Genomic DNA, 56,757 nt, shown 5'->3' on the forward strand with positions numbered 1-56,757 from the left:
ATCGAGCAAAACAAGGACAAGGGCCTGGGCGTCACCGTCTATGTGGGCCAGCGCCGCGGCAATGCCAGCACCTCCGATTTCTCGACCTCTTCGCTCAAGGCGACCGTCGAGGCGGCGGCCAACATCGCTCGTTTCACCGCCGAGGACGATTGCGCCGGCCTGCCCGATGCCGATCTCCTCGAGCTCGCGCCGCGCGACCTGCGCCTGTTCTACCCGTGGCAGATCAGCACCGAAGAAGCGGTGGAGCTGGCCAAGCGCTGCGAAAACGCCGCCTTCGAGGTCGACAAGCGCATCACCAACAGCGAAGGCGCCAGCGTCTACGTCCAGCAATCGCATTTCGTCGGCGCCAACTCGCGCGGCTTCATCGGCGGCTATCCATTCTCGCGCCACACGATCTCGGTGGCGCCGATCGCCGGCAAGGGCAATCAGATGCAGCGCGACGACTGGTACACCTCGTCGCGCAATCCCAAGGAACTGGCCAAGCCCGAGAAAGTGGGCCGCTACGCCGCCGAGCGCGCGCTGGCGCGCCTGAACGCGCGCAAACTGAATACCCGCACCTGCCCGGTGCTGTTCGAGGCGCCGCTGGCCGCCGGCCTGCTGGGCGCCTTCGTGCAAGCGGTGTCGGGCGGCGCGCTGTACCGCAAGTCGACCTTCCTGCTCGATACCCTGGGCAAGCAGGTGTTCCCGTCGCACATCCAGATCGTCGAAGACCCGCACCTGATCGGCGCGGTCGGCTCGGCGCCGTTCGACGAAGAGGGCGTCAAGACCGTGCGCCGCAAGGTGATCGCCGACGGCGTGCTGCAGGGGTACTTCCTGTCGTCTTACTCGGCGCGCAAGCTGGGCATGCAAACCACCGGCAATGCCGGCGGCTCGCACAATCTCGAGATCGTCTCCAGGGACACCCGCCGCAGCGACGATTTCGAGGGCATGCTGCGCAAACTCGGCACGGGCCTGCTGGTCACCGAGCTGATGGGCCAGGGCGTCAACTACGTGACCGGCGACTATTCGCGCGGCGCGTCCGGCTACTGGGTCGAGAACGGCGTCATCCAGTATCCGGTCGAAGAAATCACCATCGCCGGCAATATGCGTGAGATGTTCCAGCAAATCGTTGCCGTCGGTAACGACACCCTCGTACGCGGCAACAAGACCACCGGCTCGATCCTGATCGAGAAGATGGTCGTGGCCGGCAACTGAAGAGGAGAGCGCCATGGGCCGATTCGTCCGCATCGACAAGGAAAGCAGCCCCAAGACGGTGCTGCTCAATCTCGACCTGGTGGCCACCGTCGAGCTGGCCCCGCAATCCGACCTGCTCAGCTCGGGCGGCGCGGACAGCCGCAAGGTGTACGCCACCTTCCTGGCACCCGATAAAACCGCGATCGCGACCCTGCACTTCGACAGCAGCGCGGATGCGAACGCCTGGGTCAACACCCATCTGGGCGTCGCACTCTGAACGCTCCGCCGTGCGGGATTGCCCTGCTGCGCTGCGTCTTCGGCATCGCCATGTTCACCCACGGCCTGCCCAAGGCGCTGGGCATCCCGCACGGGTCGATGGCCGATCCGATGGCCGGCTAGATCCGCCTGAGCTGGCGGGGGACTGTGGGCCAGGCCGGTCGCGCTCCTGATCGCCCTGCAGACGGTCGGTATCTGCCATGCGCCTGGCCCCGTTCGGCGCGGCGCTCTGACCCTGGCGCCAATAAAAAACGCCCCGCCATGCGGGGCGTCGTCGCGACAGTGGGGCGTGCTTACTTGATCGCGCGGATCGCGTTCAGCACCGGCTGCAGCACCGCCGCGCCCAGGCGCGCACTGCGGGCGCCATCCCAGCCGACTTGCGGATCCGGATCGTTGGCGTTGTCCTTGAACGGCAGTTCCAGCGTCAGCGACAGGCAGCCGAAGGCGTGGGTGATGTGCGGCGAACCCATGGTCAGGGTTTCTGCGGTGTACGGCGTGGCGCCGTAGCCGTGCACGTCCTGGAAGTCCGGGCTGGCGATCTTGAAGTCGGCGATGAAGCGGTCCTGCGCTTCGCCTTGCTCCTGCGTGAAGTTCGGCAGCGATTCGCTGCCGGCCACGAACACATAGGGCAGGCCTTCGTCGCCGTGCACGTCCAGGCACAGGTCGACACCGGTCTCGTGCATCTTCTGCAGCACCAGGAACACCTCGGGGCTGCGCTCCATGCTCGGATTGAGCCACTCGCGGTTCAGGTTCGCGCCGGCTGCGTTGGTGCGCAGGTTGCCGCGCACCGAGCCGTCCGGGTTCATGTTCGGCACCACGTAGAACACCGACTCTTTCAGCAGCTGGCGCCCGAACGGGTGGGCCGGATCGAGCAGCGCGTCGAGCATGCCCTCGACGAACCATTCGGCCATCGTCTCGCCCGGGTGCTGGCGTGCGATCACCCACACTTTCTTTTTACCTTCGGCCGGCTCGCCGATCACCAGCATGTTCAGGTCGCGGCCGTCGACGGTCGAGCCCAGGTCGAGCATGCGCACGTTTTCAGACATCTGGGCGCGGTCGAGCAACTCAAGGTGGCGCTCCCACGAATACGGCTCGAAATAAGCGTAGTAGACGCTGTCCATGCCCGGGGTGTGCTCGATGGTGAGCACCTGGCCATCGAACGTGGTCGGCACGCGGAACCAGTTCACGCGGTCGTAGCTCGCCATCGCCTGGTAGCCTTCCCAGCCGGCCGGATAGGCGGCCTTGCCGGCGTTGAGCAGGCGGATGGTGCAGGCTTCGCCCTGCGCGCCCTGCAGGCGGAAGTAGAACCACTGGATGATGTCGGCGTGCGAGTCCTTGCGGATGTTCAGGTCGATGGCGTTGGCGCTGGTGGCGTTCACGACCTCGATGGCGCCAGCGTCGAATTGGCTGCTGATCTTGATAGACATGGTGTTGTCCTGTGTTGGGAAAGGCGTCAAAGCATCGATGATACCCGCTTTTGGACGTGCTCTTGTGCGCCGGGTCTCAGTCCCGCAATCCGCCGAAGCGGCCGTAATAGGCGGCGTCAGCCTCGGGCGTCGCCGCGTCTTCCTTGCGCAGCATCGCCAGCACGTGCTCCTCGGCGCGCGCGTGGCACAGGCGGTAGATCTCGCGCGCCAGCGCATAGGCGTCGGCCCCGGGCCACGGCTGCGGCAGCAGGGCCAGCGGCAGCATCGGGTCGTGCAACTGCACGCGGCGGTAGGCGTGGATCAGCAGGGTGCGGATCGCGAACGCATGCTCGGGCGTCACGTCGTCCTTGCCCAGCATGTCGGGCAGCGGCGCGAAGCGGTCGATGAAGCCGCGATAGGCGCCCACCACCGCATTCAGGTTCCAGCAGTCGCCCACCAGCTCGGGCAGCGGACGCGCGTCCATGCCGGGCAGCTCGTCGACCTGGCACACGAAGACCTTGTCGGTGGCGTCCGCGCGCGCCAGGATCTCGCGCAGCGTGTCGCGCTCGGGCGCGGGATGCGCCATCACGCCGGTGGCCAGCATCGCGAAGCCTTCCCACTCGAGTTCCTTGCGCAGCAGGGTGCGCAGCTCGCTGTCGATGCTGCCGCTCTTGCCATGCGGCGCCAGCACGAAGGTCCAGCGCCCGTCCCAGTCCAGGCCCGGCGCCGAATAGATGCGCCGGTTGGCGCGCTCGAAGCGGGGCAGCGCCTTCGGCTCGATCGCATAGCGGCTGCGCCGGCCTTCGCGGCTGGCCGTCAGCCAGCCTTCCTGCACCAGGCGGAACACGCTGGTGCGCACCAGCCGGTCGCCGACGCCCAGCGGGCCCACCAGCTCGATCATGCTGCCCAGCCAGAAGGCGCCGCCGTGCGGCGCGATCGTGTCGCCGCACACGGTCACCACGAGCGACTTGTGGCGCGGCGGATCGAGGGCCAGGTCGTGGGCGATCCATTCAGTGCTGGACAGTCGTTTCATGATTCCGGTCAATTTTTGGTGCTGCGATATGATTCAAAATTATTGTGTACATCAAGTTTTTTGTATCGTATTATGATTTGGACGGGTTTGCAATTGGTGAGAACCACGGGGGAAGCTATGTACGCACAGATGGTGGAGACCGGCCTCAAGAAAGTCCGCACAGAACAGGACATGAGCGCCGAAGAGCAGGCGTTCCAGGCGCGCATCGACGCCGGGATCAAGATCGAACCAAAGGACTGGATGCCGGAAGCGTACCGCAAGACGCTGATCCGCCAGATTTCGCAGCACGCGCATTCCGAGATCGTCGGCCAGCTCCCGGAAGGCAATTGGGTGACGCGTGCGCCGACCCTGCAGCGCAAGTCGGTCCTGTTGGCCAAGATCCAGGACGAGGCCGGCCACGGCCTGTACCTGTACAGCGCCGCCGAGACGCTGGGCGTCTCGCGCGACGAGCTGCTGCAAGCCCTGCACGCCGGCAAGGCCAAGTACTCGAGCATCTTCAACTATCCGACCCTGAGCTGGGCCGACATGGGCGCGATCGGCTGGCTGGTGGACGGCTCGGCCATCATCAACCAGATCCCGCTGTGCCGCTGCTCGTATGGGCCGTATGCGCGCGCCATGGTCCGCGTCTGCAAGGAAGAATCCTTCCACGCGCGCCAGGGCTACGACATCATGATGGCGCTGGCCAGGGGCACGCCGGAACAGAAGGCGATGGCCCAGGATGCGCTGAACCGCTGGTGGTGGCCGTCCCTGATGATGTTCGGCCCGTCGGACGCCGAATCGGTCAACAGCGCGCAATCGACGGCCTGGCGCATCAAGCTGTTCTCGAACGACGAGCTGCGCCAGCGCATGGTCGACCAGACCGTGCCGCAGGCCGAATACCTGGGCCTGACGGTTCCCGATCCCGACCTCAAATGGAACGCCGAACGCGGCTCCTACGATTTCGGCGAGATCGACTGGTCCGAGTTCCATAACGTCCTGAAGGGCAACGGCCCCTGCAACCGCGAGCGCCTGCGCACGCGCGTGAAAGCCTGGGACGACGGCGAATGGTTCCGCGACGCCCTGGTCGCCCACGCCGACAAGCAAGCCGCCAAAAAAAACGCCGCATAAAGAGACGCGTCCGACTCACGCCGGCATACCGTAACAACGGAGACAACAATGAGCAAAGAATGGCCCCTGTGGGAAGTCTTCATCCGCAGCCAGCACGGCCTCGCCCACAAGCACGTCGGCAGCCTGCACGCCCCTGACGCCGAAATGGCGATCAACAACGCCCGCGACGTCTACACCCGCCGCAACGAAGGCGTCTCGATCTGGGTCGCGCGCGCCGCCGACATCGTCGCCAGCAGCCCTTCCGACAAGGAAGCGCTGTTCGATCCGGCCAACAGCAAGGTCTACCGCCACCCGACCTTCTTCCCGATGCCGGAAGAAGTCAAGAACCTGTGAGTCCTGTGGAGACCGATGCGATGGACGCCAAATTCCAGTACCTGCTGCGCCAGGGCGACAACGCCCTGATCCTGTCCCAGCAGCTGTGCCAGCTGGTCGGCAAGGGCCCCGCGCTCGAAGAAGACATGGCCCTGTCCAACGTCGCCCTCGACCTGCTGGGCCAAACCCGCATGTGGCTGACGTATGCCGGCGAACTCGAAGGCAGGGGCCGCGACGAAGACCGGCTGGCTTTTCTCCGCGACGCCATCGAGTACCGCAACTGCCTGCTGGTCGAGCAGCCCAACGGCAGCTACGCCGACACCTTGATGCGCCAGTTCCTGTTCGACACCTGGCACTACTTCCTGATGGACGGCCTGACCCGCTCGAGCGACGAGCGCATCCGCGAGATCGCCGCCAAGTCGATCAAGGAAGTCACTTACCACCTGCGCCGCAGCGGCGACCTGGTGGTGCGCCTGGGCGACGGCACCGACCAGAGCCGCGCCATGATGCAGACCGCGCTCGACGAGCTGTGGATGTACAGCGGCGAGATGTTCCTCTACGACGAGATCGACAACGCGATGGTGGAGCAGGGCGTGGCGCCGGGGGTGGAGCTGTTGCGCAAGCAGTCCCTCGACCACATGGCCGAGGTCTTCACCGACGCCACCCTGGCCATGCCGTCGCCGGACGCCTGGATGCAGCGCGGCGGCAAGCAGGGCCGCCACAGCGAACGCCTCGGCTTCATCCTGGCCGAGATGCAGTTCCTGCAGCGCGCCTATCCCGGAGCGGCCTGGTAATGACCGCGCTCGACGTCTCGGTCGAACAGGTGTGGGAATGGCTCGGCGAGGTCGCCGATCCGGAGATCCCGGTCATCTCGGTGGTCGACCTCGGCATCGTGCGCGCCGTGCGCCTGGAAGGCGAGGCATGCGTGGTCACGATCACGCCGACCTACTCCGGCTGCCCGGCGATGCAGGTGATCGCCGATTCGGTCAGCGCAGCCTTGAACGCGCATGGCATCGAGGATGTCCGCATCGAGAGCCGCCTGTCGCCCGCCTGGACCACCGACTGGATGAGCGCGGCCGGCAAGGCGGCATTGAAAGGCTACGGCATCGCGCCGCCGGTGCAGCAGGCGATCGACATCAGCGGCCTGCACGCCGGCATCCGCCGCCGCGCCGCGCCCGACGTCGCCTGCCCGCACTGTAGCTCGCCGCACACCCAACTGACCAGCGAGTTCGGCTCGACCCCATGCAAGGCGCTGTACAAGTGCCTCGACTGCCGCGAGCCTTTCGACTACTTCAAATGCCACTGAGTTGTCCAATGAGGCCAGCATGAGCAAGTTCTATCCACTGACCGTCTCGAAGGTGAAGCACGAGACGCGCGACGCCATCGCCGTCACCTTCGACGTCCCGCCCGAGCTGAAGGACACCTTCGCCTACCGCCAGGGCCAGTACCTGACGCTGCGCACCACCATCGACGGCGAAGACGTGCGCCGCTCGTATTCGATCTGCTCGGCCGTGCAGGACGCGCAGTTGCGGGTGGCGATCAAGCGCTGCAGCGGCGGGGTATTCTCGGGCTGGGCCAACGACAGCCTGCAGCCCGGCGCCACGCTGGACGTGATGCCGCCCAGCGGCAACTTCAACGTGCCGCTCGATGCGACGAGCAGCCGCCATTACCTGGCCTTCGCCGCCGGCAGCGGCATCACGCCGATCCTGTCGATCGTGAAGACCACGCTGCAGGCCGAACCCCAGAGCCGTTTCACCATCGTCTACGGCAACCGCGCCTCATCGAGCGTGATCTTCCGGGATGAGTTGACCGACCTGAAGGACCAGTACATGGGCCGCCTGCGCCTGGTGTACGTGATGAGCCGCGAGCAGCAGGACATCGAGCTGTTCAACGGCCGCATCACCGAAGACAAGTGCAGCCAGTTCCTGCGTCACTGGATCGACATCAAGGACATCGACGTCGCCTTCATCTGCGGCCCGGAAGACATGATGCATGGCGTTTCGCGCGCGCTGCAGGGAGCGGGTCTGCCGAAGGAACAGATCCGGATCGAACTGTTCGCCGCCAGCGCGCCGGCGCGCGAGCGCACGCCGCGCGCCGCGCAAGCGGAGGCACGACACCTCACCGAAGTGACCGTGATCATGGACGGCAGCGCCGCCAGCTTCACAATGGACAAGGACAAGGAATCGCTGCTGGACGCCGGCCTGCGCGCCGGGCTTGACATGCGCTACTCGTGCAAGGGCGGCGTGTGCTCGACCTGCCGCTGCAAGGTGCTCGATGGCGAGGTCGAGATGGACGTGAACTACGCGCTCGAAGACTACGAAGTGGCGCGCGGCTTCGTGCTGAGCTGCCAGAGCTTCCCGGTCACCGACAAGGTGGTGGTCGATTTCGATATCCACGAATAAGAACCTGATAACGGAGACAACCATGAGCTATGAATCGATCATGTTCAAGATCGAGAACGGCATCGCGCTCCTGACGCTGAGCCGCCCCGACCGCCTGAACAGCTTCACCCAGGCCATGCACCTCGAAGTGCGCGATGCGCTGCAACGCGTGCAGGCCGACAAATCGGTCCGCGTGCTGGTCCTGACCGGCGCCGGCCGCGGCTTTTGCGCCGGCCAGGACCTGTCCGACCGCGCCGTCGACCCGGGCGCCCCCAGCGTCGACCTGGGCGAATCGGTCGAAAAATTCTATGCCCCGCTGGTGCTCACCCTGAAGAACCTGCCGATGCCGGTCATCTGCGCCGTCAACGGCGTGGCCGCCGGCGCCGGCGCCAACCTGGCGCTGGCCTGCGACATCGTGCTGGCAGCGAAGTCGGCCAGCTTCATCGAGGCCTTCAGCAAACTGGGCCTGATCCCGGACACCGGCGGCACCTGGCACCTGCCGCGCCTGATCGGCCATGCCCGCGCCATGGGACTGGCCATGCTGGGCGAAAAGCTCAGCGCCGAGAAGGCCGAGGAGTGGGGCCTGATCTGGCGCTGCGTGCCCGACGAAGCCCTGATGATTGAAGCGATGGCGATGGCCGAGCACTTCGCCGCCGCGCCAACAAAAGGGCTGGCCTTCACCAAGAAAGCCTTCCAGGCCAGCCAAGCCAACTCGCTCGAAGACCAGTTGCAGCTCGAGGCCGGCATGATGCGCGAACTCGGCTACAGCCACGATTACCGCGAAGGCGTCGCCGCCTTCATGGCCAAGCGCACGCCGCATTTCAAGGGAGAGTGAGCATGCACGCCATCTCTCCAGGCAGCACGGTCGCGGTGATCGGCAGCGGCGCCATGGGCGCCGGCATCGCCCAGGTGGCGGCCACCGCCGGCCACCAGGTCCTGCTGTTCGATACCCGGCCTGACGCCGCCGACAAGGCCATCCTCGAGATCGGCAAGACCTATGCGAAGCTGGTCGAGAAGGGCCGCATGGGCGCGGTCGAATCCGACCTGGCGCGCGAACGCCTCAAGCGCATCGCGTCACCGCAGGAAGCCGCCGGCGCCGTCCTCGTGATCGAGGCCATCGTCGAGAACCTGGACGCCAAGCGCGCCCTGTTCGCCGAGCTGGAAGGCGTCGTCGGCCGGCACTGCATCCTGGCCACCAATACCTCCTCGATCTCGGTCACGGCGATCGGCGCGCAACTGCGACACCCCGAACGCCTGGTCGGCATGCATTTCTTTAATCCGGTGCCGCTGATGGCGCTGGTCGAAGTCATCAGCGGCCTGGCGACAAGCCGCGACGCCGCGAACGTCGTCCACGCCGTTGCGGAAAGCTGGGGCAAGAGCCCGGTGCACGCCAAGTCGACGCCCGGCTTCATCGTCAACCGTGTCGCCCGGCCGTACTACGCCGAAGCCCTGCGCCTGCTGCTCGAACAAGCCGCCGACGTGGCGACGCTGGACGCCGTGATGCGCGATTGCGGCGGATTCCGCATGGGCCCCTTCGAGCTGATGGACCTGATCGGCCACGACGTCAACTTCTCGGTCACCAACTCGGTGTTCGCCGCCTATTACAACGATCCGCGCTTCACGCCCTCGATCCTGCAGCAGGAACTCGTCAGCGCCGGCTTCCTGGGCCGCAAGACGGGGCGCGGTTTCTACCGCTATGGCGACGATGTTCCCAAGCCGGCGCCGCAGACCGAGGCGGCAGGCAGCAAGCCGTCGGCAGTGCGCTACGCCGGTGCGCGAGGTGCGGTCGATGCGGTCGCCGGTCGCCTGCGCGGCGCCGGCCTGGAACCGGTCGCCATCGAAGCGGCGCCGGGCCTGTATTGCGAAGGCGCCGCGATCTACCTGACCGATGGCCGCAGCGCCACCGAGCGCGCCGAGGCCGACGGCCACCGCGACACGATCCTGTTCGACCTGCTGCTCGACCCGGCGGGCGCCACCCGCATCGCGCTGGCGCGCGCCGACCAGTGCAGCGACACTGCCTGGCAGGCCGCGGTCGGGCTGTTCCAGGCCGCCGGTTTCGCGGTGACGCGGCTGGACGACGTGCCCGGCATGGCCGTGATGCGCACCGTGGCGATGCTGGCCAACGAGGCGGCCGACGCGGTCAACCAGGGCGTGTGCAGCGCCCGCGCGGTCGACATCGCGATGCAGAAGGGCGTGAACTACCCACGCGGCCCGCTGGCCTGGGCCGACACGATCGGCTTGCGCCAGGTCGTCACCGTGCTGGCCAACCTGGCCGCCACCTATGGCGAAGACCGCTACCGCGTGTCGCCGCTGCTGCGCCGCAAGCTGGCTGCCGATCCGCAGGGAGCGCGTTTCCATGCACAGTAGCGCACAAGGGCTGGCCGAACTGGCCGGCCGCACGATGTACGAACGCGATCCGGTCAGCCAGGGCCTCGGCATGCAGCTGCTCGAGATCCGCCCCGGCTATGCGCGCATGTCGATGAAGGTGCGCGACGACATGCTCAACGGCCACGCCACCTGCCACGGCGGCTACATCTTCATGCTGGCCGACAGCGCCTTCGCCTTCGCCTGCAACTCGCACAACTTCAATACCGTCGGCGCCGGCTGCACCATCGACTACCTCGCTCCCGGGCGACCCGGCGACGTGCTGGTGGCCGAGGCCGTGGAGCAGGCGCTGCAGGGCAAGACCGGCGTCTACGACGTCGCCGTGACGGACCAGGACGGGCGCACGATCGCGCTGTTCCGGGGCAAGTCGCACCGCGTGGCCGGCACCCTGGTGCCGCTGGACGCGTGAATCAACACGTATAAAGGAGATCGAGATGGTCCAACGCATTCCGCTTGATGGCGAGCTGGAACCGATCGAACGCGCCAGCCGCGACGAGCTGCAGGCGCTCCAGCTGCAGCGCCTGCAGTGGACGCTCAGGCACGCCTACGACAACGTGCCGCACTACCGCGCCGCGTTCGACGAGGCGGGCGTGCATCCCAGCGACCTGAAGACCTTGGCCGACCTGGCCAAATTCCCGTTCACCGAGAAGAAGACGCTGCGCGACAACTACCCGTTCGGCCTGTTCGCCGTGCCGCGCGAGCAGGTGGTGCGCGTGCACGCTTCGTCGGGCACCACCGGCAAGCCGACCGTGGTCGGCTACACGCAGAACGACATCGACACCTGGGCCAACGTCGTGGCGCGTTCGATCCGCGCCGCCGGCGGGCGCAGGGGCGACCTGGTGCACATCTCCTACGGCTATGGCCTGTTCACCGGCGGCCTGGGCGCCCACTATGGCGCCGAGCGCCTGGGCTGCACCGTGATCCCGATGTCGGGCGGCCAGACCGAGAAGCAGGTGCAGCTGATCTGCGACTTCAAGCCATCGATCATCATGGTCACGCCCTCGTACATGCTCAATATCGTCGAGGAGTTCACGCGCCAGGGTCTCGATCCGGCGCAGTCTTCGCTGAAGGTCGGCATCTTCGGCGCCGAGCCGTGGACCGACGCGATGCGGCGCGAGATCGAGGCGCGCGCCGGCATCGATGCGGTTGACATCTATGGCCTGTCCGAAGTGATGGGGCCGGGCGTGGCCAGCGAATGCATCGAGAGCAAGGACGGCCCCGTGATCTGGGAAGACCATTTTTATCCCGAGATCATCGACCCCGACACCGGCGAAGTGCTGCCGGACGGTGAAGAAGGAGAACTGGTGTTCACCTCGCTCACCAAGGAAGCGCTGCCCATCATCCGCTACCGCACGCGCGACCTGACCCGTTTGCTGGCGCCGACCTCGCGTGCGATGCGCCGCATGGGCCGCATTACCGGCCGTTCGGACGATATGCTGATCATCCGCGGCGTGAACGTGTTCCCGAGCCAGATCGAAGAATTGATTCTCAAGATGCCGGCACTGGCGCCGCAGTACCAGCTGGTGGTGGCGCGCGACGGCCATCTCGACACGCTCGAGGTGCTGGGCGAGCTGCGTGATTCAAGCCTGCCTTCGGACAGCGTCGACGCGCTGTGCCGCGACCTCCAGCACTGCATCAAGACCTATGTCGGCGTGACCACCCGCGTGACCCTGCTGCCGCCGCAAGGCATCGAGCGCACCCTGACCGGCAAGGCCAGGCGCGTGGTCGACCGCCGTCCAAAACCATAACTGGAGATTTTCATGATCGACGCCTTCATCGTTGACGCCGTCCGCACCCCCTTCGGCCGCTACGGCGGCGCCCTGTCCAGCATCCGCGCCGACGATCTTGGCGCGCTGCCGATCGCGGCGCTGATGGCCCGCAACAAGGATGTCGACTGGACGGCGGTCGACGACCTGTTCTACGGCTGCGCCAACCAGGCCGGCGAAGACAACCGCAACGTCGGCCGCATGGCCGCGCTGCTGGCCGGCCTGCCGCAAGACGTGCCGGCCAACACCATCAACCGCCTGTGCGGCTCGGGCATGGACGCCGTGGGCACCGCCGCGCGCGCCATCAAGGCCGGCGAGGCGCAACTCGTGATCGCCGGCGGTGTCGAAAGCATGACCCGGGCGCCGTTCGTGATGGGCAAGGCCGACAGCGCGTTCTCGCGCGCGGCGAAGATCGAAGACACGACCCTCGGCTGGCGCTTCGTCAACCCGGCGATGAAGGCGAAGTACGGCATCGACTCGATGCCCGAGACCGCCGAGAACGTGGCGCGCGAATTCGGCATCGCCCGCGCCGACCAGGATGCCTTCGCCCTGCGCAGCCAGCAGCGCTGGGCGCGCGCGAACGAAGAGGGATTCTTCAGGGACGAGATCGTGCCGGTGACGGTGGCCCTCAAGAAAGGCGAGTCGCGCGTGGTCGACACCGACGAGCAGCCGCGCCCCGACACCAGCATCGAAGCGCTGGCCAAATTGAAGGGCGTGGTGACGCCGGACGGCTCGGTCAGCGCCGGCAATGCCTCGAGCCTGAACGACGGCGCCTGCGCACTGCTGCTGGCCTCGAGCGAAGCCGCCGGCCGCCACGGCTTGACCCCGCGCGCGCGCGTGGTCGGCATGGCCACCGCTGGCCTGGCGCCGCGCATCATGGGTTATGGACCGACGCCGGCAGTGAAAAAGCTGCTGGCCCAGACCGGCCTCACGCTCGACCAGATGGACGTGATCGAGCTGAACGAAGCCTTCGCCGCCCAGGGCCTGGCCGTCACGCGCGCCCTCGGCCTGGCGGACGACGACATTCGCGTCAACCCGAACGGCGGCGCGATCGCCATCGGCCATCCGCTGGGCGCCTCCGGCGCGCGCCTGGTGATGACGGCCGTGAACCAGTTGCACCGCACGGGTGGCCGCTACGCCCTGTGCACGATGTGCATCGGCGTCGGCCAGGGCATCGCGTTGATCGTGGAGAGAACATAAGGATGGTGAAGGTTTACGAAATCGACGGCGTGCGTCCGGTCGTGCATCCGAGCGCCTATGTCCACCCGTCGGCGGTATTGATCGGCGACGTGATCGTCGGCCCGCGCTGCTATATCGGGCCGCTGGCCTCGCTGCGCGGCGACTTCGGCCGCCTGATCCTGGAAGAGGGCGCCAACCTGCAGGATACCTGCGTGATGCACGGTTTTCCGGGCGAAGATACCGTGGTCGAGGTCGACGGCCATATCGGCCACGGCGCCGTGCTGCACGGCTGCCGCGTCAAGCGCAACGCCATGGTCGGCATGAACGCGGTGGTAATGGACAAGGCGGTCGTCGGCGAAGAGTCGATCGTGGCCGCGATGAGCTTCGTGAAGGCGGGGATGGTGATCCCGCCACGCTCGATGGTGATGGGCATGCCCGCGAAAGTCGTGCGTGAGCTCACCGTCGAGGACGTGCAATGGAAGAGCTTCGGCACCCGCCAGTATCACGAATTGGCCGTGCGCTCGCTGCAGACCATGCGTGAGGTCGAGGCGGATACCGAAGTGGAACCGGACCGGCAGCGCATCGCATTCGACGCCGACGGCATGCACAAGCCGAGAGTCTGAAGAGATAAACGAGGAGACAGAACATGGGTGACATCCCGACACTACAAAGCCTGATCGCCGGCCGCTGGCACGGCCAGGAAGCGCACACCGCGCTGCACAGCGCCCTCGACGACGCGCTGATCTATCACACGCACGCCGAGAAAATCGATTTCGACGAGGCGCTCGCTTTCGCGCGCAAGACCGGCAGCAAGAGCCTGATGCGCCTGGACTTCCAGAAGCGCGCGCAATGCCTGAAGGCGCTGGCGCTCTACCTCATGGAGCGCAAGGAAGAACTGTATGAAATCTCGCACCTGACCGGCGCCACGCGCCAGGACAGCTGGGTGGACGTCGAAGGCGGCATCGGCACCCTGTTCGCCTATGCCAGCATGGGCTCGCGCGAGCTGCCGTCGTCGAACGTGCTGCACGAAGGCCCGGCCATGGCGCTGGGCAAGCGCGGCGGCTTCGCCGGCACCCACATCCTGGTGCCGCGCGGCGGCGTGGCGGTGCACATCAACGCCTTCAACTTTCCGATCTGGGGCCTGCTCGAAAAATTCGCGCCGAGCTTCCTGGCGGCCATGCCCTGCATCGCCAAGCCGGCCACCGCCACCAGCTACCTCACCCACGCCGTGGTCAGGATGATGATGGCGTCGAATCTGCTGCCCGATGGCGCGCTGCAGCTCGTGATCGGCAGCACCGGCGACCTGCTCGATCGCCTGCAGGGCTTCGATGCCGTCACCTTCACCGGCTCGGCCGACACCGCCGCCAAGCTGCGTTCGAACCAGAACCTGATCCGCGCATCGGTGCCGTTCACGGCCGAAGCCGACTCGCTCAACTGCGCGATCCTGGCGCCGGACGTCACGCCCGACGACCCGGAGTTCGACCTGTTCGTGAAGGAAGTGGCGCGCGAAATGACCGGCAAGGCCGGCCAGAAGTGCACCGCGATCCGGCGCGTGATCGTGCCGGAGGCGCTGGTCGATGCGGTCGGCGCACGCCTGCGCGAACGCCTGGCGAAGATCACGGTCGGCAACCCAAAAGTGGAGGGCGTGCGCATGGGCGCCCTGGCCTCGAAAGACCAGCACCGCGACGTGAGCGAGCGGGTCGAGCTGCTCGCGCGCGGCAACGAGGTCCTGTTCAGCGCGCGCGACGGCTTCAATCCGGTCGGCGACAACGTCGCCAGCGGCGCCTTCTTCGCGCCGACCTTGCTGCTGTGCCGCAACGCCATGGACAACGACGCCGTGCACGACGTGGAAGCCTTCGGCCCGGTCAGCACCCTGATGACTTACCGCGACATCGACGAAGCGCTGGAGCTGGCCGCGCGCGGCAAGGGCAGCCTGGTGACGACGCTCGCCACCAAGGACCCGGCAATCGCGGCGCATGCGGTGCCGGTTGCCGCGGCCTCGCATGGCCGCGTGCTGATCCTGGACCGTGAAGCCGCGGTGGACAGCACCGGCCACGGCTCGCCGCTGCCGCAACTGAAGCACGGCGGTCCGGGCCGCGCCGGCGGCGGCGAGGAGCTGGGCGGCATCCGCGCCGTCAAGCACTTCCTGCAGCGCGCGGCGGTGCAGGGTTCGCCGACCATGCTGGGAGCGGTCACTGGCGAGTACGTGCGCGGTGGCGCCGTCAAGGAAAGCGAGATCCATCCGTTCCGCCGCTACTTCGAAGACCTGGAGATGGGTCATTCTCTCTTGACGCACCGCCGCACGGTGAGCGAAGCCGACATCGTCAATTTCGGCGGCGTCTCGGGCGACTACTTCTACATGCACTTCGACGAGATCGCGGCGAAAGACACGCAGTTCGGCCAGCGCATCGCGCACGGCTACTTCGTGCTGTCGGCGGCGGCCGGCCTGTTCGTGTCGCCGGCGCCGGGCCCGGTGCTGGCCAACTACGGCCTGGACAACCTGCGCTTCGTGGCGCCGGTGGCGATCGGCGACACCATCCGCGCGCGCCTGACCTGCAAGCGCAAGGTCGACCGCAACCGCGCGGATGAGCAGGGCAGGGGACAGGGCGTGGTGGCGTGGGACGTGCAGGTGACGAACCAGCGCGACGAACTGGTGGCGAGCTACGATATCCTGACGCTGGTACTGAAGCGCGCCTGACCGCGCGCCTCACTCATTCAGGGCAGCCGAAAGGACGTGCGATGTCGAGACTCGATCTGAACAGTATTCCGGTGTTGAGCGGCACCGGCTATCCGGCGCCATTTCATGAGGCGGTGGACGGCCGCACGCGCCAGGCGTTGGGCGATGCAGGCGGCCTGACGCAATTCGGCGTCAACCTGGTCGAGCTGCAGCCTGGCGCCGCATCGTCGCAGCGCCACTGGCACTCGCACGAGGACGAATTCGTCACGGTCATCTCGGGGGAACTCGTGCTCGTCACGGATGAGGGAGAGACCGTGATGCGCGCGGGCGACCACGCTGCTTTCCCGGCCGGGCGTCCGAATGGCCACCAACTGGTCAACCGCAGCTGGGGACCGGGCGTGTTTCTCGTGATCGGGTCGCGCAACATGGCCGACGTGGTGACCTATGCGGACATCGACATGCGCTTTGAGCAGGCGTCGAACGCCTATCTGCACAAGGACGGGACGCCTTATCCGAAACGGGACGCCTAGCGCCTGGCTTCAGTCCAGCTTGCGCGCGTAACGGTCGCGCACATGCTGGCTGATGTAGGTCGACAGGCCTTGGCCTTCGCGCGCCAGTTCGCGCATCCGCGCGATATGGTCGGCGCCGGTAGTGTCGGTGTCGTACAGGTAGCGGTCGCCGCCCGTGAATTTCACCGTGATCGAGTCGGCCCCGAGTTCATAGGCGACGACGCCGGAATGGCCGCTTCGGTTCGCGTAGCGCTGCATGATCCAATCTCCACAATGCGGTAGTTCCTGTTATGGAAACACGTCCAGCATCATGCAGGAGCACAATTCAGGACCGCGTGCGCTGCAGGCGCAGCAGGCCTTCCGGCGTGCGGATGGCGCGCAGGTCGTCGTAATCCGGCACGCCGGTGACCTTCGTCTCGAGCGGCTGGTGATGGGTGGCGGTGACGACGATGCTGTCCATCCCGGCCGCCTCAGCCGATTGCAGGCCTGCCAGCGTATCCTCGAACACCAGGCAGTCCTGCGGGCGCATGCCCAGCTTCTCGGCGCCCAGCAGGAACGGATCCGGCGCCGGCTTGCCGCGCTGGACGTCTTCGGCGGCCACCATCACCGGCGGCGTCGGCAGCCCGGCCGCGGCGATGCGCGCCTCGGCCAGCGCGCGCGGCGCCGACGTGACGATGGCCCAGCGGTCGGCCGGCAGGGTGGCGAGGAAAGCCGCCACGCCGGCGATCGCCTCGATGCCCTCGACATCCTCAATCTCGGCCAGCGTGATGCGCTGCGCCTCGGCTTCCACGTCGATATCGGGCAGGCCGACGCCGCGCACCGTGTCGATGCTGCGCTTGCCGTGGATGGTCGGCAAAAAGACGTCGACGTCCAGGCCATGGCTGCGCGCCCAGGCGGCCCAGACACGCTCGGCGGCGATGATCGAAGTGAGGATGGTGCCATCCATGTCGAACAGGAAGGCGGCGTAGTCGCGTGCGGGTAGGGCGGTCATTGGTTCAGCTATCGGTAGTAGAAATGAAAAGCGGGCCGGGACGCAAAAAGCGCCGGCCCGCCGCAATGGTAAGGATTACTCGGCCAGCTGCTGGCGCACGCGCACGATCGCCGCGCGCACCTGGTTCGGCGCAGTGCCGCCCACGTGGTCGCGCGCCGCCACCGAACCCTCGAGGGTCAGCACCTCGAACACGTCCTGCTCGATCAGCGGCGAGAAGCCCTGCAGCGTCTCGAGCGACATCTCGGACAGGTCGCAGCCCGCCTGGTCGCAGGCGCGCACCGCATGCGCCACGGCTTCGTGGGCATCGCGGAACGGCAGGCCTTTCTTGACCAGGTAGTCGGCCAGGTCGGTCGCGGTGGCATAGCCCTGCAGCGCAGCGGAGCGCATGTTCTCGGCCTTGACCGTGATGCCCGACGCCATGTCGGTGAAGATGCGCAGCGTATCAAGCACGGTGTCGATCGTGTCGAACAGCGGTTCCTTGTCTTCCTGGTTGTCCTTGTTGTAGGCCAGTGGCTGGCCTTTCATCAGGGTCAGCAGGCCGGTCAGGTGGCCGTAGACGCGGCCGGTCTTGCCGCGCGCCAGTTCCGGCACGTCCGGGTTTTTCTTTTGCGGCATGATCGACGAGCCGGTGCAGAAGCGGTCGGCGATGTCGATGAAGCCGATGCGCGGGCTGATCCACATCACCAGCTCTTCCGAGAAGCGCGAGACGTGCATCATGAGGATCGAGGCGGCGGCGGTGAATTCGATCGCGAAGTCGCGGTCGGACACGGCGTCCAGCGAGTTGTGGCAGACGTCGTCGAAGCCCAGGGTCTTGGCCACGCGCAGGCGGTCGATCGGGAAGGTGGTGCCGGCCAGGGCGGCGGCGCCCAGCGGCAGGCGGTTGACGCGGCGGCGCGCATCCTGCATGCGCTCGGCGTCGCGGCCGAACATCTCGACATAGGCCAGCATGTGGTGGCCGAAGGTGATCGGCTGCGCTACCTGCAGGTGGGTGAAGCCCGGCATGATGGTGTCGGCATGGCGTTCGGCCAGGTCGGTCAGGGCGCCGCGCAGGCCGTTCAGCAGGGCCAGGATGTCATCGATAGCGGCGCGCACGTACAGGCGGATGTCGGTGGCCACCTGGTCGTTGCGCGAGCGGCCGGTGTGCAGGCGCTTGCCGGCATCGCCGACCAGTTCGGTCAGGCGCTTCTCGATGTTCAGGTGCACGTCTTCCAGGTCGAGCAGCCATTCGAAGCTGCCGGCGTCGATCTCGGACCGGATTTGCGTCATGCCGCGTTCGATCTCGGCACGATCGTGCTCGCTGATGATGCCCTGGGCCGCCAGCATCTCGGCGTGCGCCAGCGAGCCCTGGATGTCGTATTGCGCCAGGCGTTTGTCGAAGAACACGGACGCGGTGTAGCGCTTGACGAGATCGGACACGGGTTCGGAGAAGCGGGCCGACCAGGCTTCGGCTTTTTTGGAGAATTGTTCGGTCATGGTGGAATTCCGGTTGGGGAGCCAGCGATTATAAACCGCGTCGCCGGCATGCCATCCGGTGGGCAGATTACGCAGGGAAAGCACGCGAAAAAAAGCCACCGGAAGACTCCAATCGAAGCGGATGCGGGGACCAATCGGCGCTAAAATGGTTTTTTTGCCAGCTTTGCAAGCCCAATGATTACGAACGATTCCAGCTTCCAGGTCAGTACCGACCAGTCCCGGCTCGATATCCCGATGATCTACCGCTTCCTCAGTGAGCAGTCGACTTGGGCCGTGGGCATTTCCCGTCCGATCGTCGAGCGCGCCATCGAGAATTCGCTGTGCTTCGGCGGCTATCTCGACGGCCGCCAGATCGCGTTCGCGCGCGTGATCACCGACTACGCCACCTTTGCCAATCTGGTGGACATGTTCGTCGTGCCCGAGTACCGCGGCAACGGCTACGGCAAGCAACTGATCGGCGTAATGCTGCGCCACCCCAGCCTGCAGAAATTGCGCCACTTCACCCTTGCCACCACCGACTCGCACGAACTGTTCACGCGTTTCGGCTTTACCCCACCGTTGCGTCCAGAGACATTGATGGAACGGTACTTTCCCAACATCTATCTATCCTGAGCGGACTCAACATGGCGACGTGAATCTGGAATCAGGCTTACGCTGATGGCTCATCAGAGGAAGTCTTATGCTCCAGATCGTCGTCCATGCCATTCTCGCGTTGGCATTGCTGGCGAGTAGTGCCAGCCATGCCGCCGACAAAGAACCCGTCCCGCCGAAAGGCTCGCTCGTCATCATCGGCGGCGCCCTGCGCGCCGACAATGATGCCGTGTGGGAACGCATCGTCCAGCTCGCGGGCGGAAAAGGCGCTCGCGTGGCCGTGTTCGCCTCCGCCTCGGCGAGTCCCGAACGGGCCGGCAGCTACCTCGTCGAGCGCCTGAACCGCTATGGCGCCGACGCCTTCTTCGTTCCGGTCGCCGAGCGCCTGGACGGCGCCGACGGGCGCGCCGCGGCCGACGATCCCAAGCTGGCCGAGGCCGTGCGCACGGCCGGAGGCGCGTATTTTTCGGGCGGCGACCAGGGCCGCATCACGGGCGTCCTGCGCCGGCCCGACGGCAGCAACACGCAAGTGCTCGACGCCCTGTGGGACATGTACCGGCGCGGCGGCGTGATCGCCGGCTCGAGCGCCGGCGCCGCCATCATGAGCAGCACCATGTTCGGCCACCCGCGCTCGATCCTGTCCACGCTCCAGCATGGCGTCGACGATGGCCGCCAGATCACGCGCGGCCTGGGCTTCATCGGCGACGACGTCTTCATCGACCAGCACCTGCTGGTGCGCGGGCGCTTCGCGCGCATGCTGCCGGCCATGCTGGCCAAGGGCTACAAGATCGGCCTGGGGATCGACGAGAACACGGCGATGGTGGTCAATGCCAAGCGCGACGTCGAGGTGATCGGCTATCGCGGCGCGCTGCTGGTCGACCTGAGCGAGGCCGCCACCCGCGACGGCAGTTTCAATCTCGCCAACGGGCGCCTCAGTTACCTCGACAATGGCGACCGCTTCAACCTGGCCACCAAGACCTTCACGCCGGCGCCGGAGAAGGCGCATGGCAAGGTCGACACCAAGAAGCCGTACTGGCGTGGCCCGCTGTTCTCGGCCGACATCCTCGGCAACGGCACGGTGGTCGACCTGATGGCCAAGCTGATCGACAGCGACCAGGTCGACGCGATCGGCCTGTCGCTGGACAGCCCGAACGCCGAGCGGCCCGACCTGGGCTTCGAGTTCAAGCTCAGTCGCGTGAGCGAGAGCGTGGGTTACCAGTCGGCGTTCAGCGAAGCGTATTCGGTGTATAACGTGCGGCTCGATATTCGGCCGATCGTGGTGCAAAGGCCGTTGTATCAGTATCGCTGACCAATACTGTTGTATCTCAGGCAGATATTGAACAATTTTTTGGGAAAACCAGTTACATGCAACCCGCTTGTGACTATTGGATAGTTTCTTAAAATATATATGTGTGATACTCCTGTCAAAATTAGGTAAAACACTGGCAACACAGTGCTATGCCGAAACAACGATAAAACCAGGGAGTAAAGCCATGAAGGTCATCAAATACGCCGCGAGCGTTGCGCTAGCTATTGTTGGTTTCAATCTTGTTGCAGTGCCGGCGCTGGCGCAAGAATCGGCTTATGCCGATCTGGATGCCTGCACGACGGGAGAGCAGCGCCGCTTGGCCGTCAAAGGCGCTGCAATCGGCCTGTTTTCCGGCCTGGGCGGCGCCTTGTTGACCGGCAATAAGGAGAAAGCTGGCAAAGCCGCCCTGCTGGGCGCTGCCGGCGGTCTGGCTGCGGGATGGGCCACCGCTTATTACACCGCGGTCGACACCTGCACCAAGCAGAATCCGAACTGGATCACCGCATCGAGCCTGGTACGCGATCCGGGCAAGTCGCTGGCCCAGGTGAAAAAGGAACACAACTATAAAGCCAACCAAGGCGTGCTCGTCCATTTGCAGGACGTGAGCGTGCCTGTATCGGTCAGGCCGGGTGAGCGGCTGGCGATCGATACCACCTACGATGTCCTGACACCAACCGATGCCGAAGCCCCGGTGGTCTTCGAGCGCAAGCTGTTCGTGACGACCGACGGTACCGAGGTCGAAATCCAGATTCCGAACGAGGCGCGGATCGAGCGCACCGTCGAAGCCGGCCGTTCGGTCGAGAAGTTGTCGTTCCCGGTGTCGGCAGAGGCCCCGGCAGGCGCCGTCTATCGCGTGATCATGAGCGCATCGGCAGGCGGCAAATCGCCTGTCACGATGACGAAGAACGTCACTGTTTCCTGACCTGCCTTTCTTGAATGCCGGGATGGCCGGGCGCGGCCCGCGTGCGGCCGTCCCCGGCCCCATACCATGATTACATCCGCATTTCTGCGCGCCGCCGTCGTGGCGGTGGCGCTCGTTCTGTCCGGCTGCGCCGCGAACCAGCTGCACGGCTACCAGCATGCCTATTACGCCTACAACGTTCCCGAGTCTCTGATGCAGTCGATCCAGGCCAAGCTGCGCCAGCACGGCCTGCCTGGCGCCACCATCAAGCGCGACCTGGTTGGAAGGGTGCAGCTCGTCGGCAGCTATGCCAACGAAGACGAGGTCGATCGTGCATTCATGATTGTCCAGTCGGTGGTCGGTATCAAGTCGACCTCGCCGTTCTATCCGGCCGGTGTGCGCGTCAAGCGCATCGAGGACGAGGTGCGCGAGCAGCAAGTTGCCTCGCTGTCGGAAGCCGAGCGCCGCGCGCCGGCCCGCAATATCGCCCTGGTGGTCGGCATCAATACCTTCAAGGACCATACGCGGATATCGGCGGTGCCGGGGGAGGACGACGCGCGGGTGGTGGTGAAGGCGGCGCGCGGCGCGGGCTACCAGGTCACCGAGCTGCTCGGGTCCAGCGCCACCAAGGCCGCCATCGAGCGCGAGCTTGGCAGGATCGAACGTACGCTGCGCCCGCAAGACCAGCTGTTCGTGTATATCTCGAGCCATGGCAACGCGCCATTGCCGACCTCCAGGGGCGGCGATCAGCGCAAGATGTCCATCGTGGCATGGGATTCGAACGCCGGTGGCGCGGACAGGACCGAGCAGGAACTCAATCTGCAGCGCACGTCGGTGGCCGATACGCTGGTGCAGAATCTGGCGCGCAAACCGACTCGCAACACCCGCATCTTCATCGATACCTGCTATAGCGGCGACATGCTGCGCGGCTTCCCCGATCAAAGCGGCGGTTACATTCTGGCGGCCAATGGTGGCCGGGTCGAGCGCGCCGGCCTGCCGCTGCAGTCCTGGACCGGGGCCGCGTACACCACCAAGGCCATCCGGTTCGTCGACGATCGGCCGCAACCGGGCGAGGTCCGGCAGGACAAGGCTGATATTGCCGGCGATCGCGCCTACGCCATCATCACCGCGACCAGCGAAGGTGAATTGTCGCTGGCGCCGGAAAGCAACGGCACCTTCATGCTCGGTAACCGCGAGCTCAAAGGATCGTATTTCACCCAGGCCTTCTTCGCTTTCCTGGAAGAAGAAAAAGGACATGTCGAGCCGGCGTTTGACCGAGCCCGTCAATTTACCAGCGACATGGCGCGAAAAGTGAGTCGCGCACGGATGACGCAGGTGCCGCGCCATTTCGCCACCGAGACCGCCATCCTCAACCGCTTCTGACGCGCCAATACATCTAATAGGAACTCACATGAAATACGCATTCGCTGCCGCCAGCCTTCTGCTCCTGTCGGGCGCATCGGCGGCCCAGGATGGCTACACTGCCAAGTCGCTGTTTTTCGGTGAAGACGGCAATGTTGTCGCGGCATCTACCGCGCAAAAGAGCACCGAAGCCAAGCCGGTCGTGGCAGCCAGGCAGGACAGCGCCGCCAAGCCGAAAAAAGCGCTGGCTGCACGCCAGATCGGCGCCAGCTATTTCATTCGCCTGAAGAACGCCGACGGCAGCACGAGCGACGTGCTGGCCAGCCGTACTTTCCGGAACGGCGACCGCTTCCAGCTCGGCGTCAAGGTCAACCGCCCGTCCTACGTCTATGTCCTGAACCAGGATCCGCATGGCCAGCTGTCGCAGATCTTCCCGGTGGCCGGTCAGGATAACTACGTGAATGCGATGGGCACGGTGTTCCTGCCGAGCCGCGGTGCGTTCGAGTTCGACGCCACCCCTGGCACCGAACACCTGCTGGTATTCCTGTCGCCGACCCCGATGCGCGGCGGCGTCAATGAGCTGCTCGGCAAGTCGCAGCCCGACCTGGTGGCCGGCGTCGACCACGGTAGCTGCGGAAAGTCGCTGCCGGGCACGCCGCTGCTGGCCGACAACGGCTCGAGCGGCTATACCTCGAAGGCGATCACCTACAAGGACGACGCGGCAACCTGCGCCGCCCCGGCCTATACCTCGAAGGCGATCACCTTCAGCGAAGACCCGGCGCCGGGCGACGGTGGGCAGGTGGCCTCGTACGTCGTCAAGAAGACCAGCGGCAAGGCCGACAGCAAGCTGTTCCTGAAGATCAAGCTGGCCCACGAATAAGCCGCCTGCGGCGCGCACCCTACTACCAGACGGAAAACTGATATGTCTCACAACCACCTGATCATCGGCCTCGGCGGCAGCGGCGGCAAGATTATCCGCCAGATTCGCAAGACCATCGAGCGTAACAAGGACACGCAGGAACCGGACCGTTCGCTGGCCCGCTTCGGCTATCTCTACATCGACACGTCCAATGATGAGCTGGACAAGAAGGAAGAGTGGAAGGTGCTCGGCAAGGACGTCGGCCTGAACCGCAGCGAATACCTGATCAACACCGCCAGCAATGTACGCCCGGTGCTGGACGACCCCGACTCATTCCCTGGCCTGAAGAAATGGGTCGAGCCGCGCAGCGTGTTCGATTTCGTCAACCCGAGCACGGCCGGCGCGGCCCAGCGCCGCAAGCTGGGCCGTCTCGTCTTCGCGCAGAACGCATCCAGCTTCGTCAAGGCGTTGGAAGGCCGCGTCAGGGAGCTCGAGGCCAGTCCCGGCAAAGTCGGCGTGACCATTCACGTGGTTTGCGGCCTGGCCGGCGGCACTGGCAGCGGTTCGGTGGTCGACGCGGTCGCGCAGATCCGCCACAAGTATCCGCATTACGAACAGTACCGCATCCTGGTGTACGCACTGCTGCCAGAAAAGAATTCCAAACGCGTGAAGAACGTGGCTGGCTTCGAGAACTATTATGCGAACGGCTATGCCGCGCTGTCCGAGCTGAACGCGATGGCGGTTGGCAAATACCATCCGGTGAACTTGCTGGATGGAACCCCAATGGAGCATGCCACATATTTCAACGGCTGTTACTTGGTAAACAATATCAATGAGCACAATATCCAGTTCGATGTCGAGTCGGAAGTGCCGAACATCGTTGCCGAGTTCATCTACCAGAAAACCCTGAACAAGGAGTGGGAAGGCCTGGGGCGTGCGGAAAAAGGCGAGAACGATATCAAGAACTTCGAGAGCGACGAGGACATCGGCAAGGCCCGCGCCAAGCTGTTCCTGTCGTTCGGCATCAAGCGCGTGGTCGTGCCGGAGCAGGAAATCAAGGAATACCTGGCCTATGGCTTTGCCGAGCAGGCGGCGCGCCAGCTGATGTTCAACAATTTCCGCCAGGGTGAGGGCTATGCTGATGAACCGGTGGAAAAAGACTGGGGCGCGCAGGCACGCCAACCCGAAACCGCCCAGTCGCTGCTGCTGACCGACGCCCACCTGATGCTGGAAAGCGGCATTCTCGAGGACGACGCGCGCAACGCGAACTGGAAGCCGAGCCCGGAATACTGGAAGCAGATCGTCAGCCTCCTCGTGCCCGAGATCAAGGCGGACCCGACTCTCGAGCAGACTACCTGGGTGTCGGCGCTCAATACGCGCCTGGCCAAGGTCTTCGACGATACCTACCGGACCCTGGGTGGGGTGCGCAAGTTCTATGAGGTCAAGGGCAATGCGCGGCTCGAGATGGCGCGCCATATCGGCCGTCATATCGAGAAGGATTTCTTTGGTCGCTGGCGCGCCGGCGGCGCGTCGCTGATCCAGCTGCGCCACCTCACCGATGCGCTGGTGGCGCTGGTCGACGAACGCATGGGTGTTTACGCCGACCGCATCGCCAAGATGCCGGCCGCGCTGCAATCGGTGCAGGGACGCACCCAGCAGCTCAACGAACAATTCAACAGTGTCGGTTTCTTCGGCAAGCACCTGACCGACAAGCGCAGCGCGCTGTTCTCGGACATCGCTACCCAGCACCAGGAACTGTATGTGCTGCGCACCCAGCTCGAAGGCCTGAAGTTCGGCGCCGCCCTGCTGCCGTTCGTGAAGGAACAACTGCTGACGCTGCGCGCGCGCATCGACGAGCTGCACCAGAACCTGGCGGAAGCCACCAAGCGCTTCGGGAATGAACGCGACAAGCGCCTTGGCGCGGCGGATGCCGCCTACCAGAAGCGCGTATTCGACCAGGAGGCCATTGGCGCCGTGATGCGCGCGATCACGATCGACGAGGCGGCCCAGGGCGCGCGCACCCAGCGCGTGCGCCAGGCCATCATCGACTTGGGGGGCACCGAGGTGAATTCGTTCGACCAGCTCCTGCAAAGCCTGAGCCTGGGCGGCATCATCAACTGCCTGTCGCAGGAGTCGGCCCAAATCGTCGAGCTCGCCCACGCCGAGATCGCGACCAGCATGCCGCCAGTGCTGCGTGTGAATATCGTCGAGCGCCTGCAGAAGAAGTACGACGCCAACCACGACGGCTTGCGCGACTTCGTGCGCGAGCTGTACGACGAAGCGGGGTCGCTGCTCACCTTCAACAAGACCGAAGTCGATCGCACCGTGGCCAATAATGCCGGCGGTAGCCAGGGCCGCACCCAGACCGTCGGCGTGTTCGTGCCGGAGTGCCAGCACCAGAGCGGCTTCCGGGCCATGCTGGCGAGGATGTTCGAGGAGCAGAAGGACCCCACCGCGCCCGATACCAAGGTTGCGACCGGCAATCTGCCGAACCAGATCGTGATCATGAAGATCGCGTCGATGATGCCGGCACGCTTCATTGAATCGCTGGCTGAGCTGAAGCGTCACTACGATGGCCTGCAGCGCGACCGCAACGAATCGATCCTGCTGCACAGCGACGGTGATGGCCGCCGCCTGCCACCGCTGTACGCCAAGTCATCGGCCGAGCTGCAGCTCCTGGCGCGGCGCAAACCGATCCTGCTGGTGGCGCGCCTGCTGGGCATGATCAAAGAACGCCAGAACCGCACCACCGGCCTGCAGGAATGGGTATTCATCCACGACGTCGATGGCTTGCCGGCCTCGAAGGTGATGGAAGGCCGGAACTGGGATGCCGTGTTCGACGCGGATCACAGCGAAGACCTGCGTGGCCTGGTGGAACGTGAAGTCACGCGCCGCATCGACAGCGAATTCAAGCACCAGGAGAAGAAGGAAGAGCTGTACACCGCCTTCCGCGCCCTGGCCCGCGCCCGCTTCGATGAAGCCGGTCAGGATGACCAGGATCCGGCATACCAGCAGCTGCAGGGCCTGGCCGCACCGGTGCGCTCGATCATCGGCATCGCCGCCTGACCGCTTGACCGTGCCGGCCGCCGTCGCGGCCGGCCACCATACAACATTGAAGAGAGAGTAACGATATGGCCAAGTACAAGTGCCCGACCCTGGGCGATTGCGACCGCGCGAATGCCGGCGAAGTGTTTGAACGCGCACCGGGGGAAGACCTGAAGTGCCCGGGCTGCTCCACGCTGCTGGAAGCCCAGGCCGCAGGCCCCGTCGCAGGCAAGAAGAACAAGCTCGTGGCGCCAATCGCCGCGGCGGTCGTGCTGGCGGCCGGCGTGGGCGGCTACCTGGTGCTCCAATCGCCGTCCGGCCCTGCCATGGAAGAGGTCGTGGCCGCTCCGGTCCCAGCCGTCGTGGCGACGGACAGTGCGGTCGCGCAGCCGGAAGTGCAGCAGGCCAGCTTCGGGATCGCGCCATCCGAAACCGATACCGCCGCCTTGCGCCTGCAGGGCGAGAAGCAGCTGCTGGACGGGAAGGCGGGAGAGGCGGAAGCATCCGGCAATCAGGCCGCTGCCAATGAAATGATGAAAGTTGCCATTGCAAGGATGGCTCAGGGCAAGCTGGAAGAGGCAGAGAAGGAGTTGCTGGCGGCCCGTGCCCGTGCGCCAAAGCAGCCGCTCGTCTACTACAACATGGCCGTCCTGCGTCTCAAGCAGGCACGTACTGATGACGCGCTGAAGGAATTCGAAGGCGCGTTCCTCGCCGGCTTCACCCATTTCCGCGAGATGGATGCCGACCCCGACCTGGACGCGTTGCGCAAGGACGCGCGCTTCGTGAAGCTGGTGGAACAGTACCGTCCGAAAGGCGCCTGAGATGTGGCCTGTGCACCCGGTCGGAAAGGCGTTCGTATGCCTGTCGCTGGCGCTGCTGATGACCGGGTGCGCGCGTGAAGATGGCAGCAAAATCATCGGTCAATGGCGCGCCGAGCGCTTCCAGGTGATGAGCCTGAAGGTGCCGATCGGCCCCGAACTGACCATCTCGCGCGACATGCTGAAGGCAGGAGCCGAGGTCGCGGTACCGATTGGCGGCATCAGCCAGGACGGCAGCGAGATCACGCTCGATCTGCCGCTGTATTTCGGCCTGACCTTCAACCTGGTCGACGACGACCGCATGTATCTCGATTTGCCGCTGGTTGAACGCATCTATTACCGGCGCGTGTCCGCGCAAGCGCAAATGCAGTCGGCTGTCACGGTCACGTCCACCGCCGTCGCGCATCGTCCCGCGCCTGTACCGGACCTAGCGCCGGCTCCAATGACAGCGCCGGCTCCCGTTGCGCTTGCCGTCCCGGCGCCGGTCGTGGCAAGCATCTATTCGTCTGCGCTGGCCGCGGCGCGTAGCGGTGATCATGATGCGGCGGTGAGGTTGTTGCATCGTGCGTTCGAAGGGGAAGGGATCCGGTCGGCCGACGTGCGAGCCGCGCCCGAATGGTCGGCGCTACACGACGATGTCCGGTTCCAGGCGCTGGTCGCCCGTTACAGCGACCAATAGGCATCGTCGGCGCTTGCCGCACAAGACGGTAGACAGGGAGGAGGATGGGCTTAGAATATCGCGATCTACTTTCCAGGAGTCGCGATGCGCCTGTCTCATTTTCTTGCTGCGTTGCTGCTGGGCGCACTTGCTTCGATTGCCTGGGCTGCCCAGCCGGCCACGGTCCGTCTCGACTACACCCACAGCGGCAATGCACTACAAGACGCCTACGCCATCGAGCGCGTGGTGATCGAACCGCTGCCCTGGCCGGGCAGCATGGCGCGCAATCTCGACGACACCAACCGCGGCCAGAACCGGGTCGAGGTGGTCGATGCGAAAACCGGCGACCTGCTGTACTCGCGCGGCTTCTCGACCGTGTTCGGCGAATGGCGCACCACCGAGGAGGCGAACCGCATCAGCCGCTCGTTCCAGGAATCGGTGCGCTTCCCGCAGTTCGCGCAAGCGGTGCGGGTGCGCATCCTCAAGCGCGACGAGCGCAACCAGTTTTCGGTGGCCTGGAGCGTCGAGGTCGATCCGAATGCGCAGGACGTCATCCGGCGCCAGCCGCCGGCGCTGGCGACGCCGATCGCGATTCACTCCAGCGGGCCGTCGGCCGACAAGGTCGACCTCCTGATCCTGGGCGATGGCTATACGCAGAAGGACATGAAGAAGTTCGAGCAGGATGCGCGCCGCCTGACGAAGCACCTGTTCTCGGTGTCGCCGTTCCGTGAACGCGCGAAGGATTTCAATGTCTGGGCGATGGCGGCGCCGACCGAAAAGTCGGGCATCAGCCGGCCGTCGACCGGCGTGCACAATCCGTCCGCGCTGGGCACGCGCTACGACATCTTCGGCAGCGAACGCTATGTGCTCACGCTCGACAACCGCGCGCTGCGCGATATCGCCCAGCACGCGCCGTATGAATTCATCGAGATCCTGGTGAACAACGACACCTATGGCGGAGGCGGCATCTTCGGCCAGTTCAGCACCGCGGCGGCGGGCAACGACTGGGCCGACTACCTGTTCGTGCACGAATTCGGCCACCACTTCGCCGGCCTGGCCGATGAGTACTACACCTCGCCCGTGGCTTACCAGCCGGCCAGCGGCCGCATGGAACCGTGGGAGCCGAACGTCACCGCGCTGCGCGACCCCGCCAACCTCAAATGGCAGCGCCACGTGAAGGACGGCACACCGCTGCCGACGCCGTGGCCCAAGGCCGAATACGAACAAGAGTCGCGCGCCTACCAGAAGAAGCGCGCCGCGCTGCGCGCCGAGAATCGCCCGGAATCCGAAATGAGCGCGCTGTTCCATGAAGACCTGAAGCGTACCAACGCATTGTTCGCGCAGCAGCCGCACCGGCATACGATCGGCGCCTTTGAAGGCGCCAACTACGAAGCCAGCGGCTACTACCGGCCGGCGATGCAATGCCTGATGTTCGATCGCAGCGACAAGTTCTGCCCGGTGTGCCAGGACGGCATCGGCGACATCATCGATCTCTATGCTGGGCCTGCTCAGCAGTAATCTTTGCTTACAACTCTGACAATTTGACTGTGGGCTGTCTAACAGACCCGGCGCTGCGATAAGCCTATTCTGGAATCACTGAAGAACAACAACGACTGCACAGGCAACCCCGCACTGTGTAGACCACCAGAAAGGAAACACATCATGAACAAACTGCTCGCTACCCTGATCGCCGGCCTGATGGCTACCGCTGCTCACGCACAAACCACCGCGCCAGCCACCACCGCCGCGGACAACCGGATCGTCAAGGCGGAAGCCAATGCCGAAAAAGACGTGATCAAGGCAGAACAGAAGGAAATCAAGACCGCCATCAAGGCGGACGAAAAAGTGAACAAGACCATGGCCAAGGCCGCCGAGACCAAGTCGAAGGCCCACGCCGACCTGGTCGAGTCGCACACTGACGCAGCTGCAAAAGTGGCCAAGGCCGATCCGGAAGACCGCGCCAAGGCGATGGCCAAGGCTGAAGAGAAAGTGGCCGACGCCAATCTGAAAGCCGAGAAGAAAATGATCAAGGCCGACGAAAAAGTGCTGAAGGCACAGGTTGATGCGGCAGCCGACAAGGCAACCGCTGCAGCCAAGACCGATCAGGTGCGTGCTGAAGCACAAGCCGACGTGCACAAGGCTGCTGCCCGCAACTAAGCCCAACGTTCGCTGACACCGCGCCTTCGGGCGCGTCGAGCCCCAAATCCAGATGACGGTTTTGGGGCTTTTTCCATTGGTGTTGCAAGCGCGGCGTTTTGGTGGGAGGCATGCGCCAGCGCAAGTCATCGGTTTCGGAGTAGGTATCCAATCAGGTGTCCGATGCCTCCAGGAACTGCCATGCTTGCAAAAGCTAGCTCACTATTCCAGCACTTTACGCAATCGCGCAGGCTGCTGCGATTGCACACGCCTCTCGGGCCGGATGTGTTGCTGGCCGAATGCGTGCGCGGGGAAGAGGCGCTCGGTGAAAACTATGCGTTCACGATCAGCGCCTTGTCCGAGGACGCCGGCTTATCGCTGCGGCGATTGCTTGGCCAACCTGCGCTGCTCGAGCTGGAGACAAGCGGCAGCGGACCCAGGCATTTTCATGGTCACCTGACGTCGGTCGGCATCAATGGCGCGAATGGCGGGATGGCGCGTTACACCCTGGTGCTGCAGCCATGGTGCGCATTCCTCGAACACGGGCGGGATAGCCGGATATTCCAGGACAAGAACGTCTTCGACATTCTCGACGCCGTCTTTCGTGCCTGGCAAGGCCGGGGAACCCTGGCGCCGGCATGGCGCTTCGATATCGCGGACAGGAGCATGTATCCCGTTCGCAGCCTGAGCACGCAATATCAGGAAAGCGATTGGGCGTTCGCGCAGCGTCTGATGAGCGAGGAGGGGCTGTTCTATTACTTCGAGCACCAGGGTGACGCGGGTAACCGTGGCCTGGGCAGTCATCAATTGGTGATCGCGGATCACAACGGCGCGTTCAGGACGAATACGCAGGCGGAAGTCCGGTTCACCCGGCCCGGCGCGGTCATGCGCGAGGACAGCATGGATCGCTGGCGCCATGAGGCACGCCTGCTCGCCACCGGCGTCGCCATGCAGAGCTGGGACTATCGCTCGGGCGGCAAGCGTCTGGTCTCGTCCGCAGCGATGCAAGCGGGGCCGATCAGCATGGTCAGCAGCGATGCGCCGGGACAGTATGCCTATCCTGACCGCGATCGGGGACAGCGCATCGCCGACAACCAGATGGAAGCGCTGGAAACCCGCAGCGAATGCTTCGTCGGCGCCGGGACCGTGCGCACGATGGCGCCGGGAACGGTGTTTGCGTTGACCGGTCATGCCTGCCACGACAAGGAAACAGGGCGCGACGCGCGCCGTTTCATCGTGACGCGCGTGCGTCATCTGATGCACAACAACCTGACCGCGCAGATGAAGGCCGGAATAATCCAGGCGCTCGGCAATTCCCGGCTGGCGGAGACCATCGCCGCCGAGCAGAAAGACAGCCTGCACGCGGCCGGACAGCATGCCGGGGAGCGCCCGGTCTACAGGAATCGTGTCGATGCGATCCGGGTGCAGGTGTCCTATCGGACCAGCCGCAGCGACGGGCAGGGGCTGTTGCTGCATCCACGTCCGACGATCCACGGGCAGCAGACCGCCATCGTGGTCGGGCCCCGCGGCAGTGAGATTCATACGGATCGGGATCACCGGGTGAAGATCCAGTTTCACTGGCAGCGAGGCAGGGCGGGTCAGCCGAGTCACAGCCGTCTCGAGCATCCTGCCCCCGATGGCCATGCCGGCGCGCCCGGGGACGATACCGCGGGCACCTGGGTTCGCGTCCTTGCCGGGCTCGCGCCGGTGGCTGGACCCAATTGGGGCGGTCATGCCGTGCCGCGCGTGGGGCAGGAGGTGCTGGTCGATTTCCTGGATGGCGATATCGATCGGCCGGTCATCGTGGGCGCGCTGTACAACGGGCGCGGGGCCGTGGATGCCCAGCACAACCAGGCCATGCACGGGCCGGGTGCATCGACCGGGAATGCGCCGTCCTGGTTCGCTGGCGAGGAAGGCGCGCACGGCCATCCTGCCGTCTTGTCCGGTTTTAAAAGCCAGGCGAGGGGGGCGAGCCAGGAGGGACTGGGGGCTTATAGCCAGCTCGTGTTCGACGACAGTGCCTCGCAGGCGAGACTGAGCTTGCAGCGGCATGCTGCCGGTCATCGGGACAGCGATGAGCTCCGTCTGGGGCATCTACGGCATCAGACCGATAACCAGCGCCTGCAGACCGTGGGGCTAGGGAGTGAACTGAAAACCGGACACGCTGCGGCATTGCGGGCCGGAGGTGGGATGTTGCTGTCGACGGACCGTTCGCGCATGGCGCAGATGGATTCCAGCGCGGCGCTGGCACAGCTTGGCGAGAGCGAAAGTCTACAGCGGGCGTTGGCGTCGACTGCGCGGCAGCATCTGGCGATGCTCAAGGGGGCAGGTGAGGGAGCCCAGGCCGGGCAAGACGACCTGCCGGCGATCGCGCAACTTGCGCACACGGCAGAAGTGCTCAACGGTTTGGCCGGCGACGCGTCGGGGCGCGGACAGGCCACGGCGTATCAGGAGCCGCATCTTCAGCTATCCAGTCCAAAGGGGATCGTCGCCGCGACTCCCGCGAATGCGGTGTTTTGCGCAGGGCTCACCTCGAACATCAGCGCTGGGCAGGATATCAATTTTGCCGCGCAGGGCGCGTGGCATCACGTCACGGCGAGTGGGATCAGTCTGTTCACGTATGGGAAAGCGGGCAACGGTAGCAAGCCAAATCAGGAAACCGGGATCAAGTTGCATGCTGCCAGCGGCAAGGTCAGTTGCCAGAGTCAGTCGGATGCGACGCGGATTATGGCGGACAAGGCGATCACCGTTGCGAGTGTCACCAAAACGGTCACGGCGGCGGCGAAGACGCATTTGTTGATGACGGCGCAGGGGGCGATGCTCAAGCTTGAAGGGGGCAACATCATGTTGCATGCGCCTGGGAAGGTGGAATTGAAGGCTGGCAAGAAAGAACTCACGGGCCCGGTTAGTGTAACAAGCGCTGAGATTGCCAGTCGTATTAATGAACTTGATATCAAGCGCGATCTAACAATTGAATACGTTGACGCGGATGGTAATGCACTTACGGATGAGCCTATTAGTTTGACCTTCCACGGAAACCAACGTCACAGCGTCACCCTGGATAGTACTGGACGTGCTGTATTGGCTAATGCTCCCTTAGGACCATTCCGAGCCTTACAGCCTAAACGAAGATAGGAGGAAGCATGGTTGCGCGGTCCGGTCGGCCCACACCTTCGGCTCAACAGGAAGTTTGCATTGATCTGCCCGGTGAGGCAGTTCGGTGTTGGCGTTCGGCTGATCAGCTAAAGGTCATTCTTCGAAAGCACAGAGATATAATTTTCGATTTAAAAATAAACAGCAAGAATGTTTATACCGTCGAGTCGACACATTCAGACGTCTATAATGCGCGAGATAAGAAAATTATATTTGCAAAACGTGGTGATACTGTGAGGTTCCTAGATGGTGAACGTATGCATCTCTGGGTTACGCGTAATTTTAGAGGCCTATTGCTTTTAAAATGTGAAGATCATCTGATCATGAAGATCGATCCATCCAAAGTTGATCAAGTAAAATATGATGAGTCGCCTAAGGTCAAGCCGGCACCAATTATTGTCGCGCTGGACTCAAGTCAATCTAATGTCCCAGCATCGCAAGCGAAAAAAGCACTGCCACAAAATCTGTCAAATACTTCTCCGCGACCGAGCACAGCGCCGGTAGACGAGAACTGTACCGTTGTTTGTGTTCTCGACGGGACGTTAGAAAATGCACCTCGCAAGGTGCTTGAGTATTTCGAAAATGGCGGTAAGGGAAGTGGTTTGGTCGATTTCGACCCATTTGATGTTGCAACAAGAAACTGGCTATGGGGACAGGCGCTCGGAACTGTGGCCTATGTTCGAGATAACTGGGAATGGTTGCGTGCAAGTATCGATGCAAGAACACATAAAGGATTCAGACTGGTGAGCGCGAAAATACACCGCGTGCGTGGAAAAGTTCGTTTTTATTTTTCTGGTTATAGTAGATACAATTCAGTATTTGGGCCTGGGGGATTTGGTCCAGGACATGATCGAATCATGACCATATTTTCCGGTATGGGCAGTACATCTTCTTCCTTTTCTGCCATGACAAAAAATGTTATAGGTATGGTAAAGGGAAATGCTTTGGTTAATTTTATTTTTGGTTCTGCAATGTCCATCGCTGAGTGGCGCAAAGATGCAAGTCAAGATGGGTATGATTTGACTGCTTCCTTATTGATAGCGTTGTTGAAGGCCGTATTGGTTACCATGTTGTCTGGAGTGGTGATCGCGATTTTGGGAATGATCATTATGGGGGCCGCCAAGGTAGGCTTTTCGGTTCTACTGGTTGGGGTAGCGATGGTAGTAGTCGGGATTGGTCTTGGATATCTGTTCGACGTCTTGGATAAAAAGATCGCTGCTGGGATTGGCGAGGATGCAAGTGCATCTGGAGGTATTGCAGAGGTGGTAGCTCCACATCTAAGGGCAGCTGGAAAGAAAATTTCATCTAGTTGGGACTATTTAATGGAGAAATTTTCGTCAGAATATCGGGAGATTTTCTTTGAGGAACCTTGATGCGGTGAATCTTGCTTTCATGAGGCCATCGAAAGTGGCGACATGGGCTCCATTTCTTCCAATTTTTGCAGGAACGTTTGGATGGCTCATGGCTAGCGAAACGAGTCCGGGTCCATTAGCCGAAAATCCATTGGCAATCCTGAGTTGTGCAATACTTGTTTTCGCGTGTTTCGCTATTTTGATGCCAGTTTTATTTCATTGGGATTGGCGTGCCGAGTATTTTGGTGCGCCTCTCATCTATATCTCTAGTCTGTCTCTATTGAGCATAGTTCCCTTTTTTTGTCTTATTTTTTATGGTGAACTACAGTTGCTGGTCAAAGTTTTAATGCTGGCGGCCTATGCAGTTTTTCACTTTACATGGTGCTATAGATTCATTGTCTTCTATCGAAAAATATTATCTGAGACTGAGTTATATTCATTACTCTATGTCGAAGAGGACGATGTGGTGTATTACTCCCAAAGAGTTGACGAATATTTTTGCGATAAATTAATTCCTTTTCGTCAACTGCCGCCAGACTATGTTTTTGTAGCATGCTTATTGTTGCCCGCTATTTTTAGCTTGGGTATGGGATATGTTAGAGAGGTAACGGGCCTCCCATATATTTATACCTTGATGTCAATTTCAGCTTTGCCTATTAGTGTCATGTGTTTCGGGTTTGCAACTCGTGGATGGTTGATATTCTATTTTTATCCTAACAAGATTCGATTGTCGACTGGGAAAAAAGTGTATGTGGACATGTATAGTGTGCCGAAAGATTTTAAGGGGAAAGTACGTCAATGGAAGAGGAAGAGGAGGTGAACAGGACGTGTTCTGATGGCATGATAGTGAAATAAAAACGCCAGCTAGAGAGCTGGCGTTTTGTGCTGCAGAGCGCTTAAAGCAATTACATGAATTTCAGTCAGGCCCCTTCAGCCGCCCGCATCGCCAAATCCTGCGCCTTCAACCTCGCCGACAACGCCTTGCCCTTGCGCGCCCGCTTGCCAAAGTGCGGCTCCAGCCCCGACGCGAACAGTTCGACCGTCCGCGCCTTGTCACCCGACCAGGTGCCAATCACGTTCACACCCTTCTGCGTGATCGGCTGCGCCGCCAGCATCTTCTCTTTCGGCTCCAGCTCCATCAGGATCACACCCCGACCGCCATTGGTCAGCACCTTCATCTCGTCGATGCCGAACACCAGCACGCGGCCCTTCTCCGACAGGCAGGCAACCGCGCCGGCGTTGTCGGTGACGACCCGCGGCGGCAACGGCGCCGCGCCGTCGTTCAGGGTAATGAACGACTTGCCCCCCTTCAGGCGGCTGACCATATCGCCAGCCTTGGTAATGAAACCAAACGCATCCGAGGTCGAGATCAACAGGCGCGTCTCTGGATTGCCCGCGAAGTAGTGCAGGATCCGCACGCCGCCCGACAGATCGACCAGCGTCGTGATCGGCACGCCGTCGCCACGCGAACCAGGCAGCGCATTCACCGGCACCGAATACACCTTGCCGTTGTCGCCGATGCCCAGCAGATGATCGATCGTGCGGCACTCGAAGGCTTTATACAGCGAGTCGCCGGCCTTGAAGGTGAACTGCGCCGGATCGTGGCCGATGCCGGTGCGCGCGCGCACCCAGCCTTTTTCCGACACGATCACGGTCACCGGCTCGTCGATGACCTTCTGCTCGGCCACCGCGCGTTGCGCTTCCTCGATGATGGTGCGGCGGTCGTCGCCGTACAGCTTGGCGTCGGCTTCGATCTCGCGGATGATCAGGCGCTTCATCGACGATGGATTCTCGAGGATGTCCTCGAGCTTCTCCTTCTCGTTGCGCAGTTCGGCCAGCTCCTGCTGGATCTTGATCGCTTCCAGGCGCGCCAGCTGGCGCAGGCGGATCTCGAGGATGTCCTCGGCCTGGCGTTCGCTCAGGCGGAACTCCTCGATCAGCGCCGCCTTCGGCTCATCCGAATTGCGGATGATGGCGATCACCTTGTCGATGTTCAGCAGGACCGTCTCGCGGCCTTCCAGGATGTGGATGCGGTCGTTGACCTTGCCCAGCTTGAACTCAGTGCGGCGGCGGACCGTCACGAAGCGATAGTCGATCCATTCCTGCAGGATCGCCGTGAGACCCTTCTGGCGCGGACGGCCGTCGCCGCCGATCATCACCAGGTTGATCGGCGCCGAGCTTTCGAGCGAGGTGTGCGCGAGCAGCATCAGCATGAACTCGCCCTGGTCGACGTTCTTCGACTTCGGCTCGAACACCAGGCGCACCGGGGCGTCGCGGCCCGATTCGTCGCGCACCGCGTCGAGCGCGCCCAGAATCGTGTTCTTCAGCGCCAGCTGTTCCGGCAGCAGTGCCTTCTTGCCGGCCTTGACCTTCGGATTGGTCAGCTCTTCGATTTCTTCCAGCACGCGCTGCGACGAGCAGCCCGGCGGCAGTTCATGGACCACCGCCTGCCACTGGCCGCGCGCCAGCTCTTCGATCTTCCAGCGCGCGCGCACCTTCATCGAGCCGCGGCCGACCGCGTACATGTCGGCGATCTGCGAGGCGGGGGTGATGATCTGGCCGCCGCCCGGGAAGTCCGGGCCGGGGATGTGGGTCATCAGCTCGGCGTGGGTGATCTTGGGGTTGCGGATCATCGCCACCGCCGCCGCCGCCACCTCGCGCAGATTGTGCGACGGGATCTCGGTGGCCAGGCCGACCGCGATGCCCGAGGCGCCGTTGAGCAGCACCATCGGCAGGCGCGCCGGCAGCGTGCGTGGTTCGGTGGTCGAACCGTCGTAGTTGGGTTGCGAGTCGACCGTGCCCATGTCGATCTCGTCCATCAGCAGGCGCGAGATCGGGGTCAGGCGGGCTTCGGTATATCGCATCGCCGCGGCGCCGTCGCCGTCGCGCGAGCCGAAGTTGCCCTGGCCGTCGATCAGCGGGTAGCGCAGCGAAAAGTCCTGCGCCATGCGCACCAGCGCGTCGTACACCGACTGGTCGCCGTGCGGGTGCAGTTTACCCAGCACGTCGCCGACGACGGCAGCCGACTTGCGCGGCTTGGCGGTCGGGCCCAGGCCCAGTTCGTTCATCGCGTACAGGATGCGGCGCTGGACCGGCTTCTGGCCGTCCGACACGTCCGGCAGCGCGCGGCCCTTGACCACCGAGACGGCATAGTCGAGGTAGGCGCGCTCGGCGAAGGTGGACAGGGTGAGCGTCTCGACGTCCGAGGGCTCGTGTTGTTGCTCAAAAAGGCTTGCTTGATTCGTCATGATGTCTGTTCGGTTGCTCGCGAGTAGCGCGGATTAGATATCCGCCTCGGTCTCGTTCCCGTGTTCCTCGATCCACGCGCGGCGCGCCGCGGCTTCGCCTTTGCCCATCAGCATATTGAAGCGCGATGCCGACTCGGCCACGTCGTACTGGCCGAACGAGACCGGCAGCAGGCGGCGCGTGTCCGGGTTCATGGTGGTTTCCCACAGCTGCTCGGCGTTCATCTCGCCCAGGCCCTTGAAGCGCGAGATGCTCCACACGCCTTCCTTCAGGCCCTCTTTCTTGAGCTTGTCCTCGATCGCCAGCAGCTCGCCGTCGTCCAGCGCGTACAGCTTCTGGATCGGCTTTTTGCCGCGCGCCGGCACGTCGACGCGGTACAGCGGCGGACGCGCGATGCAGATGTTCCCGTTGCGGAACAGGGCCGGGAAGTGCTTGAAGAACAGCGTCAGCAGCAGCACCTGGATGTGCGAACCGTCGACGTCCGCATCGGACAGGATGCAGATCTTCCCGTAGCGCAGGCTGGAGAGGTCGGGCGAATCGTTCGGTCCATGCGGATCGACGCCGATCGCCACCGAGATATCGTGGATCTCGTTGTTGGCGAACAGGCGGTCGCGGTCGGTCTCCCACGAGTTGAGCACCTTGCCGCGCAGCGGCAGGATGGCCTGGAATTCCTTGTCGCGGCCCATCTTGGCCGAGCCGCCGGCCGAGTCGCCCTCGACCAGGAACAGCTCGTTGCGCGTGATGTCGGTCGATTCGCAATCGGTCAGCTTGCCCGGCAACACCGCCACGCCGGACGATTTCTTCTTCTCGACTTTTTGCAGCGAACGCAGGCGCGACTGGGCCTGCTTGATGACGAGTTCGGCCAGCTTCTTGCCGTATTCGACGTGCTGGTTCAGCCACAGCTCGAGCGGCGGCTTCGTAAACGTCGACACCAGCTTGAGCGCGTCGCGCGAATTCAGGCGTTCCTTGGTCTGGCCCTGGAATTGCGGGTCCAGCACCTTGGCCGACAGCACGAACGAGACGCGCGCGAACACGTCTTCGGGCAGCAGCTTGACGCCCTTCGGCAGCAGGCCGTGCAGCTCGACGAAGTTCTTCACCGCGCCGAACAGGCCGTCGCGCAGGCCGGCTTCGTGGGTGCCGCCGCTCACGGTCGGGATCAGGTTGACGTAGGACTCGCGCACCACGCCGCCTTCTTCGGTCCAGGCCACGACCCAGTCGGCGCCTTCGCCTTCGGCAAAGCTGTCGTCGCCCGCGGCGGCAAACTGCGCGCCTTCGAACAGCGGGATCAGGGTCTCGCCGTTCGAGCTCTGGGCCAGCGCCTCGTTCAGGTAGCCGCGCAGGCCTTCGTCGTAGCGCCAGGTCTGGACGTCGCCGGTCTTGGCGTTGGTGAGCGTGACCGTCACGCCCGGCAGCAGCACCGCCTTCGAGCGCAGCAGGCGCTGCAGGTCGCCCAGCGGGATGTTCGGGGAATCGAAATACTTGCCGTCCGGCCAGGCGGTGACGCGGGTGCCGTTCTTCTTGCCGCCACGCTCGGCAGGGCTGGACGTGAGCGGCTCGATCACTTCGCCGTCGGCGAACACCAGCTTGTGCTGGCCGTTGCCCTGGTCGTCCTTGCGCCACACCTCGATCTCGAGGCGCTTCGACAGCGCATTGGTGACCGAGACGCCGACCCCGTGCAGGCCGCCCGAGAAGGCGTAGGCGCCGCCCGAACCCTTGTCGAACTTGCCGCCGGCGTGCAGGCGGGTGAACACGATCTCGACCGTGGACACGCCTTCTTCCGGGTGGATACCGACCGGGATGCCGCGGCCGTCGTCCTCGACCGTGATCGAACCGTCCGGGTTCAGGGTCACGCCGATGTTCTTGCAGTGACCGCCCAGCGCTTCGTCGGAGGCGTTGTCGATCACTTCCTGGATGATGTGGAGCGGGTTCTCCGTCCGGGTGTACATGCCCGGGCGCTGTTTGACAGGTTCGAGTCCCTTGAGGACGCGGATGGATGATTCGCTATAGTCTGGAGCGGGTTTCTTGGAGGCCATCTTGAAGATTGTTTGTCGAATGCTCCGGCATTCTAACTTGTCGGGAGGAAAAGGTTAGGCTTTTTTACTGTTTAAATATACAGTAGTTTGCGCTGTGACGTGCTTTTCGCTTTGCACGTTTGTGCTAGATTAAGCCGGATAACCACGGCAATGCCAGGGAGGGGCGTTACCGATGCACTTGTCCAGCTATCCGTTTTCCGTACGTCTGATCGGGTTCACACCTGGCGAAAGCGCGCGGCTCGAAGCCCTGCTGGCGCTGGCGCCGGGCGTGGGGCCGTCGTATTCTTGCCTGCACGACGACAGTTTGCAAGAGCCGGACCTGTATATCGCCAACGGCGACAGCCCGACCGCGCTGACCCGGCTCGGTTGCCTGCCGCCGGGATCGCTGCAGCCGGCGCTCGTCATCGGCAACGCCGGCAACCCCGGCGCCGGACCCTGGCGCACCCTGGCGCGGCCGGTCGACCCCGTGCAGCTGCATGAAGCCCTGGCCGAACTGCTCGATACCCGGGTCCAGGCGCTGGTGCAGCAGAGCACCCGCACGGTCCGGCGCGTGCTGGCCGAGCGCCGCCGCCGCCCGCGCCTGGCGCCGGATTGCGAAACGCCGGCATTCTACACGCGCCTGCGCCGTGGTCCCGTAGATGGGGCCGTTCTGATCGTCGACAAGGAATGCAAGCTGCGTAACCAGGTGGCGCGCGTGCTCGGCCCGCGCCGGGTGCCGGTGGAATGGACCGACAGCCTGTGCGCGGCGGTGCGCCTGTGCGACGAAACGCCGGTAGCGCTGGTGCTGATCAATACGGCGGCGGCCGGCATCGAACCGTATGAGGTGTGCAGCTCGATCAAGTCGCAGGACGGGGCGCAGCGCACGCCGGTGGTGTTCCTGGTCGAGCAATCCTTTCACTACGACAGCGTGCGTGCGCGCCGCGCCGGGGCGCGCGGCCTGCTCACGACGCCGGTCGCCGGTCGCCACTGGATGCTGACCTTCCAGAAGCTGCTCGACCTTCCGGTGTAGGCGGAACGCGACGTTTTGTAACAAGTTTATATTGTGCGCAGCGGTGGCGAAGTTATATTAATAGCCATGGCTGAAGACGATCAAATCAAGCGCAACGATGATTCCGCCGCGGACGTGGACGAGCGCCGCGAGACCCGCGTGCGCGTGCCCGAACGGCGCGCCAGCGGCGGCCAGTCGCGCGGGCCCGCGCGCTACCTGCGCGATGGCGACAATGCCGTCGCCCTGGCCGGCCGGGTCATCACCTCGCGTTTTCGCTCGCTGCGCGAACGCTTCAACCGCGATTTCATGCAGCGCACGCTGCACATCGGCGTCTCGGCCCGCATCTTTCATCCGGCCGCCGGCGCCAAGGGGCTGCTCAGCAAGAACCTGCAGTATCTCGAGGAATCGATCGCCCAATGGGTGATGTCGCGTGATGTGCTGGTGTTCATGATCCCCACCGTGAATACCAACGGCCTGCTGCACCCCAGTAACATCACCCTGCGCCACTATGCGCGCCACCTCGACGGCCTGGTGCTGCAGGGCGGGGCCGACGTGGCGCCGCAAACCTATTCCGAAACCCCCACCCGTCCCGAATGGAGCGGCGACCGCGCGCGCGACGTCTACGAACTCGAACTGCTGCACGAATTCGTCGACGCCGGCAAACCGGTGCTGGGCGTGTGCCGTGGTTGCCAGCTGATCAACGTCGCCTTCGGCGGCACCCTGCACCAGGACGTCGCCACCGACATGCCCGAAGCCCTGGCTCACGTGCATGACATCTACGACGCGCACCGCCACGCCATCGTCTTCCCCAAGGGCTCGTCGCTGGGCCGCATGTTCCCCAAGGTCGAGCGGGCGATGGTGAACTCGATTCACCACCAGGCGGTCAAGGATCTCGGGCGCGACATCCGCATCGAGGCCATGTCCGAGCCGGACGGCGTAATCGAGGCGATCCGCTATCAGCGCGCCAACTTCGTCATGGGCCTGCAGTGGCACCCCGAGTTCCACCGCGCCGGCGGCGTCGACCTGCTCGACTGCACCCCGGTGCTCGACGAATTCCTGCGCGCGGCGCGTGAAACCCGGCTGTAATTTCCCGCTTTAATTGCTCTACAGAATTAACTGTCACCAGACCTCATCCGGACTGCGATTCGATTGCCGAAAACGCTTGCTTTCGCCGCGCGAGGCGTGAATAATGAAATGAGAATCATTCGCATCTTGTGCGAATCTCGACTCTTCACGTCCGATCGTTGCCGACCGCAACCGCTTTTTTGGGAGACGCTTGCATGACCATTTCCACCCCCCGCACGACGCCGTCGGAACCGCGCAGCCAGGACGCATTGCTGGTCGCTTCGCTCTTGCACCTGATGTCCAACTACACGACCCGTGGCGATGGCGAGCAGCCGTGCGTCAAGCTGGCGTCGGTGATCGAGCGTCACCTGTGCGCGCTGTCGCGCCTGCCGAACATCGATCCGGTGCTGCGCGCCACCTGTGAACAGCTGGCCGACCAGTGGGCGGTGGTGGTCGACGCCAAGCTGCCGCCGCCGGCGCCGGTGCGCCAGCCCTTGCTGGCGCGCTTCATGAAAGGCGGCTGGACCAGCAAGGCTGCGCCGCTGGCCGGTTGACGCCGCGCGCTAGCTCGCGCGGCCGCCGCGGAAATGCTGGATCGCCGCATTGACCATGCCCTCGACGCTGCCTTCGCGCTCCACGTGGCGGCGCAGGATGGTCGCGTCGCTGCCGTCGTGCACCGCCGCCGCCAGGTGCTTCAAGGCATCCACGCTGCCCAGCGCCTCGGCATGCGGCAGCATGGTTTCGAGCGTCGCCAGGATGTCTTCGCGCATCGGCACGTTGTCGTAGGTCTTCGGATGCGTGATGCTGCCGTCCAGGCCGAAGCGGCAGGCCTGGAAGCGGTTGTAGTTATAAACTAAATAGTCATCCTCTACAGGAGCTTCTTCCTTCCTCTCCAGCAGATGCCGGCACAGCGCCTGCAGGTAGCCGGCCAGCGCCGCCGCCCGCTCCACCGTGAGCGGCGTGTCGCATACGCGCAGCTCGATGGTGCCGTACTCCGGCTTGGGCCGCAGGTCCCAATAAAAGTCCTTCATGCTCTTGATGATGTTGGTGCGTTCCATCTTGGCGAAGTAGACGTCGGTGAACTCCTGCCAGCTGAGCGTGAACGGCGCGCGGCCGCTCATCGGGAAGGCGAACACGGAATTCAGGCGCGCCGATTCGAACAGGCTGTCGTGGCCCTGCACATAGGGCGACGATGCCGACAGCGCGATGAAGTGCGGCAGGTAGCGGTTCAATGCATGCAGCAGATACAGCGCGTCGTCGCCGTTGGCGCAGCCGATGTGCACGTGCTGGCCGAACACCGTGAACTGCTTGGCCAGGTAGCCGTACAGCTGCGACAGGTATTCGTAGCGCGGCTTGGCCGAGATGCGCTGGTCGGACCAGTGCTGGAACGGATGCGTGCCGCCGCCGGCGATGCCGATATTGAGCACGTCGCTGGCCGCCACCAGGGTGTCGCGGATCTCGGTCAGTTCCGCCAGCAGCGGCGCGTAGGCCGTGTGCACGCTCGAGTTAATCTCGATCATGCTCTCGGTGATCTCGGGCGTGACATTGCCCGGGAAGGGCTTGCGCTTCAATAAGTGCATCAGGTCGGGGCTGGCCGCGGTCAGGTTGAAATCCGACAGGCTGACCAGTTGCAGCTCCAGCTCGACCCCGAAGGTCAGCGGCTGGGAAGGGTTGAAGGCTTCAAGCGACATGGGTCGACTCCGGTGCTTCGCGCGCCCAGATCAGCGCGCGCTGGATGATGATCGGGCCGAAGACTTCGAGCAGCATCGTCACGGCGGCCATCGCATACAGTTCTTCGACCACTTTCAGGCCGGCATAGCGCGCGTGCTCGAGCAGCAGGATCACGAACACGGCCAGCGGCGCCAGCCCGAGGCCGGTGAGCGCTCCCTTGCGCCAGGTGACGCCCGACAGGTGGGCGAACGCCGTCACCCCGGCCACCTTGGCGAACATGCGCGCCACCACCACGCTGATGGCGAGCAGCGCGCCGGCGGCGACCAGGCGCCAGTCGAGGGTCGAGGCGGCATACACGAACAGCAGCACGGTCAGCACCTCGCCCAGCGCGCCGAAGTTGCGCTGGGTCTGGGTAAAGGCGACGCGCCGGTAGCGCACCGTCAGGCCGAAGGCCAGCGCCGCCACCACCGGCGTCAGGCCGGCGCTGTCGCACACGGCCACCAGCAGGATGATCGCGAGGGCGAAGGCGACGGTGGTGTCTTGCTGCGGATTGCCGATCGCGCGCAGCAGGGCCGGCACCACCACGCCGAAGATGGCGCCGATCAGGATCGAGCCGGCCAGCATCACCAGGCTTTGCCACAGCGCTTCGCCGACGGCGTCATAGGTGCGGAACAGCCAGATGCCGATGATGGCGTTGAAGGCGAACACCGACAGCACGCAGTTCAGGGCCGACAGGTGCAGCACCCGCTCCGTCATCTGGCCCGAGCTTTTCTGTTCGTTGACGACCCGCACCACGGTGGCGGGCGAGGTCGCCATCGACAGCGCCGCCATCAGCAGGGCGGTCAGGCGACCGACCCCGAAGGCGCTGGCGACGACATAGACGAGGATGAAGGTCAGCGCCGCCTCGACCAGGCCGGCCACGCCGATCCAGGGATTGTTGACCAGCCAGCGCAGGTTGATGCGGTTGCCCAGTTCGAACAGGATCAGGCCGAAGGCGACGTTGGCCAGCAGCGAGACCGGCCCCATGTCAGGGGCGGGCAGGGCGCCGATCTGGGTGCTGCCGAGGGCGAAGCCGACCAGGCCATAGAAGCTGATGCGCGGCAGGCCGGTCCAGCGCTGCCCAAATTCGCCGGCCAGCCAGGCGAGCGCGATCGCCAGCGGCCACGCGAGACTCGTCAACAAGGACAGCAGGTCTGGCATTCGTTTTCCCCTCTAGTCTTTTATGTGGTGCGCGCTTGCCGCCGGCGTTCGCGGATTCTACAAGCGGACGAGACACGCATGATTGTCCTGGCTCGCCCGTCCACGCGCCTTGTGTCGAGACACGGCGAGCGGCGGGCGAGTGGCTCGATCATAGCGATTCCAGCAAGGCCGTCCGTGTCCGCACTAACACAGTGCGTAAAGACATTATTTGTCTAGGGGAATTACTTACTGAGCAGGCGCATTGCCCGTTCCAGGCCGTCCAGCGTGATCGGGAACATGCGGTTGTTCATGATCTGGCGGATCAGCGCGATCGACTGCCGATACTGCCACAGGTGTTGCGGCTCCGGATTGAGCCAGGCGAACTTGGGAAAGGTCGACACGAAGCGCGCCAGCCAGGCCGCGCCCGGCTCTTCGTTGTTGTACTCGACCGAGCCGCCCGGCGCCATCACCTCGTACGGGCTCATGGTGGCGTCGCCGACGAAGATCAGGCGGGTGTCGGGCGGATACTTGCGCAGCACGTCCCAGGTGTCGAAACGCTCGCTGTGGCGACGACGGTTGTTCTTCCACAGGTAGTCGTAGACGCAGTTGTGGAAGTAGTAGAATTCCATGTTCTTGAACTCGCTGCTAGCGGCCGAGAACAGTTCTTCGGTGCGCTCGATGTGGTCGTCCATCGAGCCGCCCACGTCGAGCAGCATCACCACCTTGATCCGGTTCTTGCGCTCGGGCCGCATGCGGATGTCGAGCCAGCCGGCATTGCTGGCGGTGGCGCGGATGGTGTCGTCCAGCGCCAGCTCGTCCGCCGCGCCCTGGCGCGCGAAGCGGCGCAGGCGGCGCAGCGCGACTTTCAGGTTGCGCGTGCCCAGTTCGCGCTCGTCGTCGTAGTCGCGGAAGGTGCGCTGCTCCCATACCTTGACCGCGCTGCGGTTGCGGCCCGTGCCGCCAATGCGGATGCCTTCCGGATTGGTGCCGCCGTGCCCGAAGGGCGAGGTGCCGCCGGTGCCGATCCACTTGCTGCCGCCGGCATGGCGTTCCTTCTGCTCTTTCAGCAGCTCTTGCAGGCGCTGCTGCAATTTGTCGTAGCCGAATTTTTCCAGCTGCGCCTTCTGTTCCGGCGTCAGTTCGCGCTCGAAGCGCTTGATCAGCCACTCCAGCGGAATCTCTGCCTTCTCGTCGAACACCGCATCCACGCCCCTGAACCAGGCGCCGAACACGCGATCGAACTTGTCGAAGTGGGCTTCGTCCTTCACCAGCGTCAGTCGCGCGAGGTAATAGAACTCGTCGAGCGAGGGCAGGATCACCTGGCGCTGAAGGGCTTCGAGCAGGGTCAGGAATTCGCGGATCGAGACCGGGACCTTGGCCTCGCGCAGGGCGCGGAAGAAGTCGATCAGCATCGCTTGACCTTGGGGGCGATGGGCGAGACGGCGATCATCGCCGGTTCTTCGCCATCGCCATCAGGCGGTCGAACAGGGCGATGTCCTGTTCGTTCTTGAGCAGGGCGCCGTGCAGCGGCGGCGTTGCATTCTCGGCGCGCAGCGCTTCGGCCGGCACGTCTTCCGCCAACAGCAGCTTGAGCCAGTCGAGGAATTCCGAGGTCGACGGCTTCTTCTTGATGCCGGGGACGTCGCGCAGCGCATAAAAGCTTTGCAGCGCGGCCGCCAGCAGGTCTTGCCTGAGCGTCGGGAAGTGCACGCCCACGATGTCGGCCATCGTCTCGCGGTCCGGGAACTGGATGTAATGGAAGAAGCAGCGGCGCAGGAAGGCGTCGGGCAGCTCTTTCTCGTTGTTGGAGGTGATGATCACCAGCGGGCGGTGTTTGGCCACCACCATCTCGCGCGTCTCGTAGACGTAGAACTCCATGCGGTCGAGTTCGCGCAGCAGGTCGTTCGGGAACTCGATGTCGGCCTTGTCGACTTCGTCGATCAGGAGCACGACCGGCTCGGGCGACGTGAATGCCTGCCACAGCACGCCCTTGACGATGTAGTTCTGGATGTCGCGCACGCGCTCGTCGCCCAGCTGCGAATCGCGCAGGCGCGAGACGGCGTCGTATTCGTACAGGCCCTGCTGGGCCTTGGTGGTCGACTTCACGTGCCACTGCAGCAGCGGCATGTTCAGCGCGCTTGCTACCTCTTCGGCCAGCATGGTCTTGCCGGTGCCCGGCTCGCCCTTGATCAGGAGCGGGCGGCCCAGCGTGAGCGCGGCGTTGACGGCCAGTTTCAGGTCGGGAGTAGCGACGTAGTTGTCGCTGCCTTCGAAGCGGGGAGAAGCATGCATGGCGGATGACGGGGAAATCGAAGAAGATGGGCCGAGTATATGACAAACTTCGCGCCTGTAGCCTGTCCTGCGGCGGACGCCGGTTTGTAGACTGGTGTCAAGTCTTCAGATAGAATCGGCCCGTTGGTAAGCCTTTGCTAAGTTTTTGTGCGGTTGCGGTTTTCGAAATATAACTAACGAGACGCCCATGAAAAAAACTCTGGTACCACTGGCGCTGGCGCTCCTTGCCGGCGCCGCCGGCAGCGCCCTTGCTGCGGAAGTGGTTGGTAATCCCCAGGCGGCCACCGCCAAGATCGAGATGTGCATCGGCTGCCACGCCATCCCCGGCGGCTACAAGACGGCATTCCCCGAGGTGTACCGCGTGCCGATGATCGGCGGCCAGTCGGCCAGGTACATCGAATCCGCACTCAAGGCCTATCGCAAGGGCGACCGCAAGCATCCTTCCATGACCGGCATCGCGCGCTCGATGAGCGACCAGGACATCGCCGACGTGGCGGCCTATTATTCCCAGCAAACGTCGACCCAGACGACCGCCAAGCGATGAGGACCGCCATGAAGAACACGATGCTCCTGCTGGTCCTCGGCGCTGTGTCTTTCGGCGCATCCGCCAACGACGTCAAGCGCGGCGAAGCCCTGGCCCAGAAATACAACTGCGCGTCCTGCCACGGCGCCGACTACAACAAGCCGATCGACCCGACCTATCCGAAGCTGGCCGGCCAGCATGCCGACTATCTCACGCATGCGCTGCGCGCCTACAAGCGCGGGGCCGGCGCCAATGGCCGCGTCAATCCGATCATGGCCGGCATCGCGCAGCCGCTGTCGAACCAGGACATGGACGACCTCGGCGCCTATCTCGCCAGCCTGCCGTCGCAGCTGGTGGTCAAGAAGTAGCAGGGCCGCCACACGCCCGCGGGCGCCAACTGGTAACATGCGGTCCCCTCTGCTGCAGTGCAGCGAGGGGATCGTCATTTTGCCGCTGGAGCCGCCGTGTCGTCCCTTACCCCCGCTTACCTGAAGATCAACCTGCTGGCCGGCCTGACCGTCGCGCTGGCGCTGGTGCCCGAGGCGATCGCCTTCGCCCTGGTCGCCCACCTGTCCCCGCTCACCGGCCTGTACGCGGCGGTGATCGTCGCCTTTATCACCTCCGCTTTTGGCGGCCGGCCCGGCATGATCTCGGCCGCCGCCGGCTCGCTGGCGGTGGTGATGGTGGCGCTGGTGGTCCAGCATGGCGCGCAATACCTGCTGGCCGCCGTGGTGCTGATGGGCGTGCTGCAACTGCTGTTCGCCGCCGCGCGCCTGGGTAAATTCATCCGCATGGTGCCGCATCCGGTGATGCTCGGCTTCGTCAACGGCCTGGCGCTGGTGATCTTCCTGGCCCAGTTCAACCACTTCAAGGAGCCGGGTCCGGACGGCGCGGCGCAGTGGATGGCCGGTCCCGAGCTGGCGGTCATGGCCGGCATCATCGTCGTCACGATGGCGGTGATCTACCTGACCCCGCGCCTGACCAAAGCGGTGCCGTCGACGCTGGTCGGCATCCTGGTGGCAAGCGTCGGCTGCGCGCTGCTCGGCATCGAGACCAAGACCGTGGGCGACCTCGGTTCGATCGCCGGCGGCCTGCCGGGCTTCGCGCTGCCCGACGTGCCGTGGAACCTGGAGACGCTGCGCATCGTCTTTCCTTATGCGTTGGTGATGGCCGGCGTCGGCCTGATCGAGTCGCTGCTGACGCTCACCCTGATCGACGAGATCACCGACACCCGCGGCCAGCCGAACCGCGAATCGCTGGCGCTGGGCGCCGCCAACGTCGTGGCCGGCCTGTTCGGCGGCATGGGCGGCTGCGCGCTGATCGGCCAGAGCATGATCAACGTGAACAGCGGCGCCACCGGGCGCCTGTCGGGCATCGCGGCCGCGCTGTTCCTGCTCGCCTTCATCCTGTTCGGGTCCGGCTGGATCGAGGCGATCCCGCTGGCGGCCCTGGTCGGCGTGATGTTCGTGGTGTGCGAAAAGACCTTCGAGTGGGGCACGTTCCGCCTGGTGGGAAAAGTGCCGCGCGCCGACCTGTTCGTGATCGTGCTGGTGGCCGGCATCACGCTGGTGTTCGACCTGGCGCTGGCGGTGATCGCCGGCGTGATCGTGTCGGCGCTGGTGTTCGCCTGGCAGCACGCCAAGCAGGTGCGGGCCGCCGTCTCGCACGACGAGCAGGGCTGGAAAATCTATGCGCTGGAAGGCACGCTGTTCTTCGCCTCGGTGACGCCGTTCCAGTCGCTGTTCGCGCCAAAGGACGATCCGCAGGACGTGATCATCGACTTCCTGCGTGCGCGGGTGGTCGACCACTCGGCGATCCAGGCGATCGACGCGCTGGCCGAGCGCTATCGCCTGCTGGGCAAGCGCCTGCACCTGCGCCACCTGAGCCCCGACTGCCGCGAGCTGCTGGACAAGGCGCAGGGGATGGTCGAAGTCAACCTGCTGGAAGACCCGCGCTACCGGGTCGCGGACGACAAGCTGGCTTGAATATGGCGCCGGGTCAGGCGAATGCGCGCCGGCGCACGCATTCGATATAGGCCTCGGTGTCCGGCGGCACGCCGTTGCGTTGCGACGCCCAGATCATCTCGCCCAGGCACTCCATGATCTCGTGGTGGGCGTCGTGCTCGCCGCGCCGCGCCACCAGGGCGTCGTGGGCGGCGCGGATGCCGCGCGGCTGGTCGATCGAGATCTGCTCGGCGATCGACAGGTGCATCGACAGGTGCAGGAAGGGATTCGCCTTGCCGCCCTCGACCGAATAGTCGGCCGCGATCGCCGCCTCGACGTCCTCGAACTGCTCGTGGTATTCGGGATGCTGGACGATCCAGTCGGCCGCGATCGCGTCCATCGGGGTCAGGATTTCGCCGTTGCGGTGCTTGCGATAGGCTTCGCAGAAAAAGCGGCGCACGTCGTGCGAGGACGGAGTGAACATGGCGGAATGCGGCAGGAAGGGAAGGGAGCCGGCATTGTAGCGCGATGCCGGCCCGCCGTCACAGCGCCATGTCCGTGCCCGCGCCCGCGCTCTGGTACTGTTCGCGTATCGCCTTGCAATCCTCGGGCAGGGCGACGCTGGCCGGCTTGCCCAGTGTTTCCTCGTGCAGCAAAACCAGGTTGGCGGCAAAGCAGGCGCGCGCCGGTGTATCGGACGCAGCCAGCAGCTTGCCGCCGTCGATCTTGTCCAGGAAGTAATCCACCACCGGACGTGGCCAGTCGCTGCGTTCCTTGAAACGCGCTTCCAGTTCGGCGCGGGCTTGCGGGTCGCCGGCGCGCAGTTGGGCCAGGTAGAGCCACAGGGCGCCATTGCGGCCGGTGTGCCCTTCGCCCAGGCTGGCACGCAGGAGCGTGGCCGCCTGCTCCGGCTTGCCCTGCACCAGCATCCGTACGCCCAGCGACAGGCTCGCCTCGCGCTGGCCCAGCGCCGCCGCCCGCTCCAGATAAGCTTTCGCGGCCGCCGGATCCTTGTTCATGGCGCGCTCGGAAACCGCCATGCCCGCCATCGTGTACCAGGCGTCGGCATTGCCGGCTTCGGCTTCCTGGCGCATCCAGGGCCTGACTTCGCGCCGCGAATCGAACGGCTGGCCGCCGAGGTAGGACACGTACAGCTTGCCCTGGCTCATGGCGAACAGCACGCGGTGCGTGCGCAGGAAGTCGACGCCCAGCAGCACGTCGACGCTCAGCTGGCTGTCGATCACGTCGAACTCGGGATCGTGAACGGTGGCGTCGCCGATCCTGAAGGTGTCCGCCCTGGCGATCCAGGCGCCCACCGACTGTTTGCCGACGCCGTGGGCATTGGCCACGCGCTGCGCGCGCGGGCCATCGAGGTCGATGCCGGCCCGATGCGCCGCGCGCCTGGTGATGGTCGTGATCGATGCGCCGCTGTCGATCATGGCGGTCAGGCGCGCGCCGTTGATGTGGACGAAGAACTGCGGGTTCGCCGTCAGTTCGTCGTGCTGGCGAAACGGGATCACGCTCGCGTTCTTGTCCCAGTAGGCCAGCCAGGTGCTGCCGCAGCGTTGCGGACGGAAGAAGCGCAGTTCCTTGGTCGCCAGCGAGAATTCGAGGTCGCTCTGCAGCAGGAAGGCGGCGCCGACGATGGCGTCGAACCGCGGCGTAAACGAGGTTTCGCCGACGACCGACAGGTACAGGTCGCGGGCGCGCACCGGCCCGACGGTGAACTGCGCCACCCTGGCTTCGTACAGCCGCGACTTGCCGGCCACGCCCTGGACGTAGCGGCCGGTGGGCCGCTGGGTCAGGCCATGGCGTTCGACCCCGGTGCGGGTCAGGTAAGTGACCCCGGCGCCGGTGTCGGGCAGCAGGGTGGCGCGCTTGCCATTGATCTCGCCGGTCATCGTCAGTCCCAGGCCCGAGCCGGCGTAGTGCAGCGGCACCTGCGCTACCTGCAGGAACTGGCACGACGTTTGCGCCGCGGCAAGCAGGGGGAGGAAAAAGAGAAGGGGAGCGAGAAAAACGCTGAGCATCGAGGCAATAGAAGTCATGCCCCATTCTACTGGCACTAGTTGCTTTCGAAGCAATGCTCTGCGCATGAAATAGTGCGCGGGAGGGAAGTCTGGCGGAAACGGCGGCGCGGGCCACCGTTTCCGTAAAGACAAAAATTACTTGTTCGGCGAGAGCACCAGCGATTCTGGACCCGCCGGACTGGCGCCGCCCGCCACCGCGACCATGTCCTGGGCCGGCTTGGCCCCTTGCGACCTGCCATGCGGCTGGCGCAGGTAGCGCGCGCTGTGGCGCCGCTCGCCTTGCTGGCCCCTGGCCGGCCAGGTGACGAAGCGCGACAGTTCCTGCAGGGCGCGCTGGTAGACGTCGCGCTTGAACTCGATCACGACATCCAGCGGCACCCAGTAATCATGCCAGCGCCAGGCATCGAATTCCGGGTGGTCGGTCAGGCGCAGGTTGACTTCGTTGTCGCGCGCAATCATGCGCAACAGGAACCAGATCTGCTTCTGGCCGCGGTAATGGCCGCGGATCTCGCGCTTGATGAAGTGGTCGGGCACCTCGTAGCGCAGCCAGTCGCGGGTTCGCCCCATGATCTTGACGTGCTCCTGGCGCAGGCCGATTTCTTCCTCAAGCTCGCGGTACATTGCCTGTTCTGGCGTTTCCCCGTACTTGATACCCCCTTGCGGAAATTGCCATGAGTGCTCGCGCACCCGCTTGCCCCACCAGACCTCGTTGTTAGCGTTCAGCAGGATGATGCCGACGTTGGGCCGAAACCCTTCACGGTCGAGCATAAGTGCACCTCGATACTTTCTGCCGGCGGATCGTCCCTTATGTTTTTACCTACAAATTCTGTACGCCCGTGGGTCTTGCGCACCGCTTGCGCGGTGGATGCTGCTGTTTGCGGACCCTGTTTGTAGAAAGATTGGACGCATCAGCCGGCTAATCCTTTAAAATTAGGTCGATTATAACCCTCTCTTTTTAAAAAGAATTCACTGATATGCGCGCCTCACGATTTTTTATTTCAACTCTTAAAGAAGCGCCTTCCGATGCCGAGATCGTCAGCCACAAGCTGATGATGCGCGCCGGGATGATCAAGCGCCTGGGTTCCGGCATCTATACCTATATGCCGGTCGGGTTGCGCGTCATCCGCAAGGTCGAGGCGATCGTCCGTGAAGAAATGAACCGCGCGGGCGCGATCGAACTGCTGATGCCGCTGGTGCAGCCGGCCGAACTGTGGCAAGAGACGGGCCGCTGGGACAAGATGGGCGACGAGCTGATGCGCGTTAAGGACCGTCACGGCCGCGATTTCGCGATCCAGCCGACCTCCGAGGAAGTGGTCACCGACGTCGTGCGCAGCGAACTGAAATCGTACCGCCAGCTGCCGATCAACTTCTACCACATCCAGACCAAGTTCCGCGACGAGCGCCGTCCGCGCTTCGGCCTGATGCGCGGCCGCGAATTCACCATGAAGGACGCCTACTCCTTCGACCGCGACCTGGAAGGCATGCAGAAGTCCTACCAGACCATGTTCGACGCCTACACCAAGATCTTCAACCGCTTCGGCCTGAAGTTCCGCGCGGTGGCGGCCGACAACGGCGCCATCGGCGGCACCGGTTCGCATGAATTCCACGTCATCGCCAGCACCGGCGAAGACGCGCTGGTGTACTGCCCCGACTCGGACTACGCGGCCAATATGGAAGCGGCCGAAGCGGTGGCCAGCGGCACCCGCGGCGCGGCGACCCAGGCGCTGGCCAAGACCCCGACCCCGGGCAAGACCAAGTGCGAGAGCGTGGCCGAGCTCTTGAATCTGCCGCTGTCGCAGACCGTCAAGACCATCGCCCTGACCGTCGAGAGCGAAGAAGGCAAGAAGAGCTTCTGGGTGCTGCTGCTGCGCGGCGACCATGAGCTCAACGAGATCAAGGTCTCCAAGGTCGCCGGCCTGAAGGACTTCCGCTTCTCCACCGAGGCCGAGATTCTCGAGGTGTTCGGCACCGTGCCGGGCTACCTGGGTCCGATCAACACCAAGCTGCCGGTCAACGTCGTGGCCGACCGCACGGTCGCCAACATGGCCGACTTCGTGTGCGGCGCCAACGAGGCCGACTTCCACTACACGGGCGCCAACTGGGGCCGTGACCTGCCGGAGCCGGTCGTGGCCGACCTGCGCAACGTGGTCGAGGGCGACGCTTCGCCGGACGGCAAGGGCGTGCTGGCGATCGAGCGCGGCATCGAAGTGGGCCACGTGTTCCAGCTCGGCACCGCCTATTCGGAAGCGATGGGCGCGACCTTCCTAGACGAAGGTGGCCGTCCCGCGCCGCTGCAGATGGGCTGCTACGGCATCGGCGTGACCCGCATCCTGGGCGCGGCGATCGAGCAGAACTTCGACGACAAGGGCATCGTGTGGCCTGACGCCATCGCGCCGTTCGAGCTGGTGCTGTGCCCGATGGGCCTGGACCGCAGCGAGATGGTCAAGGAAGCCACCGAGAAGCTGTACACCGACATGCAGGCAGCCGGCATCGACGTCATCGTCGACGACCGCGGCCTGCGTCCGGGCGCGATGTTCGCCGACTGGGAGCTGATCGGCGTGCCGCACCGCGTCGTGATCGGCGAGCGTGGCCTGAAGGAAGGCAACCTGGAATACCAGGGCCGCCGCGACGAAGCGGCGAGCAGCGTGCCGGTGGCCGACATGGTCGCCTTCATCAAGGGCAAGCTGGGCAAGTGATGCGTCTGCGCCTCGCCTCCTGGATCGGAGGCGCCGTGCTCGCATGCGCCTTCGGCCTGGGTGGAGGAGAGGCGTTCGCCGGCAACCAGAAGGAAGAAGCGCTGTCGGATTCGGTGCGCCTGGCCCTGGCCAATGCCATCGCCGACGCGCGCCCGCCGCGGCCGACTTTCCGCACCGAGGCGGCGCGGGTGCGCTACCAAGCCTGGTTCCAGGAGATGTCGGGCCGGCTCGCCAAGCGCCTGCCCGACGTCCAGACCCGCACCGAATTCCTCGAGACGGTCTGGTATGAATCGACCCGCGCCGGCCTCGATCCGGGGCTGGTGCTGGGCCTGATCCAGGTCGAATCGGCCTATCGCAAGTACGCGATCTCGATCGCCGGCGCGCGCGGCTATATGCAGGTGATGCCGTTCTGGACCAAGGTGATCGGCGACGGCGACCGCCGCCGCCTGTTCCACATGCAGACCAATCTGCGCTATGGCTGCGCCATCCTGCGCATGTATATCGACATGGAAGCCGGTAACCTGTACCTGGCGCTGGGCCGCTACAACGGCAGCCGGGGCAAGCCGCAATACCCGAACGCGGTGCTGGCGGCGTGGAAGAAGTGGGAATTCAAGCACGGTATCTAGACCGGGCATGCTGTACAAAACCCCAACATTTCAGTTCACCAATGTGTCACGTTAGCAGTGTAGACTTTCCGCTTTCCCAAGCAGAGGACTGCATGCGACCGACCACTCTTGCCTCCGCCGCGCTGCTGGCGGCACTCGCCGGCTGCGCGACAACGCCGCCCGCTTCGACCCAATCCACCGCCGCACAAGGCGTCAACGCCGTCGACCACCGCGCGAAGAACGTCATCTTCTTCCTCGGCGACGGCATGGGCATCAACACCCTGACCGCGGCGCGCATCTTCGCCGCCGGCGAAGACGGCGAGCTGGCGATCGACAAGCTGCCCGAGTCGGCCTTCGTGAAGACCTTCTCGAACGATGCCCAGGTCACCGACAGCGCCGCCTCGATGGCGGCCTACATGACCGGCGTGAAACAGAATAACAATGTCGTCTCGATGTCCTTCGGCACCCGTGCGATCGCGCCGGGCAAGGATGCCAACGGCAACGCCCTGGTCAGCCGCTGCGAGAACGGCACCGCCGCAGTCACGCTGCTGGAACTGGCCAAGCGCCGCGGCATGGCGGTCGGCGTGGTCACCAATACCAGCGTCACCGACGCCACCCCGGCCTCGACCTATGCCCACGCCTGCCACCGCAAGCTGGAAACCGACATCGCCGCCAGCCTGGTGCCGGGCGGCGCCGGCTACAACCCGGCGCTCGGCGCGCGCGGCCTGGACGTGCTGTTCGGCGGCGGCGCCCAGTATTTCACGCCGTTCAACCGTGGCGGCAAGCGCGCGGACAACCGCGACCTGCTGGCCGAGCTGCAGGCCAGGGGCTTGCGCGTGGTGAGCGACACCGCGCAATTGAATGCCTTGCAGCCGGGCCAGCCGGCGGTCGGCCTGTTCGCGCCGAACCACATGGACTTCGACGCCACCCGCGACCCGGCGCGCCAGCCGGCCCTGCCGGCGATGGCGACCAAGGCGATCGAGCTGCTGGCGCCGAACCCGAACGGTTTCTTCCTGATGGTCGAGGGCGGCCTGATCGACCACGCCCTGCACGCGACCCTGGGCAAGCGCGCCCTGCAAGAGACGGTGACGTATAACGCGGCGCTGCAGGCGGCGATCGACCGCATGGAAGCGCTCGATCCGGGCCTCAAGAATACCCTGATCGTCGCCACCGCCGACCATGACCACACCCTGATCCTGAACGGCTACGCGGCCCGCACCGGCAAGACCACGCCGACCAACCCCGGCGTGATCGGCCTGGTGCGCAACGCCGACGGCAAGCCGGCCCTGGACGGCAAGGGCCAGCCATATACCATCATCGGCTTCGGCACCGGCGAGCAGCGCCACGCGGGCGACCGCACGGCGCACCTGAGCGACGAGGTCGTGACGCGCGACGACTACCACCAGGAAGCGGTGGTGCGCACCCGCACGGGCGCCGAGACCCATGGCGGCAGCGACGTCTACCTGGGCGCGACCGGCGCCAACGCCGAACTGTTCCGCGGGACCATCGACAACACCCGCGTGTTCAACCTGATCAAGACCGCCGCCGGCCTGTAAGCCGCGACCAGGAGCCACCATGACTTTCACACGTTTTACTCCGCTGCTGCTGGCCGCATGCGCATTTGTCCCATTTTC

Annotated in this window: 52 protein-coding genes (2 of these 52 only partly in view); 38 read left to right on the forward strand and 14 right to left on the reverse strand. The window is 64.4% G+C overall.

Features of this window, described 5'->3' with window-relative positions; genetic code table 11:
* Both pmbA and HMPREF9710_RS07055 read left to right on the forward strand, forming a co-directional pair.
* Window positions 1-1,194, forward strand: partial view of a metalloprotease PmbA gene (gene pmbA, locus HMPREF9710_RS07050; protein ID WP_005665146.1) — the 3' portion only. It extends 159 nt beyond the left edge of the window; 1,194 of the gene's 1,353 nt are visible here — the last part of the coding sequence; its start codon lies beyond the left edge, outside the window; it ends in the stop codon at window positions 1,192-1,194.
* Between the two features lie 13 nt (window positions 1,195-1,207).
* The gene (locus HMPREF9710_RS07055; protein WP_005665147.1) at window positions 1,208-1,450 is read left to right on the forward strand and encodes a hypothetical protein; all 243 of its coding nucleotides are present in this window, start codon (window positions 1,208-1,210) and stop codon (window positions 1,448-1,450) included.
* Between the two features lie 292 nt (window positions 1,451-1,742).
* Here HMPREF9710_RS07055 and HMPREF9710_RS07060 read toward each other — a convergent pair whose 3' ends face one another.
* Window positions 1,743-2,876 carry a M14 family metallopeptidase gene (locus HMPREF9710_RS07060; protein ID WP_005665149.1) on the reverse strand — a complete coding sequence of 378 codons (1,134 nt, stop codon included), beginning with the start codon at window positions 2,874-2,876 and terminating at the stop codon, window positions 1,743-1,745.
* A 76-nt stretch (window positions 2,877-2,952) separates the two neighbouring features.
* Entirely contained in the window at window positions 2,953-3,888 is a 936-nt protein-coding gene (gene paaX, locus HMPREF9710_RS07065; protein ID WP_005665151.1) for a phenylacetic acid degradation operon negative regulatory protein PaaX, read from the reverse strand.
* Window positions 3,889-4,005: 117 nt separating this feature from the next.
* Here paaX and paaA point away from each other — a divergent pair, with 117 nt between their 5' ends.
* From paaA to HMPREF9710_RS07130, 13 genes are read left to right on the forward strand one after another with little or no spacing between them, the layout of a single operon-like run.
* A complete protein-coding gene (gene paaA / locus HMPREF9710_RS07070; RefSeq protein WP_005665155.1) occupies window positions 4,006-4,995 on the forward strand; it encodes a 1,2-phenylacetyl-CoA epoxidase subunit PaaA in 990 nt (329 codons plus the stop codon).
* A gap of 48 nt (window positions 4,996-5,043) precedes the next feature.
* A complete protein-coding gene (gene paaB, locus HMPREF9710_RS07075; RefSeq protein WP_005665159.1) occupies window positions 5,044-5,328 on the forward strand; it encodes a 1,2-phenylacetyl-CoA epoxidase subunit PaaB in 285 nt (94 codons plus the stop codon).
* A 20-nt stretch (window positions 5,329-5,348) separates the two neighbouring features.
* Window positions 5,349-6,101 (forward strand): 1,2-phenylacetyl-CoA epoxidase subunit PaaC, encoded by a 753-nt coding sequence (gene paaC, locus HMPREF9710_RS07080; RefSeq protein ID WP_005665161.1) that lies wholly within the window; start codon window positions 5,349-5,351, stop codon window positions 6,099-6,101.
* Window positions 6,101-6,613, forward strand: a complete 513-nt coding sequence (gene paaD, locus HMPREF9710_RS07085) for a 1,2-phenylacetyl-CoA epoxidase subunit PaaD (RefSeq protein ID WP_005665162.1) — start codon at window positions 6,101-6,103, stop codon at window positions 6,611-6,613. Before paaC ends, paaD begins: the two co-directional genes overlap by 1 nt.
* 19 nt (window positions 6,614-6,632) lie before the next feature.
* The gene (gene paaE, locus HMPREF9710_RS07090) at window positions 6,633-7,709 is read left to right on the forward strand and encodes a 1,2-phenylacetyl-CoA epoxidase subunit PaaE (RefSeq protein ID WP_005665164.1); all 1,077 of its coding nucleotides are present in this window, start codon (window positions 6,633-6,635) and stop codon (window positions 7,707-7,709) included.
* A 22-nt stretch (window positions 7,710-7,731) separates the two neighbouring features.
* Window positions 7,732-8,523 carry a 2-(1,2-epoxy-1,2-dihydrophenyl)acetyl-CoA isomerase PaaG gene (paaG, locus tag HMPREF9710_RS07095; protein WP_005665165.1) on the forward strand — a complete coding sequence of 264 codons (792 nt, stop codon included), beginning with the start codon at window positions 7,732-7,734 and terminating at the stop codon, window positions 8,521-8,523.
* Window positions 8,524-8,525: 2 nt separating this feature from the next.
* On the forward strand, window positions 8,526-10,055 hold the full coding sequence (gene paaH, locus HMPREF9710_RS07100; RefSeq protein WP_005665167.1) for a 3-hydroxyacyl-CoA dehydrogenase PaaH: 1,530 nt from the start codon (window positions 8,526-8,528) through the stop codon (window positions 10,053-10,055).
* Window positions 10,045-10,482 (forward strand): hydroxyphenylacetyl-CoA thioesterase PaaI, encoded by a 438-nt coding sequence (paaI, locus tag HMPREF9710_RS07105; protein ID WP_005665169.1) that lies wholly within the window; start codon window positions 10,045-10,047, stop codon window positions 10,480-10,482. Before paaH ends, paaI begins: the two co-directional genes overlap by 11 nt.
* A gap of 25 nt (window positions 10,483-10,507) precedes the next feature.
* Window positions 10,508-11,821, forward strand: coding sequence for a phenylacetate--CoA ligase PaaK (paaK, locus tag HMPREF9710_RS07110; RefSeq protein WP_005665171.1), 1,314 nt, complete (start codon window positions 10,508-10,510; stop codon window positions 11,819-11,821).
* Between the two features lie 12 nt (window positions 11,822-11,833).
* A complete protein-coding gene (gene pcaF / locus HMPREF9710_RS07115; protein WP_005665173.1) occupies window positions 11,834-13,039 on the forward strand; it encodes a 3-oxoadipyl-CoA thiolase in 1,206 nt (401 codons plus the stop codon).
* Between the two features lie 2 nt (window positions 13,040-13,041).
* On the forward strand, window positions 13,042-13,641 hold the full coding sequence (gene paaY / locus HMPREF9710_RS07120; RefSeq protein WP_005665175.1) for a phenylacetic acid degradation protein PaaY: 600 nt from the start codon (window positions 13,042-13,044) through the stop codon (window positions 13,639-13,641).
* 23 nt (window positions 13,642-13,664) lie between these two features.
* Window positions 13,665-15,716: a phenylacetic acid degradation bifunctional protein PaaZ gene (gene paaZ, locus HMPREF9710_RS07125; protein ID WP_005665177.1), complete on the forward strand. Its 2,052-nt coding sequence runs from the start codon at window positions 13,665-13,667 to the stop codon at window positions 15,714-15,716.
* 41 nt (window positions 15,717-15,757) lie between these two features.
* On the forward strand, window positions 15,758-16,225 hold the full coding sequence (locus HMPREF9710_RS07130) for a cupin domain-containing protein (protein ID WP_005665178.1): 468 nt from the start codon (window positions 15,758-15,760) through the stop codon (window positions 16,223-16,225).
* A 9-nt stretch (window positions 16,226-16,234) separates the two neighbouring features.
* On the opposite strand, the gene HMPREF9710_RS07135 is transcribed toward HMPREF9710_RS07130, so the two are convergent.
* The 3 genes from HMPREF9710_RS07135 to argH form a co-directional block, all read right to left on the reverse strand.
* On the reverse strand, window positions 16,235-16,462 hold the full coding sequence (locus tag HMPREF9710_RS07135) for a hypothetical protein (RefSeq protein WP_005665180.1): 228 nt from the start codon (window positions 16,460-16,462) through the stop codon (window positions 16,235-16,237).
* Between the two features lie 67 nt (window positions 16,463-16,529).
* Window positions 16,530-17,195 carry an HAD-IA family hydrolase gene (locus HMPREF9710_RS07140; protein ID WP_005665182.1) on the reverse strand — a complete coding sequence of 222 codons (666 nt, stop codon included), beginning with the start codon at window positions 17,193-17,195 and terminating at the stop codon, window positions 16,530-16,532.
* Between the two features lie 75 nt (window positions 17,196-17,270).
* Window positions 17,271-18,668 carry an argininosuccinate lyase gene (gene argH, locus HMPREF9710_RS07145; protein ID WP_005665184.1) on the reverse strand — a complete coding sequence of 466 codons (1,398 nt, stop codon included), beginning with the start codon at window positions 18,666-18,668 and terminating at the stop codon, window positions 17,271-17,273.
* 174 nt (window positions 18,669-18,842) lie between these two features.
* On the opposite strand from argH, the gene HMPREF9710_RS07150 reads away from it, so the two are divergent.
* The 13 genes from HMPREF9710_RS07150 (at window position 18,843) to HMPREF9710_RS27755 (ending at window position 35,672) form a co-directional block, all read left to right on the forward strand.
* The gene (locus HMPREF9710_RS07150) at window positions 18,843-19,280 is read left to right on the forward strand and encodes a GNAT family N-acetyltransferase (RefSeq protein WP_005665186.1); all 438 of its coding nucleotides are present in this window, start codon (window positions 18,843-18,845) and stop codon (window positions 19,278-19,280) included.
* 67 nt (window positions 19,281-19,347) lie between these two features.
* Window positions 19,348-20,568 carry a cyanophycinase gene (locus HMPREF9710_RS07155; protein WP_005665188.1) on the forward strand — a complete coding sequence of 407 codons (1,221 nt, stop codon included), beginning with the start codon at window positions 19,348-19,350 and terminating at the stop codon, window positions 20,566-20,568.
* 184 nt (window positions 20,569-20,752) lie between these two features.
* On the forward strand, window positions 20,753-21,490 hold the full coding sequence (locus HMPREF9710_RS07160) for a hypothetical protein (protein WP_005665189.1): 738 nt from the start codon (window positions 20,753-20,755) through the stop codon (window positions 21,488-21,490).
* Window positions 21,491-21,556: 66 nt separating this feature from the next.
* On the forward strand, window positions 21,557-22,852 hold the full coding sequence (locus HMPREF9710_RS07165; RefSeq protein WP_005665191.1) for a caspase family protein: 1,296 nt from the start codon (window positions 21,557-21,559) through the stop codon (window positions 22,850-22,852).
* Window positions 22,853-22,880: 28 nt separating this feature from the next.
* Complete coding sequence (locus tag HMPREF9710_RS07170; protein ID WP_005665192.1) at window positions 22,881-23,711, forward strand: DUF4384 domain-containing protein; 831 nt, start codon at window positions 22,881-22,883, stop codon at window positions 23,709-23,711.
* Between the two features lie 42 nt (window positions 23,712-23,753).
* The gene (locus HMPREF9710_RS07175) at window positions 23,754-26,756 is read left to right on the forward strand and encodes a tubulin-like doman-containing protein (RefSeq protein WP_005665193.1); all 3,003 of its coding nucleotides are present in this window, start codon (window positions 23,754-23,756) and stop codon (window positions 26,754-26,756) included.
* Between the two features lie 65 nt (window positions 26,757-26,821).
* Window positions 26,822-27,556, forward strand: coding sequence for a TPR end-of-group domain-containing protein (locus tag HMPREF9710_RS07180; protein ID WP_005665194.1), 735 nt, complete (start codon window positions 26,822-26,824; stop codon window positions 27,554-27,556).
* 1 nt (window position 27,557) lies between these two features.
* Window positions 27,558-28,232 (forward strand): hypothetical protein, encoded by a 675-nt coding sequence (locus HMPREF9710_RS07185; RefSeq protein ID WP_005665195.1) that lies wholly within the window; start codon window positions 27,558-27,560, stop codon window positions 28,230-28,232.
* An 84-nt stretch (window positions 28,233-28,316) separates the two neighbouring features.
* Entirely contained in the window at window positions 28,317-29,729 is a 1,413-nt protein-coding gene (locus tag HMPREF9710_RS07190) for an IgA Peptidase M64 (RefSeq protein WP_005665196.1), read from the forward strand.
* Window positions 29,730-29,873: 144 nt separating this feature from the next.
* Window positions 29,874-30,368: a hypothetical protein gene (locus tag HMPREF9710_RS07195; RefSeq protein ID WP_005665197.1), complete on the forward strand. Its 495-nt coding sequence runs from the start codon at window positions 29,874-29,876 to the stop codon at window positions 30,366-30,368.
* A gap of 180 nt (window positions 30,369-30,548) precedes the next feature.
* Window positions 30,549-33,482: a type VI secretion system Vgr family protein gene (locus HMPREF9710_RS07200; RefSeq protein ID WP_005665198.1), complete on the forward strand. Its 2,934-nt coding sequence runs from the start codon at window positions 30,549-30,551 to the stop codon at window positions 33,480-33,482.
* A gap of 341 nt (window positions 33,483-33,823) precedes the next feature.
* Window positions 33,824-34,873 (forward strand): hypothetical protein, encoded by a 1,050-nt coding sequence (locus HMPREF9710_RS27750; RefSeq protein ID WP_157225446.1) that lies wholly within the window; start codon window positions 33,824-33,826, stop codon window positions 34,871-34,873.
* Between the two features lie 88 nt (window positions 34,874-34,961).
* Complete coding sequence (locus HMPREF9710_RS27755) at window positions 34,962-35,672, forward strand: hypothetical protein (protein ID WP_157225447.1); 711 nt, start codon at window positions 34,962-34,964, stop codon at window positions 35,670-35,672.
* A gap of 100 nt (window positions 35,673-35,772) precedes the next feature.
* Here HMPREF9710_RS27755 and parC read toward each other — a convergent pair whose 3' ends face one another.
* Together parC and HMPREF9710_RS07215 are read right to left on the reverse strand one after the other, a co-directional pair.
* Window positions 35,773-38,100, reverse strand: coding sequence for a DNA topoisomerase IV subunit A (parC, locus tag HMPREF9710_RS07210; RefSeq protein WP_005665203.1), 2,328 nt, complete (start codon window positions 38,098-38,100; stop codon window positions 35,773-35,775).
* 33 nt (window positions 38,101-38,133) lie between these two features.
* Window positions 38,134-40,131, reverse strand: coding sequence for a DNA topoisomerase IV subunit B (locus HMPREF9710_RS07215; RefSeq protein ID WP_005665205.1), 1,998 nt, complete (start codon window positions 40,129-40,131; stop codon window positions 38,134-38,136).
* 172 nt (window positions 40,132-40,303) lie between these two features.
* On the opposite strand from HMPREF9710_RS07215, the gene HMPREF9710_RS07220 reads away from it, so the two are divergent.
* From HMPREF9710_RS07220 to HMPREF9710_RS07230, 3 genes are all read left to right on the forward strand, one after another.
* Window positions 40,304-41,140 (forward strand): response regulator, encoded by an 837-nt coding sequence (locus HMPREF9710_RS07220; protein WP_005665207.1) that lies wholly within the window; start codon window positions 40,304-40,306, stop codon window positions 41,138-41,140.
* A gap of 66 nt (window positions 41,141-41,206) precedes the next feature.
* On the forward strand, window positions 41,207-42,205 hold the full coding sequence (locus HMPREF9710_RS07225) for a gamma-glutamyl-gamma-aminobutyrate hydrolase family protein (RefSeq protein WP_005665209.1): 999 nt from the start codon (window positions 41,207-41,209) through the stop codon (window positions 42,203-42,205).
* 194 nt (window positions 42,206-42,399) lie between these two features.
* Window positions 42,400-42,738 (forward strand): hypothetical protein, encoded by a 339-nt coding sequence (locus HMPREF9710_RS07230; RefSeq protein ID WP_005665211.1) that lies wholly within the window; start codon window positions 42,400-42,402, stop codon window positions 42,736-42,738.
* Between the two features lie 9 nt (window positions 42,739-42,747).
* Here the strand turns inward: HMPREF9710_RS07230 and HMPREF9710_RS07235 are convergent, their stop codons facing one another.
* The 4 genes from HMPREF9710_RS07235 to HMPREF9710_RS07250 form a co-directional block, all read right to left on the reverse strand.
* A complete protein-coding gene (locus HMPREF9710_RS07235; RefSeq protein WP_005665214.1) occupies window positions 42,748-43,875 on the reverse strand; it encodes a YbdK family carboxylate-amine ligase in 1,128 nt (375 codons plus the stop codon).
* Complete coding sequence (locus HMPREF9710_RS07240) at window positions 43,865-45,055, reverse strand: cation:proton antiporter (RefSeq protein ID WP_005665216.1); 1,191 nt, start codon at window positions 45,053-45,055, stop codon at window positions 43,865-43,867. Before HMPREF9710_RS07240 ends, HMPREF9710_RS07235 begins: the two co-directional genes overlap by 11 nt.
* 221 nt (window positions 45,056-45,276) lie before the next feature.
* Entirely contained in the window at window positions 45,277-46,446 is a 1,170-nt protein-coding gene (locus HMPREF9710_RS07245; RefSeq protein WP_005665218.1) for a vWA domain-containing protein, read from the reverse strand.
* Between the two features lie 34 nt (window positions 46,447-46,480).
* The gene (locus HMPREF9710_RS07250) at window positions 46,481-47,326 is read right to left on the reverse strand and encodes an AAA family ATPase (RefSeq protein WP_005665220.1); all 846 of its coding nucleotides are present in this window, start codon (window positions 47,324-47,326) and stop codon (window positions 46,481-46,483) included.
* 187 nt (window positions 47,327-47,513) lie between these two features.
* On the opposite strand from HMPREF9710_RS07250, the gene HMPREF9710_RS07255 reads away from it, so the two are divergent.
* From HMPREF9710_RS07255 to HMPREF9710_RS07265, 3 genes are all read left to right on the forward strand, one after another.
* Window positions 47,514-47,870, forward strand: coding sequence for a c-type cytochrome (locus tag HMPREF9710_RS07255; RefSeq protein ID WP_005665222.1), 357 nt, complete (start codon window positions 47,514-47,516; stop codon window positions 47,868-47,870).
* 8 nt (window positions 47,871-47,878) lie between these two features.
* Window positions 47,879-48,217, forward strand: coding sequence for a c-type cytochrome (locus tag HMPREF9710_RS07260; RefSeq protein ID WP_005665223.1), 339 nt, complete (start codon window positions 47,879-47,881; stop codon window positions 48,215-48,217).
* A gap of 96 nt (window positions 48,218-48,313) precedes the next feature.
* Entirely contained in the window at window positions 48,314-49,834 is a 1,521-nt protein-coding gene (locus tag HMPREF9710_RS07265) for a SulP family inorganic anion transporter (protein WP_005665225.1), read from the forward strand.
* Window positions 49,835-49,847: 13 nt separating this feature from the next.
* Here the strand turns inward: HMPREF9710_RS07265 and HMPREF9710_RS07270 are convergent, their stop codons facing one another.
* The 3 genes from HMPREF9710_RS07270 to HMPREF9710_RS07280 all read right to left on the reverse strand — a co-directional run bounded on the left by HMPREF9710_RS07270 (window position 49,848) and on the right by HMPREF9710_RS07280 (window position 52,590).
* A complete protein-coding gene (locus tag HMPREF9710_RS07270) occupies window positions 49,848-50,276 on the reverse strand; it encodes a DUF1841 family protein (protein WP_005665227.1) in 429 nt (142 codons plus the stop codon).
* A gap of 58 nt (window positions 50,277-50,334) precedes the next feature.
* Window positions 50,335-51,840: an aspartyl protease family protein gene (locus HMPREF9710_RS07275; RefSeq protein WP_005665230.1), complete on the reverse strand. Its 1,506-nt coding sequence runs from the start codon at window positions 51,838-51,840 to the stop codon at window positions 50,335-50,337.
* Between the two features lie 117 nt (window positions 51,841-51,957).
* Entirely contained in the window at window positions 51,958-52,590 is a 633-nt protein-coding gene (locus HMPREF9710_RS07280) for an RNA pyrophosphohydrolase (protein WP_005665232.1), read from the reverse strand.
* Window positions 52,591-52,796: 206 nt separating this feature from the next.
* Here HMPREF9710_RS07280 and HMPREF9710_RS07285 point away from each other — a divergent pair, with 206 nt between their 5' ends.
* The 4 genes from HMPREF9710_RS07285 to HMPREF9710_RS07300 all read left to right on the forward strand — a co-directional run.
* On the forward strand, window positions 52,797-54,518 hold the full coding sequence (locus HMPREF9710_RS07285; RefSeq protein ID WP_005665234.1) for a proline--tRNA ligase: 1,722 nt from the start codon (window positions 52,797-52,799) through the stop codon (window positions 54,516-54,518).
* Window positions 54,518-55,144, forward strand: a complete 627-nt coding sequence (locus tag HMPREF9710_RS07290) for a lytic transglycosylase domain-containing protein (RefSeq protein ID WP_005665235.1) — start codon at window positions 54,518-54,520, stop codon at window positions 55,142-55,144. The genes HMPREF9710_RS07285 and HMPREF9710_RS07290 overlap by 1 nt, the downstream gene beginning before the upstream one ends.
* A 92-nt stretch (window positions 55,145-55,236) precedes the next feature.
* Window positions 55,237-56,679 carry an alkaline phosphatase gene (locus HMPREF9710_RS07295; RefSeq protein ID WP_005665237.1) on the forward strand — a complete coding sequence of 481 codons (1,443 nt, stop codon included), beginning with the start codon at window positions 55,237-55,239 and terminating at the stop codon, window positions 56,677-56,679.
* A gap of 19 nt (window positions 56,680-56,698) precedes the next feature.
* A protein-coding gene (locus HMPREF9710_RS07300) for an alkaline phosphatase (RefSeq protein ID WP_005665239.1) crosses the window boundary here: on the forward strand, window positions 56,699-56,757 show its beginning. It continues 1,327 nt past the right edge of the window; only the first 59 of its 1,386 coding nucleotides appear in the window; the start codon lies at window positions 56,699-56,701; the stop codon falls past the right edge of the window.

This window comes from Massilia timonae CCUG 45783 (assembly GCF_000315425.1).
Classification (GTDB): Bacteria; Pseudomonadota; Gammaproteobacteria; order Burkholderiales; family Burkholderiaceae_D; genus Telluria; species Telluria timonae.

Coding starts and splice junctions, on each gene's coding strand:
- HMPREF9710_RS07055 (WP_005665147.1), top strand. CDS start 1,208: ATGGGCCGATTCGTCCGCATCGACAAGGAAAGCAGCCCCAAGACGGTG.
- HMPREF9710_RS07060 (WP_005665149.1), bottom strand. CDS start 2,876: ATGTCTATCAAGATCAGCAGCCAATTCGACGCTGGCGCCATCGAGGTC.
- paaX (WP_005665151.1), bottom strand. CDS start 3,888: ATGAAACGACTGTCCAGCACTGAATGGATCGCCCACGACCTGGCCCTC.
- paaA (WP_005665155.1), top strand. CDS start 4,006: ATGTACGCACAGATGGTGGAGACCGGCCTCAAGAAAGTCCGCACAGAA.
- paaB (WP_005665159.1), top strand. CDS start 5,044: ATGAGCAAAGAATGGCCCCTGTGGGAAGTCTTCATCCGCAGCCAGCAC.
- paaC (WP_005665161.1), top strand. CDS start 5,349: ATGGACGCCAAATTCCAGTACCTGCTGCGCCAGGGCGACAACGCCCTG.
- paaD (WP_005665162.1), top strand. CDS start 6,101: ATGACCGCGCTCGACGTCTCGGTCGAACAGGTGTGGGAATGGCTCGGC.
- paaE (WP_005665164.1), top strand. CDS start 6,633: ATGAGCAAGTTCTATCCACTGACCGTCTCGAAGGTGAAGCACGAGACG.
- paaG (WP_005665165.1), top strand. CDS start 7,732: ATGAGCTATGAATCGATCATGTTCAAGATCGAGAACGGCATCGCGCTC.
- paaH (WP_005665167.1), top strand. CDS start 8,526: ATGCACGCCATCTCTCCAGGCAGCACGGTCGCGGTGATCGGCAGCGGC.
- paaI (WP_005665169.1), top strand. CDS start 10,045: ATGCACAGTAGCGCACAAGGGCTGGCCGAACTGGCCGGCCGCACGATG.
- paaK (WP_005665171.1), top strand. CDS start 10,508: ATGGTCCAACGCATTCCGCTTGATGGCGAGCTGGAACCGATCGAACGC.
- pcaF (WP_005665173.1), top strand. CDS start 11,834: ATGATCGACGCCTTCATCGTTGACGCCGTCCGCACCCCCTTCGGCCGC.
- paaY (WP_005665175.1), top strand. CDS start 13,042: ATGGTGAAGGTTTACGAAATCGACGGCGTGCGTCCGGTCGTGCATCCG.
- paaZ (WP_005665177.1), top strand. CDS start 13,665: ATGGGTGACATCCCGACACTACAAAGCCTGATCGCCGGCCGCTGGCAC.
- HMPREF9710_RS07130 (WP_005665178.1), top strand. CDS start 15,758: ATGTCGAGACTCGATCTGAACAGTATTCCGGTGTTGAGCGGCACCGGC.
- HMPREF9710_RS07135 (WP_005665180.1), bottom strand. CDS start 16,462: ATGCAGCGCTACGCGAACCGAAGCGGCCATTCCGGCGTCGTCGCCTAT.
- HMPREF9710_RS07140 (WP_005665182.1), bottom strand. CDS start 17,195: ATGACCGCCCTACCCGCACGCGACTACGCCGCCTTCCTGTTCGACATG.
- argH (WP_005665184.1), bottom strand. CDS start 18,668: ATGACCGAACAATTCTCCAAAAAAGCCGAAGCCTGGTCGGCCCGCTTC.
- HMPREF9710_RS07150 (WP_005665186.1), top strand. CDS start 18,843: ATGATTACGAACGATTCCAGCTTCCAGGTCAGTACCGACCAGTCCCGG.
- HMPREF9710_RS07155 (WP_005665188.1), top strand. CDS start 19,348: ATGCTCCAGATCGTCGTCCATGCCATTCTCGCGTTGGCATTGCTGGCG.
- HMPREF9710_RS07160 (WP_005665189.1), top strand. CDS start 20,753: ATGAAGGTCATCAAATACGCCGCGAGCGTTGCGCTAGCTATTGTTGGT.
- HMPREF9710_RS07165 (WP_005665191.1), top strand. CDS start 21,557: ATGATTACATCCGCATTTCTGCGCGCCGCCGTCGTGGCGGTGGCGCTC.
- HMPREF9710_RS07170 (WP_005665192.1), top strand. CDS start 22,881: ATGAAATACGCATTCGCTGCCGCCAGCCTTCTGCTCCTGTCGGGCGCA.
- HMPREF9710_RS07175 (WP_005665193.1), top strand. CDS start 23,754: ATGTCTCACAACCACCTGATCATCGGCCTCGGCGGCAGCGGCGGCAAG.
- HMPREF9710_RS07180 (WP_005665194.1), top strand. CDS start 26,822: ATGGCCAAGTACAAGTGCCCGACCCTGGGCGATTGCGACCGCGCGAAT.
- HMPREF9710_RS07185 (WP_005665195.1), top strand. CDS start 27,558: ATGTGGCCTGTGCACCCGGTCGGAAAGGCGTTCGTATGCCTGTCGCTG.
- HMPREF9710_RS07190 (WP_005665196.1), top strand. CDS start 28,317: ATGCGCCTGTCTCATTTTCTTGCTGCGTTGCTGCTGGGCGCACTTGCT.
- HMPREF9710_RS07195 (WP_005665197.1), top strand. CDS start 29,874: ATGAACAAACTGCTCGCTACCCTGATCGCCGGCCTGATGGCTACCGCT.
- HMPREF9710_RS07200 (WP_005665198.1), top strand. CDS start 30,549: ATGCTTGCAAAAGCTAGCTCACTATTCCAGCACTTTACGCAATCGCGC.
- HMPREF9710_RS27750 (WP_157225446.1), top strand. CDS start 33,824: ATGAAGATCGATCCATCCAAAGTTGATCAAGTAAAATATGATGAGTCG.
- HMPREF9710_RS27755 (WP_157225447.1), top strand. CDS start 34,962: ATGGCTAGCGAAACGAGTCCGGGTCCATTAGCCGAAAATCCATTGGCA.
- parC (WP_005665203.1), bottom strand. CDS start 38,100: ATGACGAATCAAGCAAGCCTTTTTGAGCAACAACACGAGCCCTCGGAC.
- HMPREF9710_RS07215 (WP_005665205.1), bottom strand. CDS start 40,131: ATGGCCTCCAAGAAACCCGCTCCAGACTATAGCGAATCATCCATCCGC.
- HMPREF9710_RS07220 (WP_005665207.1), top strand. CDS start 40,304: ATGCACTTGTCCAGCTATCCGTTTTCCGTACGTCTGATCGGGTTCACA.
- HMPREF9710_RS07225 (WP_005665209.1), top strand. CDS start 41,207: ATGGCTGAAGACGATCAAATCAAGCGCAACGATGATTCCGCCGCGGAC.
- HMPREF9710_RS07230 (WP_005665211.1), top strand. CDS start 42,400: ATGACCATTTCCACCCCCCGCACGACGCCGTCGGAACCGCGCAGCCAG.
- HMPREF9710_RS07235 (WP_005665214.1), bottom strand. CDS start 43,875: ATGTCGCTTGAAGCCTTCAACCCTTCCCAGCCGCTGACCTTCGGGGTC.
- HMPREF9710_RS07240 (WP_005665216.1), bottom strand. CDS start 45,055: ATGCCAGACCTGCTGTCCTTGTTGACGAGTCTCGCGTGGCCGCTGGCG.
- HMPREF9710_RS07245 (WP_005665218.1), bottom strand. CDS start 46,446: ATGCTGATCGACTTCTTCCGCGCCCTGCGCGAGGCCAAGGTCCCGGTC.
- HMPREF9710_RS07250 (WP_005665220.1), bottom strand. CDS start 47,326: ATGCATGCTTCTCCCCGCTTCGAAGGCAGCGACAACTACGTCGCTACT.
- HMPREF9710_RS07255 (WP_005665222.1), top strand. CDS start 47,514: ATGAAAAAAACTCTGGTACCACTGGCGCTGGCGCTCCTTGCCGGCGCC.
- HMPREF9710_RS07260 (WP_005665223.1), top strand. CDS start 47,879: ATGAAGAACACGATGCTCCTGCTGGTCCTCGGCGCTGTGTCTTTCGGC.
- HMPREF9710_RS07270 (WP_005665227.1), bottom strand. CDS start 50,276: ATGTTCACTCCGTCCTCGCACGACGTGCGCCGCTTTTTCTGCGAAGCC.
- HMPREF9710_RS07275 (WP_005665230.1), bottom strand. CDS start 51,840: ATGACTTCTATTGCCTCGATGCTCAGCGTTTTTCTCGCTCCCCTTCTC.
- HMPREF9710_RS07280 (WP_005665232.1), bottom strand. CDS start 52,590: ATGCTCGACCGTGAAGGGTTTCGGCCCAACGTCGGCATCATCCTGCTG.
- HMPREF9710_RS07285 (WP_005665234.1), top strand. CDS start 52,797: ATGCGCGCCTCACGATTTTTTATTTCAACTCTTAAAGAAGCGCCTTCC.
- HMPREF9710_RS07290 (WP_005665235.1), top strand. CDS start 54,518: ATGCGTCTGCGCCTCGCCTCCTGGATCGGAGGCGCCGTGCTCGCATGC.
- HMPREF9710_RS07295 (WP_005665237.1), top strand. CDS start 55,237: ATGCGACCGACCACTCTTGCCTCCGCCGCGCTGCTGGCGGCACTCGCC.